Annotated in this window: 51 protein-coding genes and 1 tRNA gene (2 of these 52 only partly in view); 23 read left to right on the top strand and 29 right to left on the bottom strand. The window is 40.4% G+C overall.

Features of this window, described 5'->3' with window-relative positions; all coding sequences use genetic code 11:
* The 3 genes from ABS766_RS10645 to ABS766_RS10635 all read right to left on the bottom strand — a co-directional run.
* On the bottom strand, positions 1-868 hold the 5' portion of the coding sequence (locus ABS766_RS10645) for a sodium:solute symporter family transporter (RefSeq protein WP_408085131.1). It extends 839 nt beyond the left edge of the window; only the first 868 of its 1,707 coding nucleotides appear in the window; it begins with the start codon at positions 866-868; the stop codon falls past the left edge of the window.
* A gap of 36 nt (positions 869-904) precedes the next feature.
* Positions 905-2,395 (bottom strand): L-arabinose isomerase, encoded by a 1,491-nt coding sequence (gene araA, locus ABS766_RS10640; RefSeq protein ID WP_408085130.1) that lies wholly within the window; start codon positions 2,393-2,395, stop codon positions 905-907.
* 228 nt (positions 2,396-2,623) lie between these two features.
* Positions 2,624-3,313 (bottom strand): NUDIX hydrolase, encoded by a 690-nt coding sequence (locus ABS766_RS10635; protein WP_408085129.1) that lies wholly within the window; start codon positions 3,311-3,313, stop codon positions 2,624-2,626.
* A 216-nt stretch (positions 3,314-3,529) separates the two neighbouring features.
* On the opposite strand from ABS766_RS10635, the gene ABS766_RS10630 reads away from it, so the two are divergent.
* From ABS766_RS10630 to ABS766_RS10595, 8 genes are all read left to right on the top strand, one after another.
* Positions 3,530-5,086 carry an alpha-N-arabinofuranosidase gene (locus ABS766_RS10630; RefSeq protein WP_408085128.1) on the top strand — a complete coding sequence of 519 codons (1,557 nt, stop codon included), beginning with the start codon at positions 3,530-3,532 and terminating at the stop codon, positions 5,084-5,086.
* Between the two features lie 14 nt (positions 5,087-5,100).
* On the top strand, positions 5,101-7,101 hold the full coding sequence (locus ABS766_RS10625) for an alpha-L-arabinofuranosidase C-terminal domain-containing protein (protein ID WP_408085127.1): 2,001 nt from the start codon (positions 5,101-5,103) through the stop codon (positions 7,099-7,101).
* 79 nt (positions 7,102-7,180) lie between these two features.
* On the top strand, positions 7,181-8,869 hold the full coding sequence (locus ABS766_RS10620; protein WP_408085126.1) for a ribulokinase: 1,689 nt from the start codon (positions 7,181-7,183) through the stop codon (positions 8,867-8,869).
* Positions 8,856-9,557, top strand: coding sequence for an L-ribulose-5-phosphate 4-epimerase (locus ABS766_RS10615; RefSeq protein ID WP_408085125.1), 702 nt, complete (start codon positions 8,856-8,858; stop codon positions 9,555-9,557). Before ABS766_RS10620 ends, ABS766_RS10615 begins: the two co-directional genes overlap by 14 nt.
* 76 nt (positions 9,558-9,633) lie before the next feature.
* On the top strand, positions 9,634-10,800 hold the full coding sequence (locus tag ABS766_RS10610) for an aldose epimerase family protein (protein ID WP_408085124.1): 1,167 nt from the start codon (positions 9,634-9,636) through the stop codon (positions 10,798-10,800).
* 169 nt (positions 10,801-10,969) lie between these two features.
* Positions 10,970-14,059, top strand: coding sequence for a glycoside hydrolase family 2 TIM barrel-domain containing protein (locus ABS766_RS10605; protein WP_408085123.1), 3,090 nt, complete (start codon positions 10,970-10,972; stop codon positions 14,057-14,059).
* A gap of 84 nt (positions 14,060-14,143) precedes the next feature.
* Positions 14,144-15,301: a MalY/PatB family protein gene (locus tag ABS766_RS10600; RefSeq protein ID WP_408085122.1), complete on the top strand. Its 1,158-nt coding sequence runs from the start codon at positions 14,144-14,146 to the stop codon at positions 15,299-15,301.
* Positions 15,298-15,789 carry a hypothetical protein gene (locus tag ABS766_RS10595; RefSeq protein WP_408085121.1) on the top strand — a complete coding sequence of 164 codons (492 nt, stop codon included), beginning with the start codon at positions 15,298-15,300 and terminating at the stop codon, positions 15,787-15,789. Before ABS766_RS10600 ends, ABS766_RS10595 begins: the two co-directional genes overlap by 4 nt.
* Here ABS766_RS10595 and ABS766_RS10590 read toward each other — a convergent pair.
* Positions 15,786-16,169, bottom strand: coding sequence for a DoxX family protein (locus ABS766_RS10590; protein ID WP_408085120.1), 384 nt, complete (start codon positions 16,167-16,169; stop codon positions 15,786-15,788). The two genes, ABS766_RS10595 and ABS766_RS10590, sit on opposite strands and share 4 nt — an antisense overlap.
* A 168-nt stretch (positions 16,170-16,337) precedes the next feature.
* Here ABS766_RS10590 and ABS766_RS10585 point away from each other — a divergent pair, with 168 nt between their 5' ends.
* Both ABS766_RS10585 and ABS766_RS10580 read left to right on the top strand, forming a co-directional pair.
* The gene (locus tag ABS766_RS10585) at positions 16,338-17,078 is read left to right on the top strand and encodes an SDR family oxidoreductase (protein WP_408085119.1); all 741 of its coding nucleotides are present in this window, start codon (positions 16,338-16,340) and stop codon (positions 17,076-17,078) included.
* A gap of 11 nt (positions 17,079-17,089) precedes the next feature.
* Positions 17,090-17,983, top strand: coding sequence for a helix-turn-helix domain-containing protein (locus ABS766_RS10580; protein WP_408085118.1), 894 nt, complete (start codon positions 17,090-17,092; stop codon positions 17,981-17,983).
* On the opposite strand, the gene ABS766_RS10575 is transcribed toward ABS766_RS10580, so the two are convergent.
* The 16 genes from ABS766_RS10575 to udk form a co-directional block, all read right to left on the bottom strand.
* Complete coding sequence (locus ABS766_RS10575; protein WP_408085117.1) at positions 17,980-18,753, bottom strand: TIGR03915 family putative DNA repair protein; 774 nt, start codon at positions 18,751-18,753, stop codon at positions 17,980-17,982. The two genes, ABS766_RS10580 and ABS766_RS10575, sit on opposite strands and share 4 nt — an antisense overlap.
* Complete coding sequence (locus tag ABS766_RS10570; RefSeq protein ID WP_408085116.1) at positions 18,753-20,009, bottom strand: putative DNA modification/repair radical SAM protein; 1,257 nt, start codon at positions 20,007-20,009, stop codon at positions 18,753-18,755. Before ABS766_RS10570 ends, ABS766_RS10575 begins: the two co-directional genes overlap by 1 nt.
* 109 nt (positions 20,010-20,118) lie before the next feature.
* Entirely contained in the window at positions 20,119-21,477 is a 1,359-nt protein-coding gene (locus tag ABS766_RS10565; RefSeq protein ID WP_408085115.1) for a S41 family peptidase, read from the bottom strand.
* A 44-nt stretch (positions 21,478-21,521) separates the two neighbouring features.
* Complete coding sequence (locus ABS766_RS10560) at positions 21,522-22,292, bottom strand: hypothetical protein (protein WP_408085114.1); 771 nt, start codon at positions 22,290-22,292, stop codon at positions 21,522-21,524.
* A gap of 72 nt (positions 22,293-22,364) precedes the next feature.
* A complete protein-coding gene (locus ABS766_RS10555) occupies positions 22,365-23,240 on the bottom strand; it encodes a T9SS type A sorting domain-containing protein (RefSeq protein WP_408085113.1) in 876 nt (291 codons plus the stop codon).
* An 89-nt stretch (positions 23,241-23,329) separates the two neighbouring features.
* Positions 23,330-24,655 (bottom strand): hypothetical protein, encoded by a 1,326-nt coding sequence (locus tag ABS766_RS10550; RefSeq protein WP_408085112.1) that lies wholly within the window; start codon positions 24,653-24,655, stop codon positions 23,330-23,332.
* Positions 24,656-25,181: 526 nt separating this feature from the next.
* On the bottom strand, positions 25,182-28,280 hold the full coding sequence (locus ABS766_RS10545; RefSeq protein ID WP_408085111.1) for a TonB-dependent receptor: 3,099 nt from the start codon (positions 28,278-28,280) through the stop codon (positions 25,182-25,184).
* Positions 28,281-28,473: 193 nt separating this feature from the next.
* On the bottom strand, positions 28,474-29,343 hold the full coding sequence (locus tag ABS766_RS10540; protein ID WP_408085110.1) for a FecR family protein: 870 nt from the start codon (positions 29,341-29,343) through the stop codon (positions 28,474-28,476).
* 130 nt (positions 29,344-29,473) lie between these two features.
* The gene (locus tag ABS766_RS10535) at positions 29,474-30,028 is read right to left on the bottom strand and encodes an RNA polymerase sigma factor (RefSeq protein WP_408085109.1); all 555 of its coding nucleotides are present in this window, start codon (positions 30,026-30,028) and stop codon (positions 29,474-29,476) included.
* 303 nt (positions 30,029-30,331) lie between these two features.
* Positions 30,332-30,405 (bottom strand) — tRNA-Pro (locus ABS766_RS10530).
* Between the two features lie 179 nt (positions 30,406-30,584).
* A complete protein-coding gene (locus ABS766_RS10525; protein ID WP_408085108.1) occupies positions 30,585-31,214 on the bottom strand; it encodes a carbonic anhydrase in 630 nt (209 codons plus the stop codon).
* Positions 31,215-31,269: 55 nt separating this feature from the next.
* A complete protein-coding gene (locus tag ABS766_RS10520) occupies positions 31,270-32,382 on the bottom strand; it encodes an acyltransferase family protein (protein WP_408085107.1) in 1,113 nt (370 codons plus the stop codon).
* An 11-nt stretch (positions 32,383-32,393) separates the two neighbouring features.
* A complete protein-coding gene (scpA, locus tag ABS766_RS10515) occupies positions 32,394-34,529 on the bottom strand; it encodes a methylmalonyl-CoA mutase (RefSeq protein ID WP_408085106.1) in 2,136 nt (711 codons plus the stop codon).
* A 171-nt stretch (positions 34,530-34,700) separates the two neighbouring features.
* Complete coding sequence (locus ABS766_RS10510; RefSeq protein WP_408085105.1) at positions 34,701-36,068, bottom strand: methylmalonyl-CoA mutase subunit beta; 1,368 nt, start codon at positions 36,066-36,068, stop codon at positions 34,701-34,703.
* A gap of 15 nt (positions 36,069-36,083) precedes the next feature.
* Positions 36,084-36,428 carry an FtsB family cell division protein gene (locus ABS766_RS10505; protein ID WP_408085104.1) on the bottom strand — a complete coding sequence of 115 codons (345 nt, stop codon included), beginning with the start codon at positions 36,426-36,428 and terminating at the stop codon, positions 36,084-36,086.
* 54 nt (positions 36,429-36,482) lie between these two features.
* Entirely contained in the window at positions 36,483-37,091 is a 609-nt protein-coding gene (gene udk, locus ABS766_RS10500; protein ID WP_408085103.1) for a uridine kinase, read from the bottom strand.
* Between the two features lie 241 nt (positions 37,092-37,332).
* On the opposite strand from udk, the gene ABS766_RS10495 reads away from it, so the two are divergent.
* The 4 genes from ABS766_RS10495 (at position 37,333) to ABS766_RS10480 (ending at position 40,878) form a co-directional block, all read left to right on the top strand.
* Positions 37,333-38,811, top strand: coding sequence for a phytoene desaturase family protein (locus ABS766_RS10495; protein WP_408085102.1), 1,479 nt, complete (start codon positions 37,333-37,335; stop codon positions 38,809-38,811).
* A complete protein-coding gene (locus tag ABS766_RS10490) occupies positions 38,795-39,631 on the top strand; it encodes a phytoene/squalene synthase family protein (protein WP_408085101.1) in 837 nt (278 codons plus the stop codon). Before ABS766_RS10495 ends, ABS766_RS10490 begins: the two co-directional genes overlap by 17 nt.
* An 81-nt stretch (positions 39,632-39,712) precedes the next feature.
* Positions 39,713-40,174, top strand: coding sequence for a sterol desaturase family protein (locus ABS766_RS10485; protein WP_408085100.1), 462 nt, complete (start codon positions 39,713-39,715; stop codon positions 40,172-40,174).
* Positions 40,171-40,878, top strand: coding sequence for a lycopene cyclase domain-containing protein (locus tag ABS766_RS10480; RefSeq protein WP_408085099.1), 708 nt, complete (start codon positions 40,171-40,173; stop codon positions 40,876-40,878). The genes ABS766_RS10485 and ABS766_RS10480 overlap by 4 nt, the downstream gene beginning before the upstream one ends.
* Before the next feature lie 70 nt (positions 40,879-40,948).
* Here the strand turns inward: ABS766_RS10480 and ABS766_RS10475 are convergent, their stop codons facing one another.
* The 4 genes from ABS766_RS10475 to ABS766_RS10460 all read right to left on the bottom strand — a co-directional run bounded on the left by ABS766_RS10475 (position 40,949) and on the right by ABS766_RS10460 (position 44,247).
* Positions 40,949-41,899 carry a transporter family protein gene (locus ABS766_RS10475; RefSeq protein WP_408085098.1) on the bottom strand — a complete coding sequence of 317 codons (951 nt, stop codon included), beginning with the start codon at positions 41,897-41,899 and terminating at the stop codon, positions 40,949-40,951.
* Between the two features lies 1 nt (position 41,900).
* The gene (locus ABS766_RS10470) at positions 41,901-42,938 is read right to left on the bottom strand and encodes a cytochrome-c peroxidase (RefSeq protein ID WP_408085097.1); all 1,038 of its coding nucleotides are present in this window, start codon (positions 42,936-42,938) and stop codon (positions 41,901-41,903) included.
* Positions 42,939-42,948: 10 nt separating this feature from the next.
* Positions 42,949-43,770, bottom strand: a complete 822-nt coding sequence (locus ABS766_RS10465) for an MbnP family protein (RefSeq protein WP_408085096.1) — start codon at positions 43,768-43,770, stop codon at positions 42,949-42,951.
* Positions 43,771-43,875: 105 nt separating this feature from the next.
* A complete protein-coding gene (locus ABS766_RS10460) occupies positions 43,876-44,247 on the bottom strand; it encodes a hypothetical protein (protein ID WP_408085095.1) in 372 nt (123 codons plus the stop codon).
* A 106-nt stretch (positions 44,248-44,353) separates the two neighbouring features.
* Here ABS766_RS10460 and ABS766_RS10455 point away from each other — a divergent pair, with 106 nt between their 5' ends.
* The 3 genes from ABS766_RS10455 to ABS766_RS10445 all read left to right on the top strand — a co-directional run bounded on the left by ABS766_RS10455 (position 44,354) and on the right by ABS766_RS10445 (position 47,928).
* Positions 44,354-44,812 (top strand): hypothetical protein, encoded by a 459-nt coding sequence (locus ABS766_RS10455; protein WP_408085094.1) that lies wholly within the window; start codon positions 44,354-44,356, stop codon positions 44,810-44,812.
* Positions 44,813-44,890: 78 nt separating this feature from the next.
* Positions 44,891-45,244: a hypothetical protein gene (locus tag ABS766_RS10450; protein WP_408085093.1), complete on the top strand. Its 354-nt coding sequence runs from the start codon at positions 44,891-44,893 to the stop codon at positions 45,242-45,244.
* 404 nt (positions 45,245-45,648) lie between these two features.
* Positions 45,649-47,928, top strand: coding sequence for an aconitate hydratase (locus ABS766_RS10445; RefSeq protein ID WP_408085092.1), 2,280 nt, complete (start codon positions 45,649-45,651; stop codon positions 47,926-47,928).
* A gap of 94 nt (positions 47,929-48,022) precedes the next feature.
* Here the strand turns inward: ABS766_RS10445 and ABS766_RS10440 are convergent, their stop codons facing one another.
* The 5 genes from ABS766_RS10440 to ABS766_RS10420 form a co-directional block, all read right to left on the bottom strand.
* A complete protein-coding gene (locus tag ABS766_RS10440; RefSeq protein WP_408085091.1) occupies positions 48,023-48,751 on the bottom strand; it encodes a DUF72 domain-containing protein in 729 nt (242 codons plus the stop codon).
* Positions 48,748-49,479: an endonuclease gene (locus tag ABS766_RS10435; RefSeq protein ID WP_408085090.1), complete on the bottom strand. Its 732-nt coding sequence runs from the start codon at positions 49,477-49,479 to the stop codon at positions 48,748-48,750. The genes ABS766_RS10440 and ABS766_RS10435 overlap by 4 nt, the downstream gene beginning before the upstream one ends.
* Positions 49,480-49,662: 183 nt before the next feature.
* Positions 49,663-49,854, bottom strand: a complete 192-nt coding sequence (locus ABS766_RS10430) for a cold-shock protein (protein WP_408085089.1) — start codon at positions 49,852-49,854, stop codon at positions 49,663-49,665.
* 207 nt (positions 49,855-50,061) lie between these two features.
* Positions 50,062-50,265 (bottom strand): hypothetical protein, encoded by a 204-nt coding sequence (locus ABS766_RS10425; protein WP_408085088.1) that lies wholly within the window; start codon positions 50,263-50,265, stop codon positions 50,062-50,064.
* A gap of 482 nt (positions 50,266-50,747) precedes the next feature.
* Positions 50,748-51,851, bottom strand: a complete 1,104-nt coding sequence (locus tag ABS766_RS10420) for a T9SS type A sorting domain-containing protein (RefSeq protein ID WP_408085087.1) — start codon at positions 51,849-51,851, stop codon at positions 50,748-50,750.
* A gap of 481 nt (positions 51,852-52,332) precedes the next feature.
* Between ABS766_RS10420 and hisG the strand changes: the two genes are divergently transcribed.
* The 6 genes in view from hisG to hisA are tightly spaced (at most 6 nt apart) and all read left to right on the top strand, a layout consistent with a single transcriptional unit that may run on beyond the window.
* Positions 52,333-53,190: an ATP phosphoribosyltransferase gene (gene hisG, locus ABS766_RS10415; protein ID WP_408085086.1), complete on the top strand. Its 858-nt coding sequence runs from the start codon at positions 52,333-52,335 to the stop codon at positions 53,188-53,190.
* A 6-nt stretch (positions 53,191-53,196) separates the two neighbouring features.
* Positions 53,197-54,486 (top strand): histidinol dehydrogenase, encoded by a 1,290-nt coding sequence (gene hisD / locus ABS766_RS10410; RefSeq protein WP_457809843.1) that lies wholly within the window; start codon positions 53,197-53,199, stop codon positions 54,484-54,486.
* Positions 54,479-55,501 (top strand): histidinol-phosphate transaminase, encoded by a 1,023-nt coding sequence (gene hisC / locus ABS766_RS10405; RefSeq protein WP_408085084.1) that lies wholly within the window; start codon positions 54,479-54,481, stop codon positions 55,499-55,501. The genes hisD and hisC overlap by 8 nt, the downstream gene beginning before the upstream one ends.
* Positions 55,498-56,586 carry a bifunctional histidinol-phosphatase/imidazoleglycerol-phosphate dehydratase HisB gene (gene hisB / locus ABS766_RS10400; RefSeq protein ID WP_408085083.1) on the top strand — a complete coding sequence of 363 codons (1,089 nt, stop codon included), beginning with the start codon at positions 55,498-55,500 and terminating at the stop codon, positions 56,584-56,586. Before hisC ends, hisB begins: the two co-directional genes overlap by 4 nt.
* Entirely contained in the window at positions 56,583-57,161 is a 579-nt protein-coding gene (gene hisH / locus ABS766_RS10395; RefSeq protein ID WP_408085082.1) for an imidazole glycerol phosphate synthase subunit HisH, read from the top strand. Before hisB ends, hisH begins: the two co-directional genes overlap by 4 nt.
* A protein-coding gene (hisA, locus tag ABS766_RS10390) for a 1-(5-phosphoribosyl)-5-[(5-phosphoribosylamino)methylideneamino]imidazole-4-carboxamide isomerase (protein ID WP_408085081.1) crosses the window boundary here: on the top strand, positions 57,158-57,671 show its 5' portion. The gene runs 200 nt beyond the window's last position; the window shows 514 of its 714 coding nt (coding positions 1-514); its start codon is at positions 57,158-57,160; its stop codon lies off the right edge, out of view. Before hisH ends, hisA begins: the two co-directional genes overlap by 4 nt.

The following is a 57,671-nucleotide window of genomic DNA, read 5'->3' as shown; positions in this document are numbered from 1 at the left end:
GGTCGGCACCCAGTGCACGTTGGGTTATGTACTGGTTACAACCCCAATAATTAAGGTTTACAATCCATTGCCCTGCAAAATACATGGCAATACCCGGTAACATAAGATATTTGTTTACATCTTCCTGAGAGGCATTTGGCCCCGGTTTTTCCAGCATCAGCTTAAAGTGGTCTGGTGCGGTTTCCAGCATTTGGTTAAAACCAGCCATAACATCTTTACCCAAACCGAAATGATCGCTTACCAGGGTTAATGCTATGTAGGTAGTGGCAAGGCCACCAATTACCAATACTACTACCTGTATCACATCGGTAAAGCCAATTACCTTCATACCACCCAGAGTAATAACCAGCGAGAACACAGCCATGGCAATTACAATAATGTGAAAGTACTCCGGCCCGGCCATATTTGCAATGGCAATGGCACCAAGGTATAATATGGAGGTAAGGTTTACAAAAATGTACAAAAACAGCCAGAATATGGCCATAATAAGGCTGGTAGTTTTATTATACCGTGTCTCTAAAAACTGGGGCATTGTAAATATCCTGTTTTTTAGATAAACAGGAATAAACCATACAGCCACAATTATCAGGGCTATGGCAGCAATCCACTCATAGGCGGCTACAGCCACACCCACTACAAAGCCATTACCACTCATACCTATAAACTGCTCGGCAGAAATATTAGAGGCAATAAGCGAGGCACCAATAGCCCACCAGGTTAGTGAACCCTCTGCAAGGAAAAAGTCTTTAGAGTCAGACACATTATCCTCTTTGCTTTTTTTGTTGCGGTATACCCAATATCCGTAACCGGCAACCAGAAAGAAATATATAATAAAGATTACATAGTCAATGGTATCAAACTTGCCCATAAAGTATGTTTGTTTAAGGTTTGGTTAATAAAATAATTATTTAAAAGCCACGTCATTCCAGCGCAGCTCATTTTTTATACTGTCAATACTGGTTCCTTTACCAATACGGATAAACTCTATACCGGCCATTTCGGCAAAATCCTGAATGGTTTCGGCAGAAAGGTTCTGGCTATAAGCGGTGTGGTGGGCACCACCTGCATATATCCATGCGGCGCAACCGGTTTTCATATCCGGCAATGGTTTCCATAATACACGTGCAACAGGTAGTTTAGGCAGGTCGTTTTCTACTTCTACTGCTTCAACTTCATTTACAATCATGCGGAAACGGTTGCCAACATCTATAATAGAGGCATTAAGGGCATCGCCTCCGGCAACGTTAAATACAAGGCGGGCAGGGTCTGCCTTGCCGCCTATACCAAGAGGGTGAACCTCAAGGCTTGGTTTGGTTGCTGCTAACGAGGCATCAATTTCCAGCATGTGAGAGCCCAGTACCATCTCATTATTCGGGTCAAAATGATAGGTGTAGTCTTCCATAAAACCATTACCCCCCTCAAGGCCGCTGCCCATTACTTTAAAGGCGCGCACCAGTGCGGCAGTTTTCCAGTCGCCCTCGCCGGCAAAGCCAAAACCATCGGCCAAAAGCCTTTGTACGGCAAGGCCGGGAAGTTGCACCATACCATGAAGGTCTTCAAACGTATCGCTAAAGCCTTTAAAGCCGCCGTCTGTTAAAAATTTACGCAGTGCAATTTCAATTTTTGCAGCCTCATATACCGAACTGTAACGTTCGCCACCGGGCAAAAGGTCATCAGCAATAGTATATTGTTTTTTATATTCTTCTATAAGATTTTCTATATCGTTTGCGGAAACGTCATTAATAACGGCTACCAAATCGCCTATACCATATGTGTTTACAGAAAAACCAAATTGTAATTCGGCTTCAACCTTATCGCCGTCGGTTACTGCTACATAGCGCATGTTATCTCCAAAACGGGCAAATTTTGCTCCCTGCCAGTCATACCATCCGGCAGCGGCACGTGTCCAGTTGCCAATTTGTGCCAGTAACTCCGGGTCTTGCCAGTGGCCCGCAACCACCTTGCGGTTGCGGCGCAGGCGCGATACTATAAAACCAAACTCACGGTCGCCGTGTGCACTCTGGTTTAGGTTCATAAAATCCATGTCAATAGAACTCCACGGTATATCGCGGTTGTATTGGGTATGCAGGTGCAGTAAAGGTTTTTTTAATGCTGCAAGGCCCCTTATCCACATTTTTGCAGGAGAAAAGGTATGCATCCAGGTAATAATGCCTATTACATTTTCGGCAGTATTGGCAGCTACAAGCGTTTCATATATTTCGTCGGTAGTTTTTACTGTTGGCTTGCACACCACCCGTACAGGTATTTTACCTTCAGCATCCAGCCCTTTCGCAATTTCGCTGGCATGTTCTGCTACAAGTTTTAGTGTTTCTTCGCCATATAAATGCTGGCTTCCGGTTACAAACCATACTTCAAAAGTCTTTAAGGATGTCATAAAATGTATTTTATTTATCTATAGCATTTTGTGTTGCTATTCACTAATACTACGTATATTATAAATGTTAAAAAAGTTATAAAATATAAGTGTCGAAATAACACTAATATTTTCACATACGCAAGTGTTTGAATAAAAAAATGTGTTTTTTACAATTTTACACACCAAAACTAACTATTTGTGAACCAGAACCTGTTTTTGGGAAATCTAAAAATGGAAAGCTTGAAATTAAAGCTTAAATGTAAAGCCGTCTGATACTTTTACTTTATATTTTTCTTCATCAAACATGTAGAGGAAAGAACCCTTTCTGGAAGATTTCATATCCTTTTCATCGGTTTTAAGTAAAATATCGAGCGCATTTATCTTATTGATAAAATTTCGTTTATCAAGGGTTTCGCCTAAAATAACCTCATAAAGGGTCTGTAATTGTTTCATGGTAAATTTTTCGGGCAGCAATTCAAACCCAATTGGCTTTGTAGAAGCCCTGTACCGCAGGCGGCTCATGGCATTTGCCACCATAGTGTTGTGGTCAAATATAAGGTCCGGAAATTTTTTAATGTCAAACCATTTGGCTGAAAAATCTTCATTGATTTCGGTATGCTCAGAAATGTTGATGAGCGCATAGTATGATACAGATACCGTACGCGCAACAGGGTCGCGGTCTGGCGCGCTATAGGCACGCAACTGTTCCATATACACATTGCTGAGCCCGGTAAGGCGGTGCAATACCCTTGTGGCGGCATCGTCCAGGTTTTCACCGGCATTAAGAAACCCGCCCATTAAAGACCACTTGCCCTTTTCAGGTTCAATATCCCGTTTAACAAGCAAAATTTTGAGGTTCTCTTTATCAAACCCAAATATAATGCAGTCTACTGCAAGTAGTACTTTTTCCTGTTGGTTATAACTTTCTATAAACATATACTGAGATAATTTGCCTGTAACCGCACGAATATACGAGTTTTTAACAAATATGGCTTAGTGAATTATATTGAACGGTATAACGTTTTAGTTTTGTGAAAATAACAACCATTCTATAAAATTTTGAGATTTTGAAAATTTTTTTTGCTTATTTCAAAAATGTTTATTTAAATTTGAAAAGTGTTAAATATACATTTATTAACTAATTCAATACTAATGAATACAAATATTACAAAACTATCCAAGCTGTTTCTTGTAGCTGTTTTTGGTTTTTCACTCACAGTACAGGCACAGTTAAAATCTGAAATAACTATTGGTTATAACAAAGATGCACCCGTAATAAACAAAAATATTTATGGCCATTTTGCAGAGCACCTGGGCCGTTGTATATATGATGGCTTTTATGTAGGGCCAGATAGTAAAATACCTAACACCAATGGGGTGCGTAACGATATTATTGCTGCCCTTAAAGATCTTGGCATACCTAACCTGCGCTGGCCGGGTGGCTGCTTTGCCGATACGTATCACTGGAAAGATGGTATTGGCCCTAAGGATGAACGCCCCGAAATTGTAAACCAATGGTGGGGTGGCGTTACCGAGGATAACAGCTTTGGTACCCACGACTTTTTAGACCTGTGTGAAACACTGGGCACTGAGCCTTACCTTGCTGCCAATGTGGGCAGCGGTACTATAGAAGAGTTTACAGACTGGGTACAATATGTAAACCACAGCGGTAAAAGCCCTATGAGCGACCTTAGAAAAAAGAATAACCGCGATAAGCCCTGGGGTGTTAAATACTGGGGTATTGGTAACGAAATGTGGGGATGCGGCGGTAACATGACTGCCGAATATTATGTAAACATCTATAAGCGTTATGTAACCTTTATGGCAGACTGGTCTAACTCAGGAGATTTATTCCGTATAGCCTCAGGAGCTAATGCCGGAGATTATCACTGGACAGAAGTAATGATGCGCGACATACCTAAACATATGTTAGAGGGCGTAGCGCTGCACTCTTATTCGGTAATAGACTGGAGCAATAAAGGATCTGCTACAAAGTTTAGCGAAGAGCAGTATTTCAGTTCTATGAAAGCAGCACTTTTTATGGACGAACTGGTGCGTAAGCACAGTGAAGTAATGGATAAATATGACCCTGAGAAAAAAACAGCCCTTATTGTAGACGAGTGGGGGGGATGGTATGATGTTGAAGAAGGTACCAACCCCGGGTTTTTATACCAGCAAAATACCATGCGCGATGCCATGATAGCCGGGTGTACCCTTAATATTTTTAACAACCACAGTGACCGTGTGCGTATGGCAAACCTTGCCCAGACCATAAACGTGCTGCAGGCTGTAATACTTACCAAAGGAGATAAAATGCTGCTTACACCTACGTACCATGTAATGAAATTGTATAAAGTACACCAGGATGCCAAAATGCTGCCGGTTAAAGTTTCATCGCCAGAGTATAAGTTTGGTGATAAGGCACTGCCTGCGGTATCGGTATCGGCTTCGCAAAAAGAAGGAAAAACCCATGTATCACTGGTTAACATACATACCAGCCAAAGCGTTACTACCCAAATAAACCTTGACGGGATAGATATAAAAAACTTTACTGCAAAAATAATAAGCAGTGGTAAACTACAAGACCATAATACGTTTGAAAAACCGGAGGCCATTACTCCAAAAGAGTTTAAAGACTTTAAATTTAAAAAAGGTGTACTTACCGTTACCCTGCCTCCTTTCTCGGTAGTGGTGCTTGAAGGGAACTAACCGGCACATTCCGCATGATATTTTTATTTAAAAACATATTAGCAGGTTATATAACAGTAGGTTTTAGTTTGTGCTGTGCTTTTTGCGCAGCACAGCAAGCCCCTGATGCCCATATGTATGAACTCAACCTTAAAGATACCGGTATTGAGATACAGCCTACCATGTACGGTATTTTTTTTGAGGATATCAACTTTGGCGCCGATGGTGGGCTGTATGCCGAAATGGTAAAAAACCGCTCTTTTGAATTTGACGACCCGCTTATGGGGTGGAGCCAGCCTAATAGTGACCGCCATTCATTTAATAATAAAAGCGGCTATGCCAGTATAGTACAGGATAAGCTGACAGGAAATAAAAATTATGCACGTGTTGAGGTTAATGATGATAAAGGCTACAGCCTGATTAACGAGGGCTATAGGGGTATGGGAGTTAAGGCCGGAGAAACGTATAACCTTTCTGTAATGGCAGCCCTGCAAAGCGGAAGCATAAGCACTGTTACTTTTGAGTTTATTGATGAGGGAGGCAATGGAGTTGGCAGCGCCCAAATACGCCTATCGGGTAAAGATTGGGCGGCCTATAACGCACAGATAAAGGCAAATAAGACTGTTGAAAAAGCCAGGCTTAAAATAACCTTTACCGGTACCGGGGTTATTGCTATGGATATGGTTTCGCTATTTCCTGAAGATACCTGGAAAGGCCGGAAGAATGGGCTGCGTAAAGATTTAGTACAAAAACTATATGACCTGAACCCCGGCTTTTTGCGTTTTCCCGGTGGTTGTATTGTAGAAGGCCGTACGCTGGAAAAACGCTACCAGTGGAAAAAAACAGTGGGTGATGTGGAAGACCGCGAAACCCTTATAAACCGTTGGAATACTGAATTTGAACACAAGCAGACACCCGATTATTTTCAGTCGTTCGGGCTGGGCTTTTATGAGTATTTTCAGCTGGCCGAAGATCTTGGCGCAACACCGCTGCCTATACTTAGCTGCGGTATTGCCTGCCAGTTTAATACGGGGGAACTGGTACCCATGGAAGCGCTTAACCCATATATACAGGATGCGTTAGACCTTATTGAGTTTGCCAACGGCAGTACTGCCACCACATGGGGCAAACTGCGCAGTGATATGGGGCATCCGCAGCCTTTTAACCTTAAATTTATAGGTGTAGGTAATGAGCAATGGGGCCCTGATTATATTGAGCGTTACAAAGCATTTGATAAAGCCATTCGCACCACATATCCTGATATTAAAATTGTATCGGGCAGCGGGCCGTTTCCGGATGGTGAATATTTTGATTACGGCTGGCAACAGTTAAAGCAATTAAAAGCCGACCTGGTAGATGAGCATTACTATAATAGCCCGAAATGGTTTAAGGAGCACGCCACACGTTATGATGGATATGACCGTAAGGGGCCTAAAGTTTTTGCCGGAGAATATGCCGCGCAAAGTGTAGGAATAGCTAACCCGGATAATAAAAACAACTGGGACTGTGCCCTTGCCGAAGCCGCTTTTATGACCGGCCTTGAGCGCAATGCAGATGTGGTTTACATGACGAGTTATGCCCCACTTTTTGCCCACGCCGACGGTTGGCAGTGGACTCCTGACCTTATATGGTTTAATAACCAGCAAAGCTATGCCACGCCCAATTATTATGTACAGCAGCTGTATGGCAACAACGCAGGTACCAACCTGGTAACAATTACTACAGGCAATAAGCCTGTTACGGGCCAGGATGGCATATTTTCCAGTGCGGTGGTAGATAAAACTACCAACGAAGTAGTGGTGAAGATTGTTAATACCGCAGGCACGGCTGAAAAGGCAGATATAAAAGTAAAAGGCGGCAAACTGGCACGCACAGGTACCATGAAATTGTTAAGGGGCGATAGCCTAAATGAAGTAAATGGTTTTGATGAACCAAACATAAAGCCGCAACAAAGCACTATCAGCACTAAAAAAAGCAGTTTCGAGGCACAGATACCTGCTTATTCATTTGCTGTGATACGCATTAAAATTTCATAAAAACAACAAGTGTAATTATTACATTTATTAAATCAGAATAGTATATTTGTAACAATAAAAATATACAAAGCAGGAAACGATGAAAAAATATGTTATAGGACTTGATTATGGTACCGATTCGGTAAGGGCGGTACTTATTGATACAGAAAATGGTGCAGAGCTGGCCTCTGAAGTGCACCTGTACCAACGCTGGAAAAAAGGCATGTACTCCAATCCGCAGGCTAACCGTTTTCGCCAGCACCCTTTAGACCATATTGAGGGATTGGAAAAAACTATAAAATCGGTAGTGCAAATCAGCGAGGTAAATCCGGAATCTGTTATGGGAATTTGTATAGATACCACAGGTTCGTCACCAGTTCCTGTAGCGCAGGACGGCACACCACTGGCTTTAGTGCCGGGTTTTGAAGAAAATCCTAATGCCATGATGGTGCTCTGGAAAGACCATACCGCCATAAAAGAGGCAGGCGAAATTAATAACCTGGCTGCTACCTGGGGCGGTGAAAATTTCACGAAATTTGAAGGAGGGATTTATTCGTCTGAATGGTTTTGGGCAAAAATTTTACACATAGTGCGTGAAGATGCTGCTGTGAAAGATGCCGCCTATACATGGATGGAACATTGCGACCTTATGACCTATATACTGGCTGACCAAAAAGACCTGAAAACCTTTAAACGCAGCCGTTGCGCAGCAGGGCATAAAGCTATGTGGCACGAAAGCTGGAGCGGTTTGCCACCGGAAGAGTTTTTAATACAGCTTCATCCATATCTGGCAAAATTGCGAAACAATTTATATGATGAAACCTATACGAGTGATGTAGTTGCCGGAAACCTGAATGCCGAGTGGGCACAAAAGTTAGGGCTTTCTACAAAAACGGTGATAGCTGTGGGTACTTTTGATGCACATGCAGGAGCCGTTGGCGCCAAGGTAGATGAAAATGTACTGGTACGCATTATGGGTACTTCTACCTGCGATATTATGATTTCTCCCGATGAGGTTATAGGCACCAAAACCGTAAAAGGCATCTGCGGCCAGGTAAATGGCTCAGTTATACCGGGGCTTATCGGGCTGGAGGCCGGGCAAAGCGCCTTTGGCGATGTGCTGGCATGGTTTAAAAATGTCCTGTCATGGCCCATTGATAATTTGGTAATGACATCATCGGTATTAACCGATGAACAGAAACAAAAGCTTGCCGATGAGGTAGAAGCTAATTTTATACGTACGCTAACCAAACAGGCAGAGGGTATTCCGCTTAGCGAAGCCGTACCTATGGCATTAGACTGGGTTAACGGACGCCGCACACCTGATGCCAACCAGGAGCTTAAAGCAGCCATGACGGGGCTTTCATTAGGTACTAAAGCGCCGCATATTTTTAAAGCACTGGTACATGCCATTTGTTTCGGGTCTAAACTTATTGTAGACCGTTTTGAAGAAGAAGGCGTAAAAATAAATGCAGTAATAGGTATTGGGGGCGTGGCCCGCAAGTCGCCTTTTATTATGCAAACCCTTGCCAATGTGCTTAATATGCCTATAAAAGTTGCTGAAAGCGACCAGGCTCCGGCACTCGGCGCAGCCATTTATGCTGCTGTGGCTTCTGGGGTGTATGGCAATGTTATAGATGCCAGTAAAAAAATGGGATCTGATTTTGAGGCAGAGTATTTTCCACAGGCCGATAAAGTAGAGAAATATGGTGAACTGATGCAGGCATACCGCCAGCTGGGCACCTTTGTTGAAGATACCATAACAAAAAAGAACTATGAGCTTATATAAAGACCTTAAAGAAGAATGTTATGAGGCCAACATGCAGTTGGATGCTTTAAAACTGGTTATTTATACGTTTGGCAATGTGAGCGCGGTAGACCGTGCCAAGGGTGTGTTTGCCATAAAGCCAAGCGGCGTGCCGTATGATATTTTAAAGCCTGAAGACATTGTAATACTGGATTATGACAATAACATTATAGAAGGTACTATGCGTCCGTCTTCTGACACTAAAACACATGCCTATCTGTATAAGCATTGGGAAAAAATAGGGGGTATATCGCATACCCATGCTACCTATTCGGTAGCCTGGGCGCAATCACAGCGGGATATACCTATTTTTGGCACTACGCATGCAGACCACCTTACGGCTGATATACCCTGTGCACCCCCAATGGCAGATGAACTTATTAAAGGAAATTATGAACACAACACCGGAATACAGATACTGGATTGTTTTAAAGACAAAGGGCTTAATTATGAAGAGGTAGAAATGGTGTTGCTGGGCAACCACGGGCCCTTTACCTGGGGCAAGACAGCTGCAAAAGCAGTATATAACAGTAAAGTTTTAGAGGCAGTGGCAGAGATGGCTTACATCACATTACAGATTAATCCTGATGCGCCGCGCATGAAAGATTCGCTCATACAAAAACATTATGACCGTAAACATGGTAAAGATGCCTATTATGGCCAGTCATAACACACTGTATTTTGCAATATTGCGGGTGGTTTAAAACCCGCTGTAAAATAGACTATAATCAAACCAAACTTAATTTATGAAAAATGTAAAAATCGCCCTTTGCGCTTTATTGGTTTCCGGACTGATGTTTAGCTGTAAGGAGGAAAAAAAAGATGAACCCGCAACAGGCCAGGTGGAAACGGCTTCAAAAAGTAGTATAGAAAAAGCTAACTACGCCACTACCGAAGACGGGATTAGCATTGATAAATATACCCTTACCAATGCCAACGGCATGAAGATGGAAGTAATAACCATGGGCGGGGATATTATATCGCTTACTGCACCCGATAAAGATGGTAAGTTTGAAGATGTGGTATTGGGCTACACTTCACCAGACCATTATTTAACAGATAACCCTACATTTTTCGGGGCTATTATTGGGCGGTATGGTAACCGCATTGCCAATGGAAAATTTAGTTTAGACGGAAAAGACTACCAGCTCACCGTAAATGACGGGCCAAACTCACTGCACGGTGGTAAAGGTTTTGACAAAAACATATGGACGGCAGAACCCGTTGAGGGAGATGCCCCGGCACTTAAATTAAGCTACACGGCAAAAGATGGTGAAGAAGGCTACCCCGGCGACCTTAAAGTTGTGGTTACCTATACCCTTACTAATGATAATGAGCTTAAGATAGATTATGAAGCCGAAACTGATAAAAAAACGGTAGTAAACCTTACACAGCACAGTTACTTTAACCTTTCGGGTAATTTTAAAAGCATACTGGACCACGTTTTAGAAATAAAAGCAGATAAATTTTTACCTGTAAACGCCACATTAATCCCTACAGGCGAGCTAAAACCGGTTGCGGGTACGCCATTTGATTTTACATCGCCTAAAGAGGTTGGTAAAGATATTAATGCCGATAACAAGCAATTAAAAATAGCCGGAGGGTATGACCATTGCTGGATAATTACTGATAGTAGTAACAACCTGAAAGAAGTAGCAAACCTGTACCATAAGGCATCGGGCCGTTATATGCAGGTATATACAGACCAGCCTGCCATACAGTTTTACAGCGGTAACTTTCTTGATGGCAGTTTAGATAGCAAAGGTGGTGGCAAGTATGATAAAAACAGTGGTCTGTGCCTGGAAACACAACATTATCCGGATGCGCCAAACCAGCCTGCATTTCCTTCAACAACCTTAAATCCCGGCGAAAAATATACAACCACAACTATTTACAAATTTTCGGTTAAATAAGTTAAGGTATAATACAAGTTTGGTTAATAAGTTTGGGTTACTTATTGCTGATAAAGCCGGCTCCGCTAAGGGGCTGGTTTTATACTTTATATAAATGGTGGGGGTTATATAAAATTATTTAAGTTGCAAACAACCCGGTTTTTACTATAACGATTAAGAAACTTTGCTTATGTATAAATATATCTATCTGTTTTTATTGATAGCGCTATCTGCAATGGCCCAGCAAAACGAATGGGAAAACCCCGCTGTGCTGGACCGTAATAAACTTGGCGGACATGCCGAATTTATAATTTATAACACGCAGGAAGCTGCCGAGAAAGGCAACCCAGATGCTTCACCACTTTATAAAACCCTTAACGGGGAGTGGAAATTTAATGTTGTAAAAAATCCGGTACAAAGGCCGTTAGATTTTTATGCTGAAAATTTTAATGACAGCAGCTGGAAAAACATTCCCGTACCATCAAATTGGGAAATGCAGGGGTATGATATACCTATTTATACCAATGTAGCGTATCCGTTCCCTAAAAATGCTCCTTATATAGATGGTGCTTATAACCCGGTGGGCAGTTACCGTAAAACATTTACCGTGCCCCAAAACTGGGATGGTAAAGAAGTAGTACTGCATTTTGGGTCAATTAGCGGTTATGCGCGTGTTTATCTTAACGGAAAAGAAGTAGGAATGACCAAAGCCAGCAAAACCCCGGCGGAGTTTGATGTTACCAATTATCTGCAAAAAGGGGAGAACCTGTTAGCTGTACAGGTATTCCGCTGGCACGATGGCAGCTACCTGGAAGACCAGGATTTTTGGCGGCTTAGCGGTATAGAGCGTGATGTATGGCTACAGGCTATGCCTGCGGTAACCATTTGGGATTATGCCATAACATCGGGCCTTGACAGCCAATACCGTAACGGGTTATTTTATGTTGCAGTAGATTTTAAAAAATACCTTAAAATACCACCCGCATCTACCGTTACTGTAGTCCTTAAAGATCCTTCTGGTAAAGAGGTTTTTTCAAAAAGCCGTGAAGTTTCACCGGAGGCTACTACAGTAAGTTTTGAAACGGTAGTCAAAAATGCGGCATTATGGAGTGCTGAAACTCCGAATTTATACCAATATACACTATTATGGGATTCAGGAAAAAATGAAAAATATGCTATTTCAGGCTATACGGGTTTCCGTACTGTAGAAATTAAGGAGGCACAGCTTTTGGTTAATGGTAAACCGGTGCTGGTAAATGGTGTAAATATACATGAGCATGACCCTGTAAACGGGCATGTACCCAACCGTGAACTTATGGTTAAAGACCTGGCGCTTATGAAACAAAATAATATCAATACCATACGCATGAGCCACTACCCGCACGATCCGTATTTTTATGACCTGTGCGACCGGTATGGTTTTTTTGTTGTTGATGAGGCCAATATAGAATCGCATGGTATGGGTGCCGATTTGCAGGGACCTTTTGATAAAAGCAAGCATCCGGCCTATTTGCCGGAATGGGCACCCGCTCATTTAGACCGTATTAAGCGTATGGTAGCTATAGATAAAAATCACCCTAGTATAATTATATGGAGTATGGGCAATGAGTGTGGTAACGGCCCAGTGTTTCATGATGCTTACAACTGGCTGAAAGAAAACCAGCCGCTGCGCCCTGTAATGTTTGAGCAGGCCGGGCAGGATGTAAATACTGATATTGTAGCCCCTATGTATCCCGGTATGGAATATATGAAAGACTATGCTGCCAGTGATAAACCAAGGCCTTTTATAATGTGCGAATACAGCCATGCTATGGGTAACAGCAACGGTAATTTTAAAGAGTATTATGATATTATAAACAGCAGCACCAAACTCCAGGGTGGCTGTATTTGGGACTGGGTAGACCAGGGCATTACTACACATGATGCAAATGGGATAACATTTTTAGCCTATGGAGGTGATTTGGGCGGGGAGAACCTGCAGAACGATGGTAATTTTTGTGCCAACGGGCTGGTAGATGCTAACCGTAACCCGCATCCCGGTTTATATGAAGTAAAAAAAATATACCAGGATATAGCTTTTGAGTATAATGGCGCTGCTATTGTGGTAAAAAACCAGTACCATTACACCAGCCTTGATAATTTTAATTTTAAATGGATACTGTTGCGCGATGGTGAAATAGCACAAAAAGGTGAGTTTACCGCCAATACGCCGGCTGGTAAGCAAACTGCTATCCCTGTAAGATTAGATACGGCAGATGGTGCTGAGCATTATTTAAGTGTATACGCCTATACTAAAAATGCCACCGATTTGGTTCCCGCCGGATTTGAACTGGCACGTGAGGAATTTAAAATAGGTACAGGCAATTTCTTTAACAGGGTAGTTGAAAAAGACGCACACAAAATAAAATATAATAAAAAAGGCAATACACTTACTTTTGAAGCCAATGGCACTACCGGTAGTTTTGACCTTGCTAAAGGGGTACTTACCAGTTATAAGAAAGCAGGTGATACAAATGAGGTACTTACGGCTTTCCCAACACCTTATTTTTGGCGTGCCCCAACTGATAATGACTTTGGTAACCGTATGCCCCAAAAACTAGGCGTATGGAAACAGGCCCACCAAAACCCGGCAGTACAAAATGTATCGGTAGGAAAAACAACCGGGGAAGGCCTTCCGGTAACGGTAAAATATCTTCTTAATGAGGTAAATGTACCGTATACGGTTAGTTATCTTATAAAGCCGGATGGTGCTATTAATGTAACGGCAAGCATAGATAAATCAGGTAAAGACCTGCCGGAAATGCCAAGGTTCGGCATGCGTATGGAATTGCCGGGCAGCTATAACAGCCTGCAGTACTATGGCCGCGGCCCCTGGGAAAATTACAGCGACCGCAATACATCATCATTTTTGGGTATTTATAACGGCGAAGTATCAGATCAGTTTACGTGGACTTACATACGCCCGCAGGAGTGTGGTTACAAAACAGATGCCCGCTGGATAAAGCTCAACAATGGCACCACCACATTAACCATAACCGGTGCGCAGCCATTAAGTTTTAGTGCCTTAAATGTAAGTGCTGAAAGCCTTGATCCCGGTAAGGAAAAACAACAGCGCCATACTAATGATGTACACCCCGAAGATAAGGTATACCTTAGTATAGACCTGGCGCAACGTGGTGTTGGGGGTGATAACAGCTGGGGCGCGCTGCCCCATGCACAGTATTTACTAACCGCACCAACATATACCTATAGTTATACACTGAGCCTTCAGGACGAATAAAAACAAGCATTATCCCGCCGGGATAAAGTTTTCCGGCGGGTAATATTTATGTAACTTAGGGCCACTAAAAGATTCCTTTATAAGATGGACTATAATTTTGATGAGGTAATACCCCGCCGTGGTAGTAATTCGGTTAAATGGGATCTGGCTCCTAATGATGAAGTGCTGCCTATGTGGGTAGCCGATATGGATTTTAAAACGGCGCCCTGTGTTATTGAGGCGTTACAAAAACGTGTTGGACACGGCATTTTTGGCTATACAGATGCACCACAGGCCTATTATGATGCCATAATTAACTGGTGGAGCCGCCGGCATAATTTTACTATAAAAAAAGGCTGGATCATTTCTTCAACCGGGGTAATAGCGGCGCTTTCGGCTACTATAAAAGCACTTACCGAAACTGGCGACCAGGTTTTAGTACTATCACCTGTATATAACCATTTTTTTGATGCAGTAGAAAATACCGGCAGGGAAATGGTGTGCTCAAATCTTATATATCAGGATAATTATTATACTATAGATTTCAACGATTTTGAGCAAAAAGCAGCGCAGCCCAAAGCAAAATTGCTGCTGTTGTGCAACCCACATAACCCCATAGGGCGGGTATGGACCCAACAGGAACTTACCCGCATTGGAGAAATCTGCCTGAAACATAATGTAGTTGTAGTATCGGACGAGATACACAGCGATTTGGTTTATGATGATTTTACACATGTGCCTTTTGCTTCTATAAATGAGGATTTTTTAAACTATAGTGTAACGCTTGGGGCACCCAGCAAAACTTTTAACTTGGCAGGATTACAGGTGGGTAACATTATTAGTGCTAATGCGGCCTACCGTAAAAAAATCAACGAAAAACTAAACGAACACGAAACCTGGATAATCAGTCCGTTTGCGGTAGAAGCACTTATTGCGGCCTATAATAACGGAGAAGGCTGGCTGGAGGCACTTAAAAAATACCTTTGGGACAATTATGTTTACCTCAAAGATTTTTTTGCAGCACAACTGCCGCAGTTTAAGGTGTTGCCATTGCAGGCTACCTATCTGGTATGGGTAGATATAAGTACAGTAGGGGAGCAATCGCAAAAAGTTGCCGACAATCTGCTGAAAAATCAAAAGCTTTGGGTGAACTCCGGTACTATGTACGGCGAAGCGGGTGAAGGTTTTTTACGTATCAACATAGCCTGCCCAAGAGCATTACTGGCTGAAGGACTAAACAGGTTTAAAGTTGGGTTTGTATGAAATTGAGATTACTTTTTTTATTGTTATTTCTCATTTATTCTTCGGCAGTCTTTAGCCAGATTAACGAATACAATATACGTAAAATAGTATTAGAAAAAAATATAGCTGATAGTTTATTTGTTTTTGGGAGTTGGGAAAAAAATGAGAGTGAATTTCATCTGAAGTATATAGGAATTATAACTTCTCCAGAAGGAAATTACAAGATTATTACGTCTGTCTGGTATTGGGGTTTGTCACATAGGGCTACAACCCGAATTTTAATTTACAGCGATAGAAACAAATATTTGGGTAACTATTACCTTGGATCGGTTTATGATATTCCTGAAAAGATTGAGAACGATCAACTGGTTTTTCTTCATTCAAAAAGTACTGATTGCTATAAAAAAGTTATTACAAGGCTTTCATTTGAAAAAGGTATACCTAAGCAATTTTTTTTAGAGTGCAAAGATGGTATGGGAGATATTTATATGTTTGATAAAACGGACTAATATAAAACATACATACCACCGGCAGTGGTAAATAGTACCAGGCAGCCTAAAAAAAGGAGCAGGTCATAGTGCCAGCCATAGCCTTCTTTTGCATAAAAACCGGTGTTCCAGACAACTATTTTTTTGTACATGGCGCCCAACATGGTACACATAAGCAAGACTGCACCAACCTGCGTGAAAACACCAAAGGCTATAGATATAGCACCTGCAATTTCTGCAATGCCTAAAACAGTGGTAGCCGCAGGGGGCAGCCCAATGCTTTTGCCCCGCTCAACCGGGTTGGCAACATGGCTCTTTCCGCTTGAAAAAAATACAATGGCAATTATAATACGCAGCAGCAAAAGCGCTGCGGCAGTATAAGCTGTTAGGTCTATTATCATTTTTGTATGGGTTTGGTTACTTAAAGATAAAAAACTAAAACTACCTATATTTCTGTTTAACAAAAGATTATTTTAAGATATATACCTATTGGGCTACTTAATTTACCATTACGGCTACTTTTTAAATTTATACTATACCGAAATTTGCGTTATAAAATAAAATTAAAGATGGAGAATAGTATTTCAGGAAAAGTAGTTGTTGTTACCGGTGCAAGCAGTGGCATAGGCAGAGCTATAGCCGTAGCATTATCAAAAGCAGGGGCTAAAGTTGTTTTAAGCGCACGCCGCGAAAATGAGCTTAAAGCTATTATTGCCGAAATTAAAGCCTTTGGCGGAATTGCGGACTATGTAGTAACAGATATAAAAAATAAAGCAGACGTTTTCAGGCTAACAGATTTTGCCATAGAAAAGTTTGGATTTATAGATGTTATGATTAATAATGCCGGTGTAGCACATTTAAGCCGTATTGATGAAACTGATATTGATGGCTGGGAAGAAATGATAGATGTAAATTTAAAAGGAGTTTTATATGGCTTTGCAGCAGTGATGACGGTTTTTAAGAAGCAACAGCACGGGCATATAATAAATATAATTTCTACGTCGGGTATAAAAATTTCACCTTTACAGGGCGTATATGCCGGTACAAAAAATGCAGTGCGTACCATTGCTGAAGCCTTCCGGCAGGAGTCTGACGGTAAAATTCGCATTACCGGGATTTCTCCCGGATATGTAAAAACCAATCTGGTTGATACTGTAAAAGATGTGAAGGTAAGGGAAGCTGTAAAAGAAAATATGGCTAAATTAGCTATAGCGCCAGAAAGTATAGCTAATGCTGTTATATATGCTATTTCGCAACCCCAGGATGTAGAAGTAGGAGATATAGTGATACGGCCTGCAATACAGGATTAAACATAGTTTATATGCGAGTTTTTGACAATATATCTGAGTTATTGCATTTTTCGGGGCTTGATGCCCCTTCACATCCGTTAATAGCGGTAGTGGACTACAGTAATATTGATTTTAGTTATTTTGATGAGGAAAAGATTTGCCTTAATTTTTATAAAATCTCTTTCAGGGATACATTTATGGGAAAGGTGCCTTACGGACAGGGATATTATGATTTTAAGGAAGGTGGTTTGGCTTTTTTAAAACCCCGGCAAATTGTTACCGCACCCCATACATCAGAACGGCAGGAGGGGTATGCCCTATATTTCCACCAGGATTTTATAAGTGGTTATCCGTTAGGGCAGGCAATTAATCAGTACGGTTTCTTTTCTTACAATGTTTCGGAAGCGTTGTTACTCTCTGCTGCTGAGAAAAATATTATAGCATCATTATTTACCGGTATAATGAAAGAACTAAACCATGCGATAGACGGTTTTACGCAGGATATTGTAGTTTCTCAGGTAGAGCAGCTATTACATTACAGCAAACGCTTTTACAACCGGCAATTTATTACCAGAAAAACAGTTAACAATGAAATAATAGCAGCCCTTGATGCCTTGTTGTATAGTTATTTTCATGAAGGTAAGCCACTTATACAAGGCTTGCCTTCTGTTAGTTATGTAAGCGAAGAACTAAAATTATCGCAACGTTACCTTAGTGATATGCTTAGAACACTAACCGGCTTAACCACCCAACAATATATACAGGACAAAGTTATTGAGCAGGCTAAAAATTTATTAAGCACCACTACGCTCACAGTGGCAGAAATAGCATATCAAATGGGGTTTGAACATCCGCAATCGTTCAGCAAACTATTTAAAGTAAAAACTACACTGGCGCCATTAGCCTACCGGCAAACTTTTAATTAGTGGCTTTCCGGCTGCTTTTCGGTAAGGTATTTCCAATAGCGTTTGGGCATGTGCTGCAGGTGGAGTTTCATATTTTTACGCGAGGCAATATTTACACTGCTAAAGTAGCGCCGCCACAGGTGCTGGAAAAACTCTTCCTGTTCGTCACATATCTCGGTAGTTGCTTTTGCAGACACCATATCCTTGCTGAAATGTAGTTGCACAATGTTAGTTTCGTTCAGGTCATAATAAATACCATACTTACGCTTAGCATCATAAATCAGCCAGCGCTGGTCAGCATAACGGCTTTTAAAATGGCCCTCAATAAAAGGCAGTACATTACAGTCGGGTTCTACAATGGAATAATAAAGGTTGTCTTTAGTAAGTTTAAACCGTATAAAAGCTTTCATGCGATGGCTTTCACGCCGCATCATTTTAACGGCTTCACTTACCTTTCTTACGGCTGGATGTGCCAGGTCGCCCTCAATATTTTTTGAGTTAGAGAATACATGGCGTACAAACTCTAAAATCTTGCACTCTGCATTGTCAATTTCTGACATAAAAGTGGAATAAACAGCCTTTACACCATCAGGTGAAAGCTTTTTTTTGAGTCCGTTTAGCACTCGTTTCGCCTTTGAGGTATCAGTAATAACGTTATGGCTTTCGGCAAAAAGCAGTGTATTGGGTTGCCCTTCAATACAAAAAATAACATCCTGTAGCCGGTATTCATAAATATCAAATACGGCGGTAAGCCAGCCTTCATACGTACCATCATATACTACCTGGTGCATCAGAATAAAGCTAACTGGTTAGAAAAATCGGCTTTGTACTTACTGTTTTGTAAAGCAAGTATCTGTTGCCGTATCTGCATAGATGTCAGGTCTTTTTGCAACTGAAACGGGTTGCTGAACGATAAAAAATAAGAAGCCCTTTTATAAGCAATCCCCATTTTTTGCAGATCTTCGGCATGCAGGCGGCGGTAACGGCGCGCCATTACAATTTTTTTGGCGCTGGTTACACCAATGCCGGGCACCCGTTTAATAACCTCTAAGTCAGCCGTATTAATATCTATGGGAAATTTATCCAGGTTGCGCAATGCCCACCCCAATTTAGGGTCCACTTGCAAATCGAGGTTTGGGTTATCATGCCCTACAATTTCATTTACGTTAAAGCCATAAAACCGCATTAGCCAGTCGGCCTGATATAAACGATTTTCGCGTATCATTGGCACAGGTGTACCTATGGCAGGCAGGCGGTTATCAGTACTTATTGGTACATAACCGGAATAATACACGCGCTTTAGCTCCATTTTATTGTAAAAATAATTTGCCATACCCAGTATTTGCATGTCATTTTCCTGCGTGGCGCCTATCACCATTTGAGTGCTTTGCCCGGCGGGAGCAAACAGGGGTGTTTTTTTTATTAATTTACGCTCTTCTTTGCGGCCTTTAATTTCATTTTTAAGATACTCCATAGGTTTAATAACATCCCTGTGGTTTTTTTCGGGGGCCAGAAGTTTCAGGCTTTGTTCCGTAGGCATTTCAAGGTTAACACTCATACGGTCGGCATATAGGGCAGCCTCTTTAATAAGGTCGTCACTGGCGCCGGGAATGGCTTTAAGGTGAATATAGCCGTTAAAATTCTCTTCCAGGCGAAGCTTTTTGGCTATGCGTACCAGGCGTTCCATAGTATAATCAGGACTATCGAAAATACCGGAACTTAAAAACAGGCCTTCAATATAATTGCGGCGGTAAAAACCAATGGTAAGCTGTACCACTTCGTCAACGGTAAAAGCGGCCCGCTTCACATCGTTGCTTTTGCGGCTCACACAATAAGCACAATCAAAAATACAATAGTTGGTAAGGAGGATTTTTAGTAGTGAAACACAGCGGCCGTCTTCGGTATAGGCATGGCAAATGCCCATACCGGTTGAGTTGCCCAACCCTTTATTTTTATTTTCGCGCTTACTTTGCCCCGAAGCACACGAAACATCATATTTAGCAGCATCGGCCAGTATCTCCAGTTTTTGCAAAATTCTTTCATTCATCACCTTACCAAATTGTTTATTCAAATATAAGAAAAAAATATACTAAAATATTATTTTCTTATATTTAATATTAGTGAGGCGAACGCTTATATTTTTATTAAGTGCAAATTTATTGAAGTACCGTGATATCGTTAATCAAAACAGGTCCGTAGTCTTTATCTGTAGTATGCATTGCTAAAACATTTATGCCTGTATCCATTTTTATCCTGCCGTTGCCAGATATTCCCTGTAAAGCTTTTTGTAATAACACTTCGCCGGGATCACCCAGTGGATAAAGCATTGGCTCCGGCAATTCGTTAAGTGCTATGGTAGGGGTGATGCCTGTAGAATAGTTGCCCTGGCCATTAGCATTGTATATTTTATATATTGATGGGTGCAGTTCCCAGCCCTGCTGCCCTTCAATCCTGTTATCTTCTATGGCAAATCCTGCCACATCTTTACCAACTGTTTTTTCGCCTATGGTAATAACTTCCATATAAGGCTTTAAGTTGTTAATAATAATTTCGGAGGCAGATGCAGTATGTTTTCCACATAAAATATAAACCCTTTGTAACGAAGGGTGCGCACTCCTTAATGCCTGAAAGCTTACTTCAGTTTCATTCATCTCTAATGCCTGTTTGAAAGACTGGTGCAGAGTACCCCCATTGTTATTTCCTTCAAAAGTTATAAACAAATCATCAGCTTGTATGCCGGGCGCGGTGAGTATGCTCAATGCAGTTGCTGACGAAACATCCCCGCCGCCGTTATAACGCAGGTCTATCACCAGTTCATTTATAGCATGGCTTTTAAAGGTAGTAAAGGTTTGCAGAAAAGACTGCGCAAGGCCAACATCAAAATGGTGGATTAACAGGTAGCCTGTTTTATGATTTTCAATATCAATTACCCGATATGTGAGCGGCTGTAAAAGCGTGAATCCTTTTGATATAGTAACAGTAACAGGGCCTGAAAAACCTGTTTCGGGGGTATATTCCATCACTTGCAGTTCGCCCATGCTATTGTTAACCAAATCATTATAAAGCAGTTCGTAATTTTGATGGTCTAAAGCTATGCCATTTATAGAGCTGATGTAACTACCCCGGTGCAGGCCAATATTAGATGCCGGAGAACCTGATAAAGCGTATAACACTATACCGTATACCTGCCCCTGGAGTTCGATAAAAGCCATATCAAACCCATAAACGCTACGCATACTTTTAGGGTATGTGTCAGGCATGTTTGGGTGCAGGGTATATGAAAACCTATCCTCAGGATGCAGCAATTGTGCAAAATATTCTTTTGGATCAGCAGATAAGTCGCCCTCTCCGGGCATGCTGCCATTCCAGTAGTAATATCGTTTCATTTGTGTATAAGCCCACTGGTTTACATATTCATTTGAGCCTTCAGTATAAACTTCAGGCCCATCATCATGCTGGCAGGAAACCGCCGTAACTACCCAAAATATAAGAGCGTAATGTATCAGGGTTTTCATGGCTGTGTGGATAATTTAATTGCCTTGCAGGCGCAGCTTACCTATTAATAATTAAAATAATCAACTAAGTTTATAGTGGCATCTACTCCGGAAAAAGCCCCGTTTTCATTTGCAGTTTCATTCAACACTATAAGCCCGGACTTGTTATTTTGCATTACAAGCTGAACTACAACCGGCTGCCCGGTAATATAAGGCTCTGTAGTGCCATGTTTAACAAGTTCTATATTAATTATTGGGGGTGGGGCATAGGCAAATTCTACAAAGGTGCTAAAACTTTCTTTAGTAATATTTTCTGCCACGCCCAATACTTCGCCATTCACTTTTTTAATAATAGCATCAAGCGCGCCGTTATAGCCGCTGTTGGAGTAGCGGTTAAGGGTAGGGAAGATAAACCGGTAACCAGTGCGCCCGGTTGCGCTTAAAACCCCGGGTTTGTATGAAAGTACATCATTAAGGAAAATACCATCGTTATAATAAAAGGATAGGGTATCTGAAATATTACCGGAGGTGAATGTGTAGGAGGTGAGCACTTCGCCTGTTTGTTTATTGAGTATACTAATGGTTTCTGCCTGGTTATTATAAAACACAAACTGATAATCTTTTGATATTGTACCGGTAAATGCCAGTTCGTTATTTATTTCAAGCAGCTCCCCGTTGGCGGTTACCTGTAGTGAATCTGTCAGGGCGTTATAGCCCCGTATTACTATTTTTCCGGGATATTGTTCTTCATAAACCGGCGTAAGGTCATCATTACAACCCGTAAAAAGTATAATCGCAAAAGCAAAAACAAACAACAGCTTAAACATATTTTTCATGAGAGAGATTTAAAAAGGTAAAGACACTACCGCTTTTATACGGCAATGCCCTTAACAACACAACAAATAAACTTACTTTTTTATGAACTTTAAACGTTCGGTTGCGGCGCCGTCTGTAAGTACTACAAAGTACATACCGCTGCTTAAATCAGTAACAGCAATGCCATTTTCGTTATAAGCAGCCTGTTTTACAAGCATACCGTTTATATTATATATGTTCAGGCTAAGCGCTTCATTATTAATGGTGTTGGCCAGTTGCAGTTGCAGGTTATCCTGTACAGGGTTTTGTTTTATTTTGGTTGTTGTTTTACCGGCTATGCCCTCAATACCGGTAGCAATTTCTTCGGCAATTATGTGTACATTATCTATTTCAATACCAATATTTAATGCATTGTTGTTACCAGAACAATTAAATATTATGTACACCTCAGGCTCGCTTATATAATCGGAAATGTCCAGTGTATAGTCACTAAATAGCGCAACATCATCAATTTCGGGGCGTAATAAGTCTACTGTCCCAACCATTTCAAAGGTTTCGGGATCCATTGAGGTTGAAGCATACACGGTTAATATTTCGCCAGATCCATATATAGCTGCCTGAGCGTTTATAACCAGTTCGCCGGCACCGGCATAAAAAGACAGGTCTATGGCGGGGCTTACTGCCCATTCGTCAAAAACAAACTCACTATCACCTAAAGGGCCACCTGTTTCAAGGTCTATACCATAAACGGCCAGTACATTATAATCTCCAATAGTAAGGTCAAAAACGCCTTCTTCATTAAGTTGCATGTTTTTATTGGCCTGCCAGGAAAAATCATCTTCATTTAAATCCAGTACGGTCCAGTCAGAAATGTCACCATCGTTAAAATCATCTTCCCAAACGGTAAACTGGGCTGATGCCATAGTTGAAATAAATACAAAAACAGGTAATAATAATTTTTTTTTCATTTTAAGAGGTTTAAAAAAAGGCTGCCCTACAGGTAGTAAACCCCTAACCGGGCAGCCCATATAGTTAATTATAATTAAATTGAAACAGATTAAAACTGTGTCCAGCTTGCTGTCCAGTTTGCTTCTGTAGCAAAAGCACCGGTATTTCCGCTTAACAAGCTAAATGAAGGCTCGTTATAGAAAGGCTGGAATGGAGATGTACCCCATGTTGGAGCCGAAGCAGCGGTAGACTGGGTAGACCCAGCGCCTATAAGCTGAAATTGTGAGTATGTACCTGTTGATGCGAAAGCATAATTGGTAAACCCGTGTATAGATAAGCTTGATTTTGCAGATAGCGTAGGGTTAACATCATACCTGATACCGTTAGTGTAACCTGTAACTGTAGATTGTGCAATATTTATCTGGCCAAGCCTGCGTACGTGTATACCGTTTTCAAGAGCTGAAGCATCGGTAGCGTTTTTAAATCCTACTATTGACATTTGCCTGATAACAGGGCGGGTAATAACAGTTGTAGATGTACCGGTAGCATTGTTATCAAGCTCTATACCATTAGAGTCAGGGCTTCCGCTGCTTGTACTGTGCGTAGAATTTTCGTTTGCTACAGCAATTGCTTTGGTAATGCTACCTACATAGCCGTTGTCAAAGTCAAAACTGTCATCATCGTTAGAGAAAGCAACAAGATGTGAAGCGTTTACTGTACCTCCAAAAAATTCAAAAGCGTCATCAAGTCCCCATGATACCTGTACATGGTCTATATTAGTTGAGCTTCCTACACCACCAAATGTAAGGCCGTTAATTTCGTTACCAGCTTCCGGATCACCTAAAATACGTCCTGCATATTCAATACGCACATAGCTCATACTGCCTGAATCATCAGTAGTTGAACTACCACCATAGTAAAAATCAGATGGCGTAGGCTGGTCATTAAGGCCTTCAATTATGTTGGTTGTTAAACCTGTATTAACTGGAGCTGCCCCTAAAAGCACCACACCGCCAAAATCGCCCGGTGCAGCTACAGTAGCAGCATCACAGTCAAGAAGCGCTGAGCTGGTAAACACAACAGGGGCATCTACTTCGCCATTAGCGTCAATAAAGCCTTCCCTGGTTATTACCAATACGCCATTAGCACCTGTGGTAACTGTATTGTCTTCTACAATATAGGTACCGGCATTAATAGTTAAAGTAGCATTGTTTTTTACACGTACTACACCACTAATAACCCATACAGTATCATTTGTCCAGGTAGTATTGGTAGTAATATTTCCACTTACTACAACCCTTGGCTTAGTGCATTGGTCATTATAATCTGCACCGGTTGCCTGCATATCAAAAGAAGAGCTTGCCAGTGCAGCATCATCGTTTTGGCAAGAGTATAAGCCTGCCACTGCTAATAAAGACAAAAATAATTTTTTCATGATAATTAAAAATTGATTACTTTTGCTGCCAATTTATTTTCAGGCCTTTGGGTAGAGCAGCAAAAATTCTTCCCTTAGGCCTCCCTTTTTTTGGTAAAGTAGGTAACTAATAAGCACTTTCCGCTTTACCACCCGGAATACTTATCTTTTTGAAATCCGCTTTCGCCTTTCAGGCAGTTTTACGTGAAAGGTTTGCATCTGTACGATGTAGCAACTGCACTGTTAATATTCCGGGAAACGTGGCAAACCCGGTGCACATTCGCTTTTATATGTGCGATGGCATGGTTTGGTGGTGGGCGCCTGCTCCGGGAGCATTTTTACAGTTACTACAATAAGTAAGAACGTTTGTTTGCCTTTGCATTGTTTACGGCCGTGCAACATTGCGTAGGGGTTTATTATATTAGATTTGCGCGCTTGTAAAAATCACCCCTTGTAATTATCCTTAACACATTGTTAATGTTTGATTGTTTTTAAAAACATAAATTTTACTTTGAAATAATGTTGATATAGCAATAAAAACAGGTGTTTAAAAAGAATAGTTTAAAGACAGCCTGATAGTTCTGCCGCTCCAGGCTTTAAAAAGCAGCCTGTCTATGCCCTCATCATAATGGCGGGTAGCCCCTGCACCTAAGCCCCTCTGGCTCCGGGGGTTTGTACCAATGGGAACATCAAGTAGTTTAGAATAGCTGTTATTATTGTTGTATATTTCTATAGGAGTATCAAACATGTTTTTTATTCCTAACCGTAGTTCCAGATTTTTTTCAGGCAAAAAGCGGTACCCTATCTGGGCATCTGTTATAGCATAAGGCATGCGTATCTCTTCAGCGTTATAATCAAAGCCAACCAGTATGTATTGATCACCCGTACCGTTTTGGCGTATGCTTAGGTTTAGACGTTCGCCAATATAATCCATCCCGATATTATAATTATAGGGTGATTGTCCATACAGTGGACGGTTAGCTTCATAAAGCCCCCCGGTACCGTCAAAATTTACATATCCGGTTACTTCCGTTTTGTTAAAGGCAGCATTGCCATACAGGTAAATATTTTTAAGGGTTTCGCCTTCTCCTAAAAACGTAAGGTTTTTATACAGCTCTATTTCTAGCCCCCATAATTTGGCGCTGTGGGAGTTTATATTGTAAATGCTCCTGGAACCGCCATCACTACCTATTTGCGTTATAGCCTCTATCGGGTCTTTTATTTTCTTTTTATAAACTCCTGCTGAAAGAATTTCGCCGCGTGTGGGGAACCACTCTGCTTTTATATCATAATTTTCTACAATGGTAGAAGTAATGCCTTCTGTAAAGTTTAATACGTTGGCTGAACGGACAGGGTCATAGTACGGTATTTTTAAGCGCTCGGCAAACTGTGGGCGTAGTACCGATTTGTTGTAGCCCAGCCTCAGGTTGGTTTTGCTTGTAGGGCTAATAGTAAGGTTGGCCGATGGCAGGTATTGCCAAAGCACATCATCTTTTTGTTCTGCCTCAAAAGAAAGTTCGTTGTCTGACTGGCTTGCAATTTGCGTATACAAAAAGCTTTCGGCGCGTAAGCCCCATACAAACCGTACAAATTTACCCAGCTTATTATCCAGCATTAAAAAGGGGGAATGTATTTTTACATCGCCTATATATTGATTTCCATAAAGTGTTGGCCTTGTCCAGCCAAAACCACCCCAATTGTAGTAAGAGCCATTTAATAATTCAGAAACAGGAAAATAAATATCGGCCCTGTTGGTACCCTGGCCGGCTACCATTAAAGAGGCCGACTCCTGCCGGTTGGTGGCTTTTTTATACGTTCCGAAATACCCCGCCTTAACATTATTAGTAAAGCTTTCGCTAAAATTAAAGGGATAGCTGAAGTTGATGGCTGCGTTGTAATCTTTTTCTGTATTGGTAAAATTAGCCCTCTTTAAATTATTTAGGCTGCTGTTGTAAATTTGCTGATAAACCAGTACATCATCGCCAACCCTTGTTCTGAGTTTATTCATAAAGGTAGCATCTTTGGTATCTTTAGAAACATCACTGTAAGCGGCATACCATTTTACCTCGAGTTTTCCGAATTTGTGCTCCCCTTCAATTTTGTTTTGCAGAAAAGTCTGGTATACCGGATAATCAATTTCCTGGGTGTAGGGTAGGGCGGTACCATTTAAAATATCGCTTTGAGAATCGCCATAGTAATTCCACCCTGTTATTTGTGTTAATGTGTTATCATATATGTGCAACAGGGTATTACGCAGCGTAATTTTGTGGTCGCCCCATTGTATACCGGTGTTAAACATGCCTCCTAATACTGAATTATAGGTATAAGAAGCACCCGAATTTTTAAAGCCATACTGTTCAAACACCGCATATTCCCGCCCATCTTCGCCTTCAGGCGCAAAACTGCTGTTCCACATCCAGGTACCCCTTTCTGTGTGGTCTATTTGTAACTGTTCCTGCGTGTTGCGAAATATTAAAGAGCCCACAAAGCCCCAGCGGCTGTTGTTATCCATTTCATAAACACGCCCTATACCAAACTGTAAAGAAGACCCCGGCGCGGTGTTTGTTTTATAGGTTGTAAAATTATCTTGTGTAAACCTTCTTGACTGTTCAAAGTATGGGCCGGAAGCCGCTTCATTATCCGGTAGGGGAATATTTTCCAGGTCTGCCGGGTAGTCTCTCGTGCCATCGTCAATACCTAAATAATCGGTGTTTCCCATTTGCTTGGTGAGGCGGTCATTAAAAGTACTGCGGTCGTTATAAGAAGTTCCTACCTGAATTGTGGTAAAATTTTCTTTTGGTATGTCGCGGGTACGTACTTCTACGTAACCCCCCGCAAAATTGGCATACATATCGGGCGTGGCATTTTTGCTTACCACAACACTTTCTACCATGGCTGTAGGTATAAGCTCAAAGTTAAACTGCTGCTGTACAGGGTCTGTGCTTGGCAGCGGTATACCATCTAATATGGCTTGGTTCCACCGCTCACCCATAGAGCGCACAACTACAAAACGCTCATCTATAGTAGTTACTCCGTTAATGCGTTTTAATGTTGCACCCACATCCCTGTCAGGCGTTCTTTCTATCTGTTCGGCAGATATACCATCAGACAGTTGCGCTGCATTTTTCTGTTCCAGCAGCATGCCCTCTGTAGTGGCCCTCGCTTTTTGGTAGGTGTAGGTAATTACTACTTCGTTAAGGGACTGAGCATCTTCTTTTAAAGAAATATTAAGTGGTGTAACATCGCTTTCTGTTACTTTTACACCCGTAATTTGCTGGGTTTGATAGGAAATAAAACTTGCCTGTATTGTATAGGTGCCGGGTTCGGCTTCCAGCACATAATTGCCATCGTTATCTGAAATACCCGTAACTCCGGTTTCCTCAATAAACAGGGTAGCCCCGGGTAGCGCGAAACCGGTTTCATCTACTACCTTCCCTGTTATTTTTCCCTTTTTTTTTTCCTTTTTCCTGTTCACGGCTATATTATTGCCGTCCCTCATAAAATTAAGTTTGGTTAATTCCTGCAGGTCTTTTAATACTTCGTCTATCGATACGTTTTCTTTTACAAGAGAAATACGTGGCGCATCCAGATTTGTATCATCGCTGTATATAAATTTATAGGGCGTGCGTGATTCGAGGTTATCCATGATTTCTTTTGGCGAGGCGTTTTTAAAATTAACTGATACGGTACCCGTTTGGGCAAATAGAACGCATGGTGCACAGAAAAATAATAAAAATACTAGACTGAAAGCTGATGTAAACCGCTTTGAAGAAGTGTTGTTCATGATGGTAATTTTGTACTGTTTTTTTGTAATTATGTAGATGTTATAGAGAGCCAGTTCATTCTCCAGACCTGGTTATGTAGTAGGTGTCTGAATCTTTTTGTGAGATATTTAGATGCAGGGCAAATGCCACGGTTTCCAACACCCTCGGGAATCCCTGCCGGGTATCGAGCGTACCTTTAATTTTAAGTTTCATAAGCTCCGGGTCACTGTATTCTGCTTTAAAAGCATGTAAATGTTGCAGTTGCTCTACAACCTGCTTTAGGGTGAGGTTATTTACATCAATAAGTGTTTTTTTCCATTCGGGTTCAAGAATTTTTGTTCTTTCTTTGTTTAGTATTTCAGTATCTTTTGCAAGTACTGTAGCATACCCCCTTTCTAAAAAAACACTATTTTGTTTGCCTTCAACTTTAACTTTTCCTGTCCTAACGTGTACTTCGGCAGGGGCATTATTATATGCTTTAATAGTAAAGGAAGTACCTACAACTGTTGTTGTAATGCCCCCCGATGTAATGATAAATGGTTTTGTCGCATCTTTGGCAACCTCAAAAAAAGCTTCACCCTTCAAAGTCACCCTACGTTCATTTCCGGTAAATTCTTTAGGGTATTTAATTTCAGTATTTTCATTTACCCAAACACGCGTTCCATCATTTAACCGCAAAAGGCGTATATCTGTAGGAAAGGTTTTAGTAGCTACTATTTGTGCAGGTACCGTGTTATAGAGAAACTGGTATGCTGCGCCGGCAAACATACATAACACTATGCTGGCAGCCACTGCCAGCTTATAATATTGCCTGCGTTTTCTTAGAGTGGCTTTCTGTATATTATGCCACATTCGAATCTTTGATTCGTGTGGAATTATACCCCTTGCCGGTATTTTTTCCCACTCTTCCCTAAAACTTGGGTTAGTATTTTTATTGGTTTTCATAGCATTAAATCTAAATATACATTTAGTGTTATCTCACACATATCTATATTAGTTTGCTATGTCTAAAAAAATCACGTGTAAAAAGCAACGTTAACAATTTGTTAAAAAAAGTAACGTTTATTTAACCGGGCTAATTATTTCCTATAAATAACAGCATGAAATAAAATTCGTAATATTTAAGGGAATTCTTTTTAAGGAATTGAAGTGTTTTAGAAACCTGGTTTGCCACTGCGCTTGTAGACATATTCATTTCTAAAGCTATTTCGTTGTAACTTTTGTCTTCAAGTTTATGAAGTTTAAAAATTTTTCTTCTCCTTTCAGGGATCTGCTGCAATAATTTTTCAATTTTTTCCACATCAATTTCTTCTGTTTCCTCTGCCATTTCCAGTTCTTTAATTAACTGTGTATCTTCTATTGAAAAAAAATTGTTTTGCTTTTTATACCATTTTGAAATTTCCTGTTTTGAACTTTTAAACAGGATGGCTTCAAAACTTGTGTCCGGATTTAATTTCGTTTTATAATTCCAGATGTGTATAAAAACATTTTGTGTTATATCCTCTGCATCTGCAACCTGAGAAGTATACTTTTTTGCAAAACAGAACACTTTGTAATGATAAAGTTCGTAAACCTCCTTAAAAGAAGTTTCATCCCCTTCTCTGAGTTTTTTTATTAAGTTGGTTTTCATGGTGTAGTTTGGTAATAAAACTAACTACAAATGTAAACTAACCTTGTTTTAAACTTTTACTGTTCTCTCCATTTAATAATTTATTAATATTGACTATCAAGGATTAAAGTATAATTAATTTACTCGTACTAACGTTAAATATTATTTCGTTTATTTTTTTTGGATGCCTAAAAGGATGCCTTTTTACATTAAATAGCAATTAAATTGCAGAAAATACTGAATTAGCAGATTATTGTAAGTGATTGATTTAAGTGTAAAAAAACAAAAACCACCTGATTGCTCAAGTGGTTTTTCTATAATATGTCGGGATGACTGGATTCGAACCAGCGACCCCTAGCACCCCATGCTAGTACGCTACCAGGCTGCGCTACATCCCGATTCCTTAAAAGGAGTGCAAATATATTAGTTTTTGATAAAAAAATCAGGAACTAACCTAAAATTATCCATGTATCAATAAAATTATTTACCTGAGCGTTGTTTCAGTCATTATTACATTTTCATATACTGATATATTAATATTTACATTGTCTTTAGTTTAAGAAATTCATATTGTGTATTAAGAATGTATCCTGTAGATATTTACAATATCGCGCATAATTTTTTCGATGTCTATTTTAAGGTCTATCAGTTTGCCTGTGCGGAGGTCAAAAATCCATCCGTGTACTGTAAGTCCCCGCTCTGCCACAGCCTTTTGTACTTCGGCAGTCTTAATTACATTAATACACTGTTCTTGCACGTTAAGTTCGGCAAGGCGGTCATACTGCTCCAGTTCATCTTCAATGCCATCAAGTTCTTTACGGTGCAGGCGATATACATCTCTTATATTTCGTAACCATGGGTTGAGTATACCTAAATCCATACTTTGCATGGCCGCTTTTATACCGCCGCAGTTGGTGTGGCCGCATACTACAATATGTTTTACTTTTAAGTGTACCACAGCATAGTTAATAACCGACATAGCATTTAAATCGGTATTGGGCACCATATTGGCAATATTGCGGTGCACAAATGCCTCGCCGGGTTTTATCCCCATTAACTCTTCGGCAGTAACGCGGCTGTCGGCGCAGCCTATATATAATATTTCGGGCGACTGCCCTTTGGCAAGGTCATCAAAATAGTTACTGTCTGTTCCCAGTTGTTTTTCTATCCACTCACGGTTGTTTTCAAAAGCTCTTTTAATATCCATTGTAGTAATTATTAGTTTTTTTTAAAATATATAGTAATTAAAACATATTGCGTTATTAATTTTTATTGACGTAATCATCTGGAATGTGTGCATTATTATGTCTTGAAAATATCTTGGTTTTTATAAGTTTTTGCCCTTTGTACTCTATAAAAAAGTAAGTAAGGTATGAATAAATAATCAATAGTATAATATATGCTATAAGTACAAAAGCAGTAGTACTATTTGCTACCGGCAGTTTGAGTAAGCCAAAGGCTATTTTAAACAGTACCAGCATTACTACAGCATGGTTAAGGTACACAGAGTAAGATATTTTGCCAAGAAATTGCAAAGGTGTTGTGTTTAACAGTTTTACGAGATAACTTTTGCTTTGGGCATATATAAAAATGAAAAAGCCGAAAAACGGAGGAATTACAATCATAGTAAACAGTTTATTTTCATGGTTATAGTGGAATCTTATATATAAAATGAACAGCAAGAGAACAGGCATGAGGTAATCCAAAAAAGCAGGAATTGTAAGCGGATTATATCTTTTAAAAGCGAGAAAACTGTAATATCCTGTAATAAAGCATAACAAGCCTCTTACAAACCCCCAACGGCAGGTTTCCATATAGCTGTTGACTGAAAATAAAAATATGGCGCATGCTACCAGTAAAACCGCAGCTATGTATTTTGTTCTCCATTTTGTGAATAAAGTAAGGCATCCGAAGATAAAGTAGGAAATCATCTCAGATGAAATTGACCATGAAGGATAATTCATACCTGCCGAGTCTGATAATAAAACTGTTGAATTAAGGAGTAATATTGTGTTTAACGATTCAACTACCAACTCACTGTTTGATAATTTGCCTGCAACCAGCATAAATAATACAAATACAATGCAGGTATAAAAAAGCAGAGGGTAGAGGCGCAGGAATCTTTTTTTCAGGTATTTCAAAAAATCTGCCCGCGTGTGTATTTTATTATAATAGTTAAGGCTGATTACAAAACCGGAAAGCACAAAAAAGAAATCTACAAAAAGGTCGCCCTGAGAAATTACAAAGTTTGACAGGTAGGTTGCATTTTTAACCTGTGAAAAGTGTGAAAAGTGAAACACTGCCACTATAAGTGCAAAGATTCCCCTAAGCCCGTCAAGCTGTGTTAGCCGTATATTTTGTTGTAAAGTAGCCAAATATAGTACTATTAGGCTTCAAAACCTTCTATAAGTATTTGCAATATCATTATGGCAGCTTCGCTTATTTTAGTGCCCGGCCCAAACACAGCCACGGCGCCCGTATCAAAAAGATATTGGTAGTCCTTCTTGGGTATTACACCACCCACAATTACCATAATATCTTCGCGGCCATATTTTTTAAGCTCTTCAATAACCTGTGGTACTAACGTTTTATGCCCTGCTGCAAGGGATGAAACGCCCAGTATATGCACATCATTCTCCACGGCCTGTTTTGCTGCTTCGGCAGGAGTTTGAAACAGCGGGCCAATATCTACATCAAACCCCACATCGGCATAGCCGGTAGCTACTACTTTGGCACCGCGGTCGTGTCCGTCTTGCCCCATTTTAGCTATCATAATGCGTGGGCGGCGGCCTTCAAGCTTGGCAAATTCATTTGCCAGCTGCCGCGCTTTTCCAAAGCTTTCGTTATTTTTTATTTCTTTACTGTACACACCTGTAAATGATTTGGTTTGTGCTTTATATCGTCCGAATATGCTTTCTAATGCATCACTTATTTCGCCTAGTGTGGCACGGTTACGTGCTGCAGTAATGGCAAGCTCCAACAGGTTACCATTGCCGCTTTTGGCGGCTTCGGTCAATGCGGTCAAATTTTCGGCTACCAGGCTGTTATCCCGGCCTGCTTTAATTTTTTCTATACCTGCCACCTGCTGTTTGCGCACTGTTTGGTTATCTACCTCCAGCGTTTGCAGCAGGTCTTCTTTTTTAAGGCGGTATTTATTTACGCCCACAATTACATCTTCGCCATTATCTATACGTGCCTGCTTGCGTGCCGAGGCTTCCTCAATACGCAATTTAGGTATGCCGGCCTCTATGGCTTTTGCCATGCCGCCGTGTTGTTCTACTTCTTCAATAAGTTCCCATGCTTTATGGGAAATTTTCTCAGTAAGATTTTCAACAAAATAACTTCCTGCCCAGGGGTCGGTTGTTTTGGTAATTTTTGTTTCGTCCTGAAGATATAACTGGGTATTACGCGCAATGCGTGCCGAAAAATCGGTTGGCAGCGCTATGGCTTCATCCAGCGCATTGGTGTGTAACGACTGTGTGCCGCCAAAGGCCGCTGCTGCCGCTTCAATGCATGTACGTGCCACATTATTAAAAGGGTCTTGCTCGGTAAGGCTCCAGCCACTTGTTTGGCAGTGGGTGCGCAACATGAGTGACTTCTCGTTTTGTGGGTTGAATTGTTTCATGAGCTTTGCCCAAAGCATACGGGCGGCACGCATTTTCGAAATTTCAGTAAAATGGTCCATGCCAATACCCCAAAAGAACGACAGGTTAGGGGCAAAGTCATCTACTTTCATTCCGGCTTTTATAGCAGAGCGTACATATTCAAGCCCATTAGCCAATGTGTAGGCCAGTTCAATTTCAGCAGTAGCCCCGGCTTCCTGCATGTGGTACCCTGAAATACTTATTGGGTTAAAGCGTGGCATATTTTGCGAAGTATATTCAAAAATATCTGCAATAATACGCATAGACGGGGCAGGGGGGTAGATGTACGTATTACGCACCATAAACTCCTTTAAAATATCATTTTGTATAGTACCCGAAAGTTGCTTTGGAGAAACACCCTGTTCCTCTGCCGCGACAATATAAAATGCCATAATGGGTAGTACAGCTCCGTTCATGGTCATAGAAACCGACATCTCATTAAGCGGGATACCGTCAAACAGCACTTTCATATCTTCAACAGAATCTATTGCCACCCCTGCTTTGCCCACATCACCTACCACACGTTCATGGTCACTGTCATACCCGCGGTGGGTGGCCAGGTCAAACGCTACCGAGAGGCCCTTTTGCCCTGCGGCCAGATTCCGGCGGTAAAAAGCGTTACTTTCTTCGGCGGTGCTAAACCCCGCATACTGGCGGATGGTCCACGGGCGGCGTACATACATGGTAGTATACGGCCCCCGCAAAAATGGTGGAAACCCTGCTGCGAAATCAAGGTGCTCAAGGTTTTGGGTATCGGTTTCAGAATAAATTCTTTTTACTGTAATGCGTTCAGCCGTATTAAAAACAGTTTTATAAGTGTTTTCAGATTGCTGCGTGGCTTTAGGCTCTATTTTTATATGTTGAAGGTTTTTCCTCATAAGTCTTTCCAGTTATCCGATTTAAGTAAAGTGTGAAAAACCGCTTTCTATATGATTAAACTACTGCTTAATTTAAAGGTATCAAAACGGAAGTTTTGAATTTAGCATGATTCTGACATAAATACTCTTTGTACTGCTTCCATTAATTGCGGTTTCTTGTAAATATACACATTAATGACTTTCACTTTCTTTCTCCTCCTCAAGCCTTTGCTGCTCCAGGTTTTCGGCAAGCCTTTTTTCTATAATGGGGGTAACAAGTGTTTTGCGCGGCTTAACCTTCATAAACGGGTACAGTTCTAAATCATGCCCCATTGTATCACTTTTATTAATGTACTTATTAGTACCCACCAGTATTTCTTTACCACCATCAAACAACTCTTGTTCTTTGGTTGCACTTTCCTGTATTTTCCGCTGTATGTTGCCTGCTTTTAATTGTTCAATAAATCCGCCACCTGCTTCAATTTGTTTAAAAAGTTCTAATGCTTTTTCTGCAAGCTGCTGGGTGAGTTCCTCAATATAATAAGTACCATCTGCAGCGTTAGCTACCTTATCAAAATAGCTTTCTTCTTTTAAAATAAGTAACTGGTTACGCGCCATACGGTCTGCAAACTCATTTCCTTTATGATAAAGGGTATCATACGGCAAGTTCACAACAGTATCGGCGCCGCCCAGTATAGCACTCATACACTCGGTAGTGGTGCGCAGCATGTTTACATTATAATCGTAAAGCGTTTTATTTCTTTTAGTGGGCGAAACTATAAGGTGGCAGTTTGGGTTATGCCCATATTCTGCTGCTATAGTGCCGAATAAGAGCCTTATGGCACGCAATTTTGCAATTTCAAAAAAGTAATTGCTGCCAACCGCTGCCTCTATTACAACCGGGTTTTGTATGGTTGCTATACGGTTAAAATATTCATTAGCGTGTGCCAGTGTATAGGCAATTTGTTGCACCATATTGGCGCCCGAGTTTTGATACAGGCTGCTGTTTACTGATATTACTGGGCTTTTGCAAGATATTGCCAGCGTATTTAGCACCTCAAAATTGTCTTGGCCTGTATACCAGTTGCCCTCTTTAGCAAGGTGGCCCACCGGATCGGCCATTATGAGATAATCAGCTTTATTTCTTTTAGCAAAAGCATCAATATTTTTAGCTAAATCGATTGATAATGAAGGTAAATAGAAAAAAGCCGGCAGGCTCTCTGGCAGCCCTTCACATAAAGATTTGATATCTGTATTGTTATCCGGAATTATAAACACCAGTGCTTCTGCACCTTTTTTAACGGTTTTAAGGGCGCGCTTTAAGGCACTTTCGGTATTTTGTACAAAAACCGGCTGGCCGATTTTAAATTCCTGTATTGTAGTTACACCGTAGGTACCTGCAGCCTCATCTCTGTGGTAAAAAGGTTTCACCTTTATACCCTCGGGGCTTTCCCAAACCAGGGTATCGTTATAATCGGCACCCTTTAACTCATATTGTATGCGTTGTTTCCATAACTTTGATGGTACCGGGCCAAAATCACTAAAAAGTTTTTTTTGCATATACTGTGGTTTTTATCAAGACGCCGTGTCTTTTGCCGTTTTGGCATCTTCTTCAAACTCAATAATGTAAATGTCTTCATCATCGCGCTTCATATAATATTTTTCGCGGGCGTATTTTTCTGTTTCTTCGGGGTTTTTAAGCTGCTTAATGCCAGTGCTGTCTTTTTTTATTTCCCGCACATAAAAGTCCCTGTTTTTTTCAAGCTTGTCAATTTCTTTATCCAGTATGCGGTGTTCAAAATACGAGTAATTATCAAGAAAAATAAGCCATACGGCTACAAAAGCTATAACCAGTACATAACGGTTCCCTAAAACTTTGAGAAAGGGGTAGCGTTTTGCGGTTTTCTTAAAAAACTTCATAGTCTGGTGTACAGGTTATACATTTTTACAAGATACTAATTTTGTTTTTACAGGCTATAAAATACGCTGGTTAATTACGGCACGCACTACATCTATAGCCACGGTATTATACCTGTCATTTGGTATAATAATATCCGCATAGGCCTTTGTTGGTTCTATAAACTGTTCATGCATTGGTTTAAGTGTAGTCTGGTAGCGGTTAAGCACTTCTTCCATATCGCGGCCCCTTTCTGCAATATCACGCTTAAGGCGCCTTATCAGGCGTTCATCAGGGTCGGCATGCACAAATATTTTAATATCAAACAGGTCTCGCAGTGTTTTATCAGCCAAAATAAGTATGCCCTCTACAATCATTACCTTGCGCGGATGGGTGTGTATGGTATCATCGGTACGGTCATGCGTTACAAAAGAGTATACCGGCTGCTGTATGACCTTGCCCTCTTTAAGGTCTTTAAGGTGGCTGTACAGCAAATCAAAATCTATAGCGCGTGGGTGGTCAAAATTAATTTTTGTCCGCTCTTCATAGCTTAGGCTGTGTGTTTCTTTATAATAATGGTCCTGACTTATAATACCTACTTCCGTAAGCGGCAATTCATTCATAATCTGGTGTACTACAGTAGTTTTCCCACTGCCCGTACCCCCGGCAATACCAATAATAAGCATGTAAAATATATTGTTTGTTTCAGTGCAAAAATAGTAATATTTATACCTGTACCCGCAATAAAAAATAAAACCTTGTTTGTGATGAAAAAGCCTGTTAAAAGTGAGACGGCTTTTGCAGAAATGTATTTTTAATTAACTTTTTATTTAGAATTTAAAGTGGCAAGATATTTTATCTTGCCACTTTATTAAGGTTGGTATTCATATTTCTTAAACCTTTTACCCCTTATTGATACATTTTAAAATGCAAAAAAAGGTATGTGTTATAGGCTCAGGGTTTTCATCTCTGGCTTCTTCTTGTTTTTTGGCCCAAAAAGGATATGATGTTATTGTTTTAGAAAAAAACAATCATGTTGGAGGCCGTGCCAACCAGTTAAAACGCGAAGGCTTTACATTTGATATGGGACCTACCTTTTATTGGATGCCCGATGTTTTTGAAGATTTTTTCAGGGCATTTGGCCATAAGCCGTCTGACTTTTATAAGCTGAATAAACTTAATCCTGCTTATAAGGTTTTTTTTGAAAATAATGAGTCAATAAATATAGCTGATAACCTGAATGATATTATAGCCACCTTTGAGCGTATTGAACAGGGTAGCGGCAAAAAACTGAAAGGCTTTATAGAGAATGCGCAAAGCAATTATGATATTGCCATTAAAGATTTAGTGTATAAGCCCGGTGAAAACCTGTTTGAAATTATTACACCAGAGACGGTAAAAAAACTCGGGTTATTTTTTACATCCATAAAAAAACAGGTTGCAAATGTGGTTGTAAATCCGCATTTGAGAAAAATATTAGAATTTCCGGTACTTTTTTTAGGCGCTAAGTCGGTAGATACCCCTGCTTTTTATAACTTTATGAATTATGCAGACTTTCAATTGGGTACGTGGCATCCCGAAGGGGGTATGTATGAGGTGGTAAAAGCAATGGAGTTTTTGGCAAAGGAATTAGGGGTTACCTTTAAAACCAATACCAATGTTGAAGGTTTGGAAGTTACAAAAGGTACCGTATCTGGCGTTATTACCAATACCGGAAGGGTTGAATGTGATATAGTTTTGAGCGGAGCTGATTATGCCCATGCAGAAAAATTACTGCCAAAGGAATATAAACAATATAGTGATGCTTATTGGGAGAGCAGGAAATTTGCACCTTCGTCTCTGCTTTTTTATGTTGGGTTTGATACAAGGCTAAAAAATATAGCACACCACTCATTGTTTTTTGATGCTGATTTCAGTAAGCATGAAAAAGCCATATATGACACTAAAACCTGGCCGGAAGAGCCGTTGTTTTATGGTAGTTTTCCGAGTGTTACAGATGCTACCGTTGCTCCGGAGGGTAAAGAGTGTGGTATATTTTTAATACCCATTGCGCCCGGCCTGGAAGACACGCCACAGCTAAGGCAAAAGTATTTTGATATTGTTATACAACGGCTGGAGAAAAATATACAGCAGGAGGTAAAAAAAGATATTTTGTTTTATGAGAGTTTTGGGGTAAACGATTTTATATCACAATATAACTCATACAAAGGTAATGCCTACGGGCTTGCCAATACACTGTTGCAAACCCATATTTTAAGGCCTAAGCTTAAAAGTAAAAAAGTAGATAACTTATACTTTTGCGGACAGTTAACGGTACCTGGCCCCGGTGTTCCGCCAAGTTTAATTTCAGGGAAAATTGTAAGCGATTTAATATATAAATACCATAGGAGTGAAGGCAACATTTGATCATACAAGTTACAAGGCCAGTAAGCTGGTTACCCACCAGTACAGTACCTCTTTTTCTTTAGGCACACGCCTGCTTGGTAAAAAAATCAGGTGGAATATTTATGCTATTTATGGTTTTGTAAGGTTTGCCGACGAAATAGTGGACAGCTTTTTGGACTATAACCGGCAGGAATTGCTGGAAAGGTTTATAAAGGAATACCATACATCTTTACAAGACAACATAAGCCTGAACCCCATTATCAATTCGTTTCAGGAGGTTGTACTTAAATATGAGATGCAGGAGCTTGTTGAAGATTTTTTGCGGAGTATGAAAATGGATTTGAATAAAATAGATTATGATGATGCTGATGCTTATAAGGCTTATATTTATGGTTCTGCTGATGTAGTGGGGCTAATGTGCCTTAAGGTTTTTGTAGACGGGGATAAGGATATGTATGAGCAGTTAAAACCTTATGCCATGAAACTTGGATCTGCTTTTCAAAAAGTGAATTTTTTAAGGGATTATGCCAATGATATTGATAATTTAGGCCGGTCTTATTTTCCGAATATTAATTTTGACAGCCTCGACGAAGCCAGTAAAAATGTAATTATTGAGGATATAAAAGCCGACTTTAAAGAAGCGCTTACCGGGGTAAGGCAGCTGCCTGCAAGCAGCAGGTTTGGGGTGTTGTTAGCCTACAAATACTATGTAGCATTGCTAAAAAAACTGAACAGGAAATCGGCATTGCATATCAGGACTACGCGCACACGCGTTCCTGATTATTATAAGGGCATTATTTTGTGCAAGACATTTATAAGGAATAAAATTAACTGGATATAATGCCGGTTAGGAGTTTTTATAACGATTAACACTTTAGCCCTTTTTTATAACAATTACACATAAAATATTAAATAATACATTATGACCTGGTTACTATATATAGCAATTACCATTGCGGTTTTTTTATGCATGGAAGGTGTTACATGGCTAACCCATAAATATATAATGCACGGACTTTTATGGTATTTGCATGAAGACCACCACCAGCCAAAATACCAGGGTGTATTTGAAAAGAACGATTGGTTTTTTGTAATTTTCGCATCCCTTTGTATGGTGTTGTTTTATTTTGGCACTATTCCTCATTTAAATTATCTTTTTTTTATAGCGCTGGGCATTTTGCTGTACGGTATTGCTTATTTTATGGTGCATGATGTGTTAATACACAGGCGGTTTAAATGGTTTGACAATATAAAGTCCCCCTATTTAAAAGCGCTTAGAAAAGGGCATAAAATGCATCATAAACATTTGGGTAAAGAGCATGGTGAATGTTTCGGGATGTTATTTGTGCCTATAAAATATTTTAAAGAATACCTGAAGCATTGAAACCTTATACCTACCTAATAATAGATGTGTTTTGCATCATAGTTCCTTTTATAGCAAGCTTTTATCCAAAAAGGGCATTTTATAAAAAATGGAAATCTTTTTTACTGGCTAATATACTGGTTGCTGTTCCGTTTTTAGTGTGGGATGCTATTTTTACCGAAATTGGTGTTTGGGGATTTAACCCCGATTATCTTACCGGTATCTATTTTTTCGGGCTGCCTGTAGAAGAAATCCTGTTTTTTTTCTGTATTCCGTATGCCTGTGTTTTTACACACTTTGCCTTGCAATACCTTATAAATAAAAATCCGTTAGAGCGTTTTAGCAATTGGCTAACCTATTTTTTTATGGTGGTTTGTATTGTATTTATTACGGTAGGGTTTGATAAAAAGTATACCTTTTTTACCGGGTTGTTTACACTGTTGTTTTTAGTGTTTATACGTATTCGCAAAGTAAATATATCCGATGCTTTACTGACTTATTTTTGTATTATACCCTTTTTTTTACTGAGTAACGGTATTTTAACAGGCTCTTTTTTAGAAGAGCCAATTGTATGGTATAATAACCAGGAAAACCTTGCTGTGCGTATGTTTACAATACCGGTAGAAGATTCTATATATGGTTTTTTGCTTATTATGCTGAATATAGTACTGTTTGATTTTTTTAATAAGAAGCTATATAAACAAAGTGAAGCCCCAGGCCTTTGAAATACATAAAGGCTTGGGCTTTACCCGAAAATGTAGCCAGCGTTTATAAAATCAGGGCATTATCATCTTGTTACAAACTGTAATTAAGGTTTACAGACCACCTGTAATTAGCTTCAACGCGTCCTCCTGTAAGGTTTTGGGTAATAGGTAACATACCGTTTAACCCAACCGAAAAGTTACCCATTCCGGCTTCTATACCCAGCTTACCCAGTAAAATGTCGCCTTTAGTCTGGGGTATATCTTCACCAAACTGGCGATTGGTGGCATATATTTCCCCAGCTATACCTGCCTGTGGCACCAGCGTAAATGTGGGCTTTTCAATTTCATAGAAAAAGGTGCCCATGTAATTAAACTGGTTGCCAAATTGGTAGTTTTGCTTGTTTTCGGTTTTAATTACATAATTTGCCATTGCGTTAAGGCCAAGGTTGTTATGTTTTATAATATATTCGGCAGCTATTACATAATCCCAACTCCCGGTGCCTAACTGAAAGCTCGGGTTTACACTACCGTTATTATTACTGTCATATTTACCAGTAGGCGCCTTAAACCCACCTCCAAGCTGTATGATATGCTTAAAGGCAGTAGTATCTGTTGTTGTTTGGTATACTGTGTAAAACCCTAACAGGGTTACATCGCCAAGGCCGTTTATTTCCTCATGTCCGGTACTCAGGTCGCGGTTGTTAGAGTGGTAGGGCACCTGTGCAGAAATCTGAAAATTTTTGAACACCGGGATGCGTGCCCAGAGTTGCACCGTATTAAAATTTTCATCTACCCATGGTGAATTATTAAATATACCATCGCGGCTGCTGTAGCTTTGGTAAAAATAGCGCAGCCCCACAAAATTGCGGTCTATCATAGAGCTGAAGCCCATGCCACCACCCGTTGCCGAACAGCCGCAGGCATCGCAGTCATCCTCAAAATATTCAAAGGCCTTAAGGTATTTTTTAAAATCTGGTGGCGGTTTTGCAGCTGCCATATATTGGGTTGCAAGTAGTAATGCAAACAGCAAAAAATGCTTCATGTTATGTTTGGTAATAAAACAAAGGGTTATTTATAAACTCTTCGTCAGTTAATGTTTTTAAAAAGGCAATAATTGCAGCCTTTTCTTCTTCAGTAAGAGTAATACCCAACACTCCGTTGTTAGTAAGCAACGGGTCGAGGTTTTCTGTATCATGCACGCCGGAAGCATAAAAATTCAGCACCGATTCCAATGATCCAAATCGTCCGTCATGCATATATGGTGCGGTTTTCTCCACATTTCTCAGGCTGGGTACTTTAAACTTATAACGGTCGGTACGGAAACCAGTTACCGTTTCACGTCCCAAATCATTCAGGTACGGGTTTGGGGGCAGGCCGTTGTTTCTAAAGGCACTGTCAGTAAACAGGTCGGTTATATGGCAGGAGGCACATTTTTCCTGAAATGCAGCCATGCCCTGTAACTCCTGTGGTGTTAATACTTCGCCCTCATTACGTACATATTTATCGTACCGGGAATTAGCCGAAACCATCATAGTCATAAACTGCGCCAAGGCATTTAGTATATTGCCAGATGATATTTGGCCATCGTCAAAAGCTTGTTTAAAAAGTGTCCGGTACGAACTGTCCTGCTGCAGTTTAACAGCTATCGTCTCCAGAGTTTCGTCCATTTCAACAGGGTTATGAATTGGCGCTATAGCCAGCATTTTAATACTGTTAGAGGCGCCATCATAAAAATACTCCCCCTGAAAAACCATATTTTGTACAGCAGGTGCGTTGCGGGTGCCAACCTGGTCATATATACCATGGCTAAAGTCGTGCCCGTGATGTGTAAAAGCATATCCCTGCTCATGGCAAAATGAGCAGGATATGGTACCATCTGCCGAGAGGCGGCCGTCATAAAACAGCTTCCTGCCCAGCTCAAAACCTTTTTCTGTGGGATAATTATCACTGATATCCTGTACCATTGGGGGGAAGTTGGCCGGAATGTTTACTTCCAGCCTTTTATTTACTTCTATATATTCTTCCTCCCTGCTACAGGACCATAGTAATAATACCCCAAGCCCTATAATAACTTTTTTCACAGTAAAAGAGTTATTCTTCTTCGTGGGCGCCATTGCCGTTATGCACGTGGTCTATCGTAAACATAGCAGTTGAGTTATCAGCAATATGTATAAGGTTTTCCCCACCCATTACGGCAGCTCCGGTTTGGGCTTCGTTCAGGTTATCTGCAAGTTTAACTTTTGTTTGTCCGTCCAGCAATACATTAGCATCTGTTTTCAGGTGAATGCTTGGCTCATCGCCCTGGCGTACACGTGCAGTTGTAGGCAGGGTAAGGGCTACTTCTCGGTAATTATCGGTTGCACTGTTGCTACCCTGGTGTACCTGGAAGGTTTTACTGCCATCAAGGCCGGGGGCGGTAAAGCTGCCCTCAAAATTTATGAAACGGTAACCGGTACTCCATGTCCAGGTAAGGTTATACTGTGTAGCCAGGTCCCAAAAGCTTTGCTGTTGGGTTTCGCCCTGCAGGTAACGTTGCTGGTCTACACCTATACCAAATTTTAGGGTGCTATAATCACCTGCCGGTATATCTTCAAGGTGTATGGTTAGCCTGTTATCTTCGGCACTAATAATAAAGTAGCTTTCTTCTTTTGGGTAAATATATTCGGTGCCATCTGCCTGCACCAGTACAACATTGCTTATAATATAGTTAAGGCGGTTTACGGTAAGGCTTTCGTTATTAGAATTGGTATATGTACTTCCAAGTATAAGGGCATCACCATTTACGCCATTATCAAAATATAGTTGTACATCACCTACAGTACCTTGGGTAACATTATTATTATCATCGTTTGAACATGATATAAAAGATGTGCTGAACGCTATCAGCGCTACAAAAATTATGTTGAATTTCATTTTTTTTGATTTAATATTAAAATTTAAGTAATAGTATGTTTGCCTGTAATACAGGTGCATAAGTTTTATTCCGGCTATAAGCCAGAACAGTATAAAGGTTAAATTTTAAGAAATAAATGCAGGCGGATGAAAAACAACCCGGTTAGTAAGGTGTGTATATAAATTAGTATATGTGGGATACGTAATTGCAGTAATTACAAAAAAGCGGTTAGTCAGGTTAAATTGTGTAATGGACTGAAAAAATAATACTTCAGTTTCTGTACGGTGATTTTTTTTATCCGAAAGTGGTTTTTCATCCTCAGCAGCTTTAGCTAGCTGTTTCATCAGGTGGCATTTACCGTTACATTGAAGTGCCGGTTTTTCTTTGTTAACGCAGAGTACTTTACTTATATAATCATAATTGATAAAATACTCCACTACGGGCAATGCCGGGCGGGCCAGTATAAATAAAGCTGCTATGGCAACAAAAAACTTCACGGTGCAAATGTAACCTGCAAAATTGTTTTTAGCGAATAAAAAAAGCAAAAATTAAACCTTTTGAAGATTATAAAATCTAAATGGTATAACATTAATTTTTTGAAGTATGAAAAAATGGATTTTAGTAATGGCAATGTTAGTGTGTATTGGCGCTACAGCACAGCAAGGTAAAAGAAGGTATAACGGAGAGCATCCACAGCGGGATAAAAGCGAGAGGCTAACTGCCGAACAGCGTACAGAATTACAGGTAAAGAAATTAACGCTGACGCTGGATCTTACCGATGCCCAGCAAAAAGAGATAAAAAAACTGATGCTGGACCGCAGTAAAAAAAGGGAAGCTGCCATAGCAGCATTTAAGGCAGGCAGGGAAGCCGGCAAAAAGCCAAGTAAGGATGAGCGTTTTGAAAGAAAAAGCCACAGGCTTGATGAGCAGATTGCCATGAAACGCGAAATGAAGAAAATTCTGGATGCTGCACAGTATGAAAAATTTACCAAAATGCGTGAAATGCATCAGCGTAAAGCAATAAAACATAGCAGAAAAGCAAAATTTCATAAAAGAAAATAATTTTTAAGTGTTAAAATTTTGTGATGTTTTTTTTATTAATTAGATTTGGGCGTAATAAACCATAATACATAAGTTAAGATGAAAAAAATAATTGCTATTGTTGTATTTATGCTTGGGCTTGGTTTTACTGCTAACGCTCAATCTACCTCAGCCGAGCCTGGTACTAAAGCCGCCTTTCATGAAGCTGCGCTTAAAGACGTAAAGGCTCTTGGTAAAGTTGTGAAATTAAACGAACATGAAGTACAAATGTTTACCGGCTTGTTTGAGTCTAAACATCAGGAACTTTATAACATTAACAAGAATGGGCTTAGCGAGCAACGCAAAGATGCCGTTTATCAATGGACAGACGCTAAAATAAGGGCCAGCATTTCTCAAGACAGGATGGCAAAAGTTGATGCTGAGCCTGAACTGCTAAAGCAGCTTACACACTAAAATTACATTTAGTAAATAAAATAAGGCCGCCTGAATTTCAGGCGGTTTTTTTATGCTTATGTAATAAGTAGATTTTTAAAATTATGATGAAAAGGTTATAAGCAGTTACTTAGCCTTTTAAATTTTTTATTGGGTATATTTTTGTACTATAAATTGCAATTTGCTATTGCGATATCGTTAGTGTAAGTATTTAAATTTTTCAATTTTTTCAATTTTGGGTTAAAATTCTGCCGATATGTAACAAAACATGCTTTTAACATAAAGTTTTTGAATAATATGCAGTAAAGTAGAATGTTTATAAATAATAATTTGATTAAATTAAAGAAACTATAAAAATTTTTAATTTGGAATAACTTTAAGTAAATTTACAGACTTTTTTACAAACGAACATTAATATACTTACTATGGCTTTTGATATCGAAATGATCAGGAAAGTGTATGAAGAAATGCCCAAACGCGTTGATAAGGCGCGCGAGCTTGTAGGGCGTCCGCTTACACTATCTGAAAAGATTTTATACGCCCACCTTTGGGAAGGCGAACCTAAACAAGGGTTTACAAGGGGCAAAGACTATGTGGATTTTGCACCAGACAGGGTTGCCTGCCAGGATGCTACCGCGCAAATGGCATTGCTACAATTTATGCATGCCGGCAAGCCACAGGCTGCCGTACCTACTACAGTACACTGTGACCACCTTATACAGGCTAAAGTAGATGCTAAGGCCGATTTAAAGCGTGCAAAAGAGCAAAGCAACGAAGTTTTTGACTTTCTTTCGTCAATTTCAAATAAATACGGCATCGGGTTCTGGAAACCGGGTGCAGGTATCATCCACCAGGTAGTGCTTGAAAATTATGCATTCCCGGGAGGTATGATGATTGGTACCGATTCTCACACGGTTAACGCCGGCGGCCTTGGTATGGTTGCCATTGGTGTTGGTGGTGCCGATGCGGTAGATGTTATGAGCGGTATGGCATGGGAGCTTAAATTCCCTAAGCTTATCGGTGTTAAATTAACAGGGAAACTTTCCGGCTGGACAGCCCCAAAAGATATTATACTTAAAGTAGCAGGCATACTTACCGTAAAAGGTGGTACAGGCGCTATTGTGGAGTATTTTGGAGAAGGTGCAAAATCACTTTCATGTACCGGTAAAGGTACCATTTGTAACATGGGTGCCGAGGTAGGCGCTACGACCTCTACGTTTGGTTATGACGAGTCTATGGACCGTTACCTCCGTGCTACCAACCGTGCCGATGTGGCGGATGAAGCTGCTAAAGTAGCCGATTACCTTACTGCTGACCCGGAAGTGTATGCAAACCCTGAGCAGTATTTTGACCAGATTATTGAAATTAACCTTAGCGAACTTGAGCCTTACCTAAACGGGCCTTTCACTCCGGATTTGGCTACGCCAATATCTAAAATGAAAGAGGAAGCCGCTAAGAATGACTGGCCTCTAAATGTACAGGTAGGCCTTATAGGTTCTTGTACCAACTCGTCTTACGAAGATATTTCACGCTCTGTGTCTATTGCACAGCAGGCTTCTGATAAAAAACTTAAACCTAAATCTAAATTTACCATTACCCCGGGTTCTGAACAGGTACGCTTTACTATAGAGCGCGACGGTTTTATTGATACGTTTGATAAAATTGGCGCTACTGTATTTGCAAATGCGTGCGGCCCATGTATCGGTATGTGGGACAGGGCAGGTGCCGAGAAAGAAGAGCGTAACACTATTGTACACTCTTTTAACCGTAACTTTTCTAAACGTGCCGACGGTAACCCTAACACCCTCGCGTTTGTAGGTTCGCCAGAGCTTGTAACGGCTATTGCTATTGCGGGCGACCTTGGTTTTAACCCAATTACAGACAAACTGATAAATGAAGATGGTGAGGAAGTAATGCTTGATGAGCCTACAGGATGGGAGCTGCCGCCAAACGGCTTTGCTGTTGATGATGCAGGCTACCAGGCCCCGGCTGAAGACGGTAGCAAAGTTGAGGTAAAAGTAAGTCCAACATCTGAGCGTTTACAGCTACTTGCCCCGTTTGAACCATGGAATGGTGAAAACATTATGGGTGCCAAACTGCTTATAAAAGCATACGGTAAATGTACTACTGACCATATTTCTATGGCAGGCCCATGGTTACGTTTCCGCGGACACCTTGACAATATATCTAACAACATGCTTATTGGCGCTGTAAATGCCTTTAACATGAAAACAAATCTTGTTAAAAACGAAATTACCGGTGAGTATGGCCCTGTGCCAGACACAGCACGCGCCTATAAAGCGGCAGGTATACCTACAGTAGTAGTGGGAGACCATAACTATGGTGAAGGTTCCAGCCGTGAGCATGCTGCTATGGAGCCACGCCACCTTGGTGTTAAGGCGGTACTGGTAAAATCATTTGCACGTATACACGAAACCAACCTTAAAAAACAGGGGATGCTTGCGCTTACTTTTGCTAATGAGGCTGATTACGATAAAATACAGGAAGATGATGTATTTAACTTTATTGACCTTAAAGAATTTGCACCGGGCAGGGCACTTACCCTTGAGGTAGTGCATGCTGATGGCAGCAAAGATACTGTTATTGCTAACCACAGCTATAACGAAGGCCAGATAGGCTGGTTTGTAGCCGGTAGCGCGTTAAACCTTATCGCTGCTGCAAGCAGGGGCGAAGTAGAGGTATAGTAACTAAAGTTTTTTTGATTTTATATACTAACTCCCATCCGGCAACGGTGGGAGTTTTTTTATAAGTTACTGTTGCCTTTAAGAAAAAATAGGGTTATTTAGCATTCATGTTTTTTACCTGTAAGGCATTGATAATTGCAGCAGAAGATGCTGTATTATTAAAATACAGGTATGTTTGTTTAAAGTTTTGGCTCATTATATCCTCATACAATGTTTCTATTTGTTGTTGGGTATATTCAGCATAAAACAATTTAGGGTTCCCGTGCATCCTGACGTAACCCGTTTGTGTAGTTTTTATTACAGTGGTGGGAAGCTTAGGGTAATTTACACTGCAAAACGTAATGTTATTATCAGCTAATCTTTTTATTACTCCCTCATTCCACCAGCTTTCATTCCTAAATTCTACAACATTATTAAAATCAGGGTTTGTAGCCATTATAACAGCATCCAACCTTTCGGGAGTATAACTAAAACTTGGCGGTAACTGAAAAAGCACACAGCCTAATTTATCTTTAAGGCCTTCGCGGGCTGTAGCATAGAATTTTTCAATTTCTTCATTGCAATCAACAAGGCGTTTAATATGCGTAATGGTTTTGGGTACTTTAATACTAAATGTAAATGCCTGTGGTGTCTTGTGGTACCACGATTGCAGGCTTTTTACTGTTGGAAACCGGTAAAAAGTAGCATTAAGCTCATATGTATCAAAGTATTTGCAGTAATATTCAAACCACTGTTTTTTTGGCAACCCTTCAGGGTAAAAAACAGGCTGCCAGGATTGTGTGGCATAGCTTGAGCACCCGGTATGCAGATTTGTCTCTTTCATATATAGAGCTTTTGGCAGTTAGTACAAAAAAAGCTACGTCGTTTTTTGGTTCCTGTATAGTGTTTATGCATAGGCAAATCGCAGCGTTTGCATATTTTTTTGGTATGTGCCAGCCAGTGTTTTTTTAAAGTCCCTTCATTTTTCCATCTCAGGAAATCAAAACTATATACCCTCGCTTCTTCTGCTATTTGCCGGAGTTTGTCAGGGGGTATTTGCCCTGTAATTGATTCGGGGTGTACATAAACCCGGTATAGCACTTCGTTTTTTATAATATTGCCAACGCCTGAAAAAATGTCCTGCTCTAAAAGCGCATCGCAAATAAGCATGTTGGGTTTGTTACTGAGTTTTTTAAGGGCGGATTTTTCATCCCATTCCTCCTGCATTACATCAGCAGACCAGTCGTAATACGAATTAACGTTACCTTCCAATACTTTTACCGAAGCCGTATAAATGTTTATTGCACCGGTAGCAAAAGTAAGCCCTAACCTGAGTTTAGCTTCTTTGGTTTCGTTAATACGGTAGGTGCCGAAAAGCAGGAAATGAATGCGTATTGTAAATCCGTCAAAACATAATAATAAATGCTTCCCCCAGGTTTTTATGTCCTCAAGTTTTTTGTTTTCCAGCCGGGGTATATCTATTTTGGCGTTACCGGCAGCAGTAATTACTTTATGGCCGATAAATTCCGTCATTTGTGCTTTGGCGATTAGTATACTGGGACCTTCGGGCATAAGTTTGGTTTTAATAACTATAATATAGTATACTAAAATTATTTAATTAGCCGCACAATTAGTATAAATTGCTGTTAAAGGTTATAAAGAGATATGGGGGGTGTTACCGGGTTTATACCGGAAAAATTAAATAAAAAAAGCCCCTCTGATATGGAGGGGCTTTTAAATAACTTATGTAGTGTATTAAGCTATAACTACGTTTACTGCGTTTGGACCTCTACGACCTTCTTCCACATTGTAACGAACTTCATCATTCTCGCGAATGCTTTCAGTAAGACCTGAAACGTGAACAAAAATTTCTTTTCCACCGTCATTCGGTGTAATAAATCCAAAACCTTTTTCTTCATTGAAGAATTTAACTGTACCTTCTTGCATTATAAATATATTAATTTTGGTGTAAAGATATAATATTTATCGGAACTAACTGATAAATAAGCATTTTTTTCCAAATTTTATATTTACAGCGTACTGTAATGCGCGTTACTGCTACTATTATAGCGTATTATTTAACACTGGTAATTAAGGTTTTTGCAGCCAGCATGCCTATAGATACAGTTATCAATATAAGTCCCTTATATAAAATTAGGTCTCTTTAGTTTCCTGGATTTCTTTGTTTTCAGGAGGTGTTGAGGAGAGGTTGCCGTATTGGTCTACGTAAGCTATCATGCTATCAAACCCCTTACCTTTGTTGTTATTTGTTTTTCTCTGCTGCTTTTTATGAGCTTTGAGTTTTTTTCTTGACACATTTTTTTTAATACCTTCTTTTTTTTGAAAAGAGTCAGCCATATATATATAAATTAAATTGAATACTTTTTTAAATTGGAATATAACTCAATGTATACCAGTTACTATGTGTACATTACATTGATATCGCCCTAAGATTTTATTAGTTTACAGCAAAACACGGAAGACGTTATATTTTAACCTGATATACCAGAATATAAAAGCCTTGTGCTAAAATGTGAGTTAATTGCTGTACTGATGATAAAATGAAGATGGATTTGCCTATACCAGGCACTGAAACCAATATTGTGTAAAGGTACGCAATTTTTTTTGATATAACCCTATAACTGTGCAGCTGCCTGTAGCGGTGCGTTGTTTATTACTGTATAAAATTATAAGGCAATAGCCTGGGGATATATATCTTATATCGCAAAAAAATACCCTTTGCGCAAGGCAAAAGGTATCAGCAGTTGAGGTATTAATTTCAGATAAATCTAAGGCTTATATATTGCGGTTAAATTTTGCCTTTGTCAACAGTTGCTGTTTTAGTTGGTTTTTATCACTTTTTTAGTCAGCCATCCATTATCAGTATACGCCTTTAGCAGGTATTCACCACTTTGTAAACGTGAAAGGTCTATAGAAACTTGCCCTGCGGCCGGAGTAGTTTTTTGTAACAGCCTGCCCTGAAAATCATACACTTCAAACAGCTTTATAGCTTTATTGGTAGTGATGTTTATAAGTCCTTCAGTTGGGTTAGGGTAAATGGTCATAGGCTCAGTAGCAAAATCAGTTGTACCCAGGCTACACACACTGGTAATTTCTGCCATTACAGGCAACCAGGTACACTGGGCAACAATGTCTTCTTCACCATCATCTACACACACAGAGGTTAAGTTTTGATTGTCAGTAAAACCACATTCAAAAGGTACAAGGGCAGATCCTCCATTGCGCAGGTTTATACTTTCTAATAAAGAATTTTCAGAGATACCCACATACATAAGCAAAGGCGAATGGCTCAGGTCAAGCTCTGTAAGCATACTCTGGCTTATTGCAAGTTGGGTAAGGTTAACGGCATCATCAAAATTAAGGCTGGTAAAAGGATTGGATTCAATGCTGGAAAACTCAATAAGGTTGCTAAGGCCGGTAAGGTCTATAGTGGTAAGGGCGTTTCCTGAGCATCGTATTGATTTAAGCGTTTGCATACCTGCTACATTTAATGAGATAATCTGTGCATATTCGCACTCCAGGGCTTCCAGGTGTGTAAATCCGGTAACGTCAAGCGAGGTAATGGAGGTGTGGCCACACATCAGGTTTTTCAGGTTAGGAAACATTGCTGCGTTTATTGATGTAATCTGGTTTACGCCACACTGTATCCACTCAAGGTTTGAGAAAGCTTCCAGCCCGCTAAGGTCGCTTATTGATGCGCCGGATATATTCAGGCCATAAATAGCAGCAGCCTCAGATGCTTCTATCTCACCATCCTGGTTGGTGTCTATTAAAACGGCTACCTCATTTTGGTTATAGCCGGTTGGTGTTGCAGACATTTCTGCCAGCAGTTTTGTTTTTAAATTCTGATCGGTAAAATTGATAACCTGCGCCCCGGCCAAACCGTAAAACAGTAAAAAAGACGGGAGTAAAAATTTTTTCATAGCCAATTTTTTTAAAATGTTGATTTTATTATTTTTTTAATCAAAACAGCTTGGATTGATTATTTCCCTACCTGGCAATATCAATATTTTTTATCTTTTATTACTGATTTAGGGTAAAAAACTGATAAGGATGGTGTTAAAAAAGTGATATAAAGAGACTGTATGTGGCAGGGTATCGTTTAAAAATGATTAGTACAGTCAGGTTAAAACTATTACACAGATTAAAAAAATACTATTTTTTATGTTTTTTGAAAAAAATACCTAAATTTACATCCGTACAGAAAGCATATTTCTGATTAATAAAAATATGATATACAATCAGCTACATCATCATCATTTTCACACTGGCTCAAATGCGAGAAGGAAATGATATGTAGTTAACTAAAAATATTTTCTAAACCCGTTTGAGTAAAATCAGGCGGGTTTTTTTGTATTTATCACTTCCCTTCTCTTTTTACTCAGGCATATTTCAGGATAACAAATGAGTAAATTAAAAATGGCCGTACAAAAAAACGGCAGGCTTAGCGAAAAATCATTGCTGTTACTTAAAGAGTGCGGCATTAAAGTAACTAATGGAGAACGTACGCTAAAAGCTACCTCACCAAATTTTCCAATCGAGATTTTGTTCTTGAGGGATGATGACATTCCGCAATATGTTGAACAGGGCGTTGCCGATGTGGGCATATTGGGTGAAAATGAAGTATGGGAAAGGAATAAAGATGTAAAAATTATAAACAACCTTGGTTTTGCAAACTGCCGCCTCTCCCTTGCCATACCTAAAGATGCCCAATATACCGGCATATCTTATTTCAGCAGGAAAAAAATAGCAACCAGCTATCCGGTAATACTTCAGCAATTTTTAAACAAAAATAACCTTACAGCCGAAATTGAAACCATAAGCGGCAGTGTGGAAATTTCCCCGGGCATTGGCCTTGCAGATGCCATTTTTGATATTGTAAGCACCGGCAGTACCTTACAGATTAACGGGCTGAAAGAAGTGGAAGTAGTAACTACAAGCCAGGCCGTTTTAATTGCCAATACAAATCTGGATAACGAAAAGCAGGCTATACTTGATAAGCTGCTTTTCAGGATACAATCGGTTAAAAATGCCGCCGAGAATAAATATATACTCCTTAACGCCCCAACCACCGCCGTAGAAAAAATTACCCGGGTATTACCAGGTATGAAGAGCCCAACTGTATTACCACTAAAAGAACCCGGGTGGAGCAGCATACACTCGGTTATACGTGAAGACGATTTTTGGGATAAGATAGACCACCTGAAAACACTGGGCGCCGAAGGCATACTGATTGTAAATGTTGAAAAAATGATACTCTAAGCCATGATACAGACAATTATACAGCCCGGTAGGGCCGAGTGGGAGGCACTTTGCCAGCGGCCAAAAATTCAGGGCCTTAACCTTGATGAACTGACGCAGCAGGTATTTAAGGAAATTGAGCGCGACGGCGACAGGGCGATATATAAATATACAGCGCTTTTTGATGGTATTGTACCACAAAGCCTGAAACTTACACCCGCTGAAATAGCTGAGTGTGCTGCAAAAACACCCGAAGAATTGCAACAGGCTATACAAGTGGCTAAAGCAAATATTGAAAAATTTCACGGGTTGCAGAAAGAAACAATAAGTTATGTTGAAACAACCCCCGGGGTAGTATGCTGGCGGGAAAGCCGGGCTATAGAAAAGGTAGGTATTTATATACCCGGCGGTTCGGCGCCGTTATTTTCTACAGTGCTTATGCTGGCCATACCCGCCCGTATTGCAGGATGTAAGCAAATTGTATTATGCACACCACCAGGCCAGGACGGAAAAATAAATGATGCCATACTGTATGCGGCACAAATTACAGGTGTTACAGAGGTTTATGCCGTTGGGGGCATACAGGCTATAGGGGCAATGGCAATAGGGACTGAAAGCGTACCCAAAGTTGATAAAATTTTTGGGCCGGGCAACCAATATGTAACCGCTGCCAAGCAAATGGCCGTGCGGTATGGCACAACGATAGATTTACCTGCAGGGCCGAGTGAAGTGCTGGTAATAGCCGATGATACTGTCAACCCGGAGTACATTGCCGCAGATTTACTCTCACAGGCGGAGCACGGGCCCGACAGCCAGGTTTTATTATTGAGTACCGATAAAGCCGTGGCAGAGGATACCCTTGTTGCCCTTAACCGACAGGTTGACCGCTTACCCCGAAAAGATATTGCTTTAAAAACATTAAAAAACAGTAAGGTTATAGTACTTAACACTATTGAAGAGTGTATTGCCTTTAGTAATATGTATGCACCTGAACATTTGATTATTGCAGGGGATACTGCTGAAAATTATATTGACAGGGTAGTTAATGCGGGATCTGTTTTTTTGGGTAATTACAGCTGTGAAAGTGCTGGAGATTATGCCAGCGGCACCAACCACACCCTGCCCACAAATGGTTATGCAAAAAGCTGCAGCGGGGTATCGCTGGACAGTTTTATAAAAAAGATAACGTTTCAGAAAATAACCCCAGCCGGACTGCAAAATATTGGCCCGGCTATAGCCGTAATGGCCAAAGCCGAACAGCTTGATGCGCACAGCAATGCAGTAACAATACGACTAAAAGACCTTAAAAATGTTTGATATAACCAAAATAGTACGCCCCAATATACTGGCGTTGCAACCCTATTCTTCGGCGCGGGATGAGTTTACCGGCAGTGCAGGCATTTTTCTTGATGCCAACGAAAATCCGTTTGGCGCACTTAACCGTTACCCGGATCCGCTGCAAAAAGAATTGAAACAAAGAATAGCAGAGATTAAATCCGTCAGTCCGGAAAATATTTTTCTTGGTAACGGCAGTGATGAAGCAATAGACCTGTGCTACCGTATTTTTTGTGAACCGGGTATAGATAAAGCCCTCACGTTTACGCCTACTTATGGCATGTACCAGGTATCGGCAGCCATAAATAACGTAACATTGGTAAACCTGCCGCTTACCTGTGACTTTCAGGTGGATTTTAACAGGTTATCAAAAGTACTTGAAGATGATACTGTTAAACTACTATTTATCTGCTCGCCCAACAACCCAACAGGCAATACCCTTAAAGGTGTTGAAACCATTATAAAAAACTTTAAAGGTATTGTAGTGGTTGATGAGGCTTACGCCGATTTTAGCGGCACTTCGCTGGTAGCAACACTACATAACTATCCTAACCTTATTGTTTTACAAACCCTTAGCAAAGCATGGGGGCTGGCAACAGTGCGCATAGGGATGGCTTTTGCCTCAACGCCCATAACAGCCCTTTTCAATAAGGTTAAACCGCCCTATAATATTAGTATGCTTAATTATACTGCAGCCCTGAAGGCATTAGGCAATACAGAACAATATGGGCAGCAGGTAAAATTATTGGTAGCCGAAAGAAACAAAATGGCCGGGGCGCTTAGCCGTTTGCCTATGGTTACAAAAGTATATCCTTCAAAGGCAAATTTTCTTTTGGTTGAGGTAACAAATGCAGACGCTGTTTATCAAAAACTTGCTGCGCAGGGCATTATTATAAGAAACCGGAATAAAGTGGTAGCCAATTGCCTGCGTATATCTATAGGTACACCTGATGAAAACAGGATATTACTAAACGCTTTACAACAGATAACTGTATGAAAAAAGTATTATTTATAGACAGGGATGGCACGTTGGTAAATGAGCCTCCTGTAGACCTTCAGCTTGACAGCCTTGAAAAACTGGAATTTTATCCTGGGGTTTTTGGCGGATTGTCAAAAATTGCCCTCGAGCTGGATTATGAACTTGTAATGGTAACCAACCAGGACGGGCTGGGCACAGCTTCGTTTCCGGAAGAAACCTTTTTTCCTGCCCATAATAAAATAATCGGGGCTTTTAAGAATGAAGGCATATACTTTAATGAAATACTTATAGACAGGAGTTTTGCCCACCAAAACCTGCCTACACGCAAGCCGGGCACCGCATTGCTTACCCACTATATTAAAGGAGGGTATGATATGGCAAACTCGTATGTTATTGGCGACAGGGTTACCGATGTACAACTGGCTAAAAACGTAGGGTGCAAGTCGATATTTATAGGAGAGCAGTGCGAAGAGGCAACATTTGCCACCAAAAGCTGGGAGGCTATTTACCAGTATTTAAAGCAAATACCAAGAATAGCTACGGTATATAGAAAAACCAGCGAAACCAGCATTACCATATCCTTAGATCTTGACGGCAGCGGTAAAAGTGATATTGATACCGGGATTGGCTTTTTTGACCACATGCTGGATCAGCTTGCCCGGCACGGTAATGTTGACTTATCGGTACTGGTAAAAGGTGATTTGCACATAGATGAGCACCACACTATTGAAGACACCGCACTGGCGTTAGGCGAAGCATTTTTACTGGCATTGGGCAGCAAAAAAGGTATTGAACGCTATGGCTACCTCTTGCCAATGGATGACTGCCTGGCACAGGTAGCTATTGATTTTGGAGGCAGGCCGTGGCTGGTTTGGGAAGCCGGATTTAAACGTGAAAATATAGGAGGCATGCCTACCGAAATGTTTTTTCACTTTTTTAAATCATTTACCGATACGGCAAAGTGCAACCTCAATATTAAAGCTGAAGGCAATAACGAACACCATAAAATTGAAGCCATATTTAAGGCCTTTGCCAAAGCTGTAAAAATGGCCATAAAACAAACAGCTAATTATGCCATACCAAGCACTAAGGGAATATTATGATAGCGATACTACATTACAACGCGGGTAACATACAATCCGTGCAAAATGCCATAAACAGGCTTGGTTACAACTGCATAGTAACCGATGATAAAGCATTGCTGCTAACGGCAGATAAAGTTATTTTTCCGGGTGTAGGCCATGCTGCATCTGCCATGGCGCACTTACAGGCAAAAGGGCTTGATACGCTATTGTTGTCGCTAAAACAGCCGGTGCTGGGTATTTGCCTGGGCCTGCAGCTTATGTGCCGGCATACCGAGGAGGGCAACACCCTGGGGCTTGGTATTTTTGATACTGATGTAACGTGCTTTCCGCCTACAGAAATTGTGCCCCACATGGGGTGGAATACACTAACACCCAAACCTTGCCTGCTGTTTGACGGAATAGGCGATGGGGAACATTTTTACTTTGTGCATAGTTACTATGCAGCATTGTGTAATAACAGCGTTGCCACCTGCAATTATATACTGCCCTACAGCGCGGCATTGCAAAAAGATAACTTTTATGCAGTGCAGTTTCATCCGGAAAAATCGGGTGCGGCGGGCGAAAAATTATTAAAAAACTTTTTATCCTTATGAAAATAATCCCTGCTATAGATATTATAAACGGAAAGTGTGTACGCCTTACCCAAGGCGATTATACTACCCAAAAAGTGTATAATGAAAACCCTGTTGAGGTTGCCCGGCAGTTTGAAGGTGCCGGTATACAATACCTGCACCTGGTAGACCTGGATGGTGCAAAATCGGGAACTATAACTAATTACAAAGTATTAGAAGCCATAGCGCAGCAAACCAGACTGAAAATTGATTTTGGCGGCGGCATAAAAAGCGATGATGATATACAAACGGCATTTAATTGCGGTGCCTCTCAAGTTACCGCCGGGAGCATAGCGGTTAAAAATCCGGAACTGGTGTGGCAATGGCTGCAAACCTACGGCAACGACAAGATATTGCTGGGCGCCGATTGCCATAACCGCAAAATAGCCATTAACGGCTGGCAACAGCAAAGCGAAACAGATGTGTTTGATTTTATACAGGCCTATAAACAAAAAGGCATTACAACCGTAATATGCACCGATATTTCTAAAG

It is taken from the genome of Flavobacterium rhizosphaerae (genome assembly GCF_046000445.1).
Taxonomy (GTDB): Bacteria; Bacteroidota; Bacteroidia; order Flavobacteriales; family Flavobacteriaceae; genus Flavobacterium; species Flavobacterium rhizosphaerae.
The sequence above is the reverse complement of the archived record's forward strand: the minus strand, read 5'-3'. Positions and strand labels throughout refer to the sequence as shown.

Excerpts from the sequence above, each read along its gene's own strand:
- araA (WP_408085130.1), bottom strand. The coding sequence starts at position 2,395 with ATGACATCCTTAAAGACTTTTGAAGTATGGTTTGTAACCGGAAGCCAG.
- ABS766_RS10635 (WP_408085129.1), bottom strand. The coding sequence starts at position 3,313 with ATGTTTATAGAAAGTTATAACCAACAGGAAAAAGTACTACTTGCAGTA.
- ABS766_RS10630 (WP_408085128.1), top strand. The coding sequence starts at position 3,530 with ATGAATACAAATATTACAAAACTATCCAAGCTGTTTCTTGTAGCTGTT.
- ABS766_RS10625 (WP_408085127.1), top strand. The coding sequence starts at position 5,101 with ATGATATTTTTATTTAAAAACATATTAGCAGGTTATATAACAGTAGGT.
- ABS766_RS10620 (WP_408085126.1), top strand. The coding sequence starts at position 7,181 with ATGAAAAAATATGTTATAGGACTTGATTATGGTACCGATTCGGTAAGG.
- ABS766_RS10615 (WP_408085125.1), top strand. The coding sequence starts at position 8,856 with ATGAGCTTATATAAAGACCTTAAAGAAGAATGTTATGAGGCCAACATG.
- ABS766_RS10610 (WP_408085124.1), top strand. The coding sequence starts at position 9,634 with ATGAAAAATGTAAAAATCGCCCTTTGCGCTTTATTGGTTTCCGGACTG.
- ABS766_RS10605 (WP_408085123.1), top strand. The coding sequence starts at position 10,970 with ATGTATAAATATATCTATCTGTTTTTATTGATAGCGCTATCTGCAATG.
- ABS766_RS10600 (WP_408085122.1), top strand. The coding sequence starts at position 14,144 with ATGGACTATAATTTTGATGAGGTAATACCCCGCCGTGGTAGTAATTCG.
- ABS766_RS10595 (WP_408085121.1), top strand. The coding sequence starts at position 15,298 with ATGAAATTGAGATTACTTTTTTTATTGTTATTTCTCATTTATTCTTCG.
- ABS766_RS10590 (WP_408085120.1), bottom strand. The coding sequence starts at position 16,169 with ATGATAATAGACCTAACAGCTTATACTGCCGCAGCGCTTTTGCTGCTG.
- ABS766_RS10585 (WP_408085119.1), top strand. The coding sequence starts at position 16,338 with ATGGAGAATAGTATTTCAGGAAAAGTAGTTGTTGTTACCGGTGCAAGC.
- ABS766_RS10580 (WP_408085118.1), top strand. The coding sequence starts at position 17,090 with ATGCGAGTTTTTGACAATATATCTGAGTTATTGCATTTTTCGGGGCTT.
- ABS766_RS10575 (WP_408085117.1), bottom strand. The coding sequence starts at position 18,753 with ATGCACCAGGTAGTATATGATGGTACGTATGAAGGCTGGCTTACCGCC.
- ABS766_RS10570 (WP_408085116.1), bottom strand. The coding sequence starts at position 20,009 with ATGAATGAAAGAATTTTGCAAAAACTGGAGATACTGGCCGATGCTGCT.
- ABS766_RS10565 (WP_408085115.1), bottom strand. The coding sequence starts at position 21,477 with ATGAAAACCCTGATACATTACGCTCTTATATTTTGGGTAGTTACGGCG.
- ABS766_RS10560 (WP_408085114.1), bottom strand. The coding sequence starts at position 22,292 with ATGAAAAATATGTTTAAGCTGTTGTTTGTTTTTGCTTTTGCGATTATA.
- ABS766_RS10555 (WP_408085113.1), bottom strand. The coding sequence starts at position 23,240 with ATGAAAAAAAAATTATTATTACCTGTTTTTGTATTTATTTCAACTATG.
- ABS766_RS10550 (WP_408085112.1), bottom strand. The coding sequence starts at position 24,655 with ATGAAAAAATTATTTTTGTCTTTATTAGCAGTGGCAGGCTTATACTCT.
- ABS766_RS10545 (WP_408085111.1), bottom strand. The coding sequence starts at position 28,280 with ATGGATAACCTCGAATCACGCACGCCCTATAAATTTATATACAGCGAT.
- ABS766_RS10540 (WP_408085110.1), bottom strand. The coding sequence starts at position 29,343 with ATGAAAACCAATAAAAATACTAACCCAAGTTTTAGGGAAGAGTGGGAA.
- ABS766_RS10535 (WP_408085109.1), bottom strand. The coding sequence starts at position 30,028 with ATGAAAACCAACTTAATAAAAAAACTCAGAGAAGGGGATGAAACTTCT.
- ABS766_RS10525 (WP_408085108.1), bottom strand. The coding sequence starts at position 31,214 with ATGGATATTAAAAGAGCTTTTGAAAACAACCGTGAGTGGATAGAAAAA.
- scpA (WP_408085106.1), bottom strand. The coding sequence starts at position 34,529 with ATGAGGAAAAACCTTCAACATATAAAAATAGAGCCTAAAGCCACGCAG.
- ABS766_RS10510 (WP_408085105.1), bottom strand. The coding sequence starts at position 36,068 with ATGCAAAAAAAACTTTTTAGTGATTTTGGCCCGGTACCATCAAAGTTA.
- ABS766_RS10505 (WP_408085104.1), bottom strand. The coding sequence starts at position 36,428 with ATGAAGTTTTTTAAGAAAACCGCAAAACGCTACCCCTTTCTCAAAGTT.
- udk (WP_408085103.1), bottom strand. The coding sequence starts at position 37,091 with ATGCTTATTATTGGTATTGCCGGGGGTACGGGCAGTGGGAAAACTACT.
- ABS766_RS10495 (WP_408085102.1), top strand. The coding sequence starts at position 37,333 with ATGCAAAAAAAGGTATGTGTTATAGGCTCAGGGTTTTCATCTCTGGCT.
- ABS766_RS10485 (WP_408085100.1), top strand. The coding sequence starts at position 39,713 with ATGACCTGGTTACTATATATAGCAATTACCATTGCGGTTTTTTTATGC.
- ABS766_RS10475 (WP_408085098.1), bottom strand. The coding sequence starts at position 41,899 with ATGAAGCATTTTTTGCTGTTTGCATTACTACTTGCAACCCAATATATG.
- ABS766_RS10465 (WP_408085096.1), bottom strand. The coding sequence starts at position 43,770 with ATGAAATTCAACATAATTTTTGTAGCGCTGATAGCGTTCAGCACATCT.
- ABS766_RS10455 (WP_408085094.1), top strand. The coding sequence starts at position 44,354 with ATGAAAAAATGGATTTTAGTAATGGCAATGTTAGTGTGTATTGGCGCT.
- ABS766_RS10450 (WP_408085093.1), top strand. The coding sequence starts at position 44,891 with ATGAAAAAAATAATTGCTATTGTTGTATTTATGCTTGGGCTTGGTTTT.
- ABS766_RS10445 (WP_408085092.1), top strand. The coding sequence starts at position 45,649 with ATGGCTTTTGATATCGAAATGATCAGGAAAGTGTATGAAGAAATGCCC.
- ABS766_RS10440 (WP_408085091.1), bottom strand. The coding sequence starts at position 48,751 with ATGAAAGAGACAAATCTGCATACCGGGTGCTCAAGCTATGCCACACAA.
- ABS766_RS10435 (WP_408085090.1), bottom strand. The coding sequence starts at position 49,479 with ATGCCCGAAGGTCCCAGTATACTAATCGCCAAAGCACAAATGACGGAA.
- ABS766_RS10430 (WP_408085089.1), bottom strand. The coding sequence starts at position 49,854 with ATGCAAGAAGGTACAGTTAAATTCTTCAATGAAGAAAAAGGTTTTGGA.
- ABS766_RS10425 (WP_408085088.1), bottom strand. The coding sequence starts at position 50,265 with ATGGCTGACTCTTTTCAAAAAAAAGAAGGTATTAAAAAAAATGTGTCA.
- ABS766_RS10420 (WP_408085087.1), bottom strand. The coding sequence starts at position 51,851 with ATGAAAAAATTTTTACTCCCGTCTTTTTTACTGTTTTACGGTTTGGCC.
- hisG (WP_408085086.1), top strand. The coding sequence starts at position 52,333 with ATGAGTAAATTAAAAATGGCCGTACAAAAAAACGGCAGGCTTAGCGAA.
- hisC (WP_408085084.1), top strand. The coding sequence starts at position 54,479 with ATGTTTGATATAACCAAAATAGTACGCCCCAATATACTGGCGTTGCAA.
- hisB (WP_408085083.1), top strand. The coding sequence starts at position 55,498 with ATGAAAAAAGTATTATTTATAGACAGGGATGGCACGTTGGTAAATGAG.
- hisH (WP_408085082.1), top strand. The coding sequence starts at position 56,583 with ATGATAGCGATACTACATTACAACGCGGGTAACATACAATCCGTGCAA.